The organism is Arthrobacter sp. G.S.26, from assembly GCF_050847375.1.
Lineage (GTDB): Bacteria > Actinomycetota > Actinomycetes > Actinomycetales > Micrococcaceae > Arthrobacter.
Genome location: NZ_CP193753.1, coordinates 1 through 57671 on the forward strand (window position 1 = coordinate 1; position 57671 = coordinate 57671).

At 61.2% G+C, this 57671-nt stretch carries 47 protein-coding genes and 3 pseudogenes (1 of these 50 running past the window's edge); 34 read left to right on the plus strand and 16 right to left on the minus strand.

The window, feature by feature from the left end:
• Window positions 1-615: 615 nt before the first annotated feature.
• Window positions 616-1557: a ParA family protein gene (locus ACRB8A_RS19180; protein WP_432246150.1), complete on the plus strand. Its 942-nt coding sequence runs from the start codon at window positions 616-618 to the stop codon at window positions 1555-1557.
• 158 nt (window positions 1558-1715) lie between these two features.
• On the plus strand, window positions 1716-2297 hold the full coding sequence (locus tag ACRB8A_RS19185; RefSeq protein WP_432246151.1) for a hypothetical protein: 582 nt from the start codon (window positions 1716-1718) through the stop codon (window positions 2295-2297).
• A gap of 153 nt (window positions 2298-2450) precedes the next feature.
• On the opposite strand, the gene ACRB8A_RS19190 is transcribed toward ACRB8A_RS19185, so the two are convergent.
• The 3 genes from ACRB8A_RS19190 to ACRB8A_RS19200 all read right to left on the minus strand — a co-directional run bounded on the left by ACRB8A_RS19190 (window position 2451) and on the right by ACRB8A_RS19200 (window position 5363).
• Window positions 2451-4292: a MarR family transcriptional regulator gene (locus ACRB8A_RS19190; RefSeq protein ID WP_432246213.1), complete on the minus strand. Its 1842-nt coding sequence runs from the start codon at window positions 4290-4292 to the stop codon at window positions 2451-2453.
• Between the two features lie 201 nt (window positions 4293-4493).
• Window positions 4494-4730 (minus strand): hypothetical protein, encoded by a 237-nt coding sequence (locus tag ACRB8A_RS19195; protein ID WP_432246152.1) that lies wholly within the window; start codon window positions 4728-4730, stop codon window positions 4494-4496.
• A 276-nt stretch (window positions 4731-5006) separates the two neighbouring features.
• The gene (locus ACRB8A_RS19200) at window positions 5007-5363 is read right to left on the minus strand and encodes an ArsR/SmtB family transcription factor (protein ID WP_432246153.1); all 357 of its coding nucleotides are present in this window, start codon (window positions 5361-5363) and stop codon (window positions 5007-5009) included.
• Between the two features lie 271 nt (window positions 5364-5634).
• Between ACRB8A_RS19200 and ACRB8A_RS19205 the strand changes: the two genes are divergently transcribed.
• The 16 genes and pseudogenes from ACRB8A_RS19205 (at window position 5635) to ACRB8A_RS19280 (ending at window position 21306) form a co-directional block, all read left to right on the plus strand.
• Window positions 5635-6039 carry a hypothetical protein gene (locus ACRB8A_RS19205; protein ID WP_432246154.1) on the plus strand — a complete coding sequence of 135 codons (405 nt, stop codon included), beginning with the start codon at window positions 5635-5637 and terminating at the stop codon, window positions 6037-6039.
• The gene (locus ACRB8A_RS19210; protein WP_432246155.1) at window positions 6039-7166 is read left to right on the plus strand and encodes a M23 family metallopeptidase; all 1128 of its coding nucleotides are present in this window, start codon (window positions 6039-6041) and stop codon (window positions 7164-7166) included. Before ACRB8A_RS19205 ends, ACRB8A_RS19210 begins: the two co-directional genes overlap by 1 nt.
• Window positions 7166-7702 (plus strand): hypothetical protein, encoded by a 537-nt coding sequence (locus tag ACRB8A_RS19215; RefSeq protein ID WP_432246156.1) that lies wholly within the window; start codon window positions 7166-7168, stop codon window positions 7700-7702. Before ACRB8A_RS19210 ends, ACRB8A_RS19215 begins: the two co-directional genes overlap by 1 nt.
• Before the next feature lie 172 nt (window positions 7703-7874).
• Complete coding sequence (locus ACRB8A_RS19220) at window positions 7875-9071, plus strand: MinD/ParA family ATP-binding protein (protein WP_432246157.1); 1197 nt, start codon at window positions 7875-7877, stop codon at window positions 9069-9071.
• Between the two features lie 10 nt (window positions 9072-9081).
• Window positions 9082-9417 carry a hypothetical protein gene (locus tag ACRB8A_RS19225; RefSeq protein ID WP_432246158.1) on the plus strand — a complete coding sequence of 112 codons (336 nt, stop codon included), beginning with the start codon at window positions 9082-9084 and terminating at the stop codon, window positions 9415-9417.
• A gap of 60 nt (window positions 9418-9477) precedes the next feature.
• Window positions 9478-10269 carry a hypothetical protein gene (locus tag ACRB8A_RS19230; RefSeq protein ID WP_432246159.1) on the plus strand — a complete coding sequence of 264 codons (792 nt, stop codon included), beginning with the start codon at window positions 9478-9480 and terminating at the stop codon, window positions 10267-10269.
• 13 nt (window positions 10270-10282) lie between these two features.
• Complete coding sequence (locus ACRB8A_RS19235) at window positions 10283-12190, plus strand: hypothetical protein (RefSeq protein WP_432246160.1); 1908 nt, start codon at window positions 10283-10285, stop codon at window positions 12188-12190.
• A gap of 46 nt (window positions 12191-12236) precedes the next feature.
• Window positions 12237-13802 (plus strand): hypothetical protein, encoded by a 1566-nt coding sequence (locus ACRB8A_RS19240; RefSeq protein WP_432246161.1) that lies wholly within the window; start codon window positions 12237-12239, stop codon window positions 13800-13802.
• Entirely contained in the window at window positions 13799-15400 is a 1602-nt protein-coding gene (locus tag ACRB8A_RS19245; protein ID WP_432246162.1) for an ATP/GTP-binding protein, read from the plus strand. Before ACRB8A_RS19240 ends, ACRB8A_RS19245 begins: the two co-directional genes overlap by 4 nt.
• Window positions 15397-17100 carry a type IV secretory system conjugative DNA transfer family protein gene (locus ACRB8A_RS19250; RefSeq protein ID WP_432246163.1) on the plus strand — a complete coding sequence of 568 codons (1704 nt, stop codon included), beginning with the start codon at window positions 15397-15399 and terminating at the stop codon, window positions 17098-17100. Before ACRB8A_RS19245 ends, ACRB8A_RS19250 begins: the two co-directional genes overlap by 4 nt.
• Window positions 17097-17654 carry a DUF4913 domain-containing protein gene (locus ACRB8A_RS19255; RefSeq protein WP_432246164.1) on the plus strand — a complete coding sequence of 186 codons (558 nt, stop codon included), beginning with the start codon at window positions 17097-17099 and terminating at the stop codon, window positions 17652-17654. The genes ACRB8A_RS19250 and ACRB8A_RS19255 overlap by 4 nt, the downstream gene beginning before the upstream one ends.
• Before the next feature lie 53 nt (window positions 17655-17707).
• Window positions 17708-18772: pseudogene (locus tag ACRB8A_RS19260) on the plus strand (mannitol dehydrogenase family protein); the annotation flags it as partial.
• A 58-nt stretch (window positions 18773-18830) separates the two neighbouring features.
• The gene (gene manD, locus ACRB8A_RS19265; RefSeq protein ID WP_432246165.1) at window positions 18831-20060 is read left to right on the plus strand and encodes a D-mannonate dehydratase ManD; all 1230 of its coding nucleotides are present in this window, start codon (window positions 18831-18833) and stop codon (window positions 20058-20060) included.
• A complete protein-coding gene (locus tag ACRB8A_RS19270; RefSeq protein ID WP_432246166.1) occupies window positions 20057-20785 on the plus strand; it encodes a gluconokinase in 729 nt (242 codons plus the stop codon). Before manD ends, ACRB8A_RS19270 begins: the two co-directional genes overlap by 4 nt.
• Before the next feature lie 126 nt (window positions 20786-20911).
• Window positions 20912-20989 (plus strand): hypothetical protein, encoded by a 78-nt coding sequence (locus tag ACRB8A_RS19275; RefSeq protein WP_432246214.1) that lies wholly within the window; start codon window positions 20912-20914, stop codon window positions 20987-20989.
• Window positions 20990-21033: 44 nt separating this feature from the next.
• Complete coding sequence (locus ACRB8A_RS19280; RefSeq protein ID WP_432246167.1) at window positions 21034-21306, plus strand: hypothetical protein; 273 nt, start codon at window positions 21034-21036, stop codon at window positions 21304-21306.
• A gap of 700 nt (window positions 21307-22006) precedes the next feature.
• On the opposite strand, the gene ACRB8A_RS19285 is transcribed toward ACRB8A_RS19280, so the two are convergent.
• The 3 genes from ACRB8A_RS19285 to ACRB8A_RS19295 all read right to left on the minus strand — a co-directional run bounded on the left by ACRB8A_RS19285 (window position 22007) and on the right by ACRB8A_RS19295 (window position 26518).
• Entirely contained in the window at window positions 22007-23260 is a 1254-nt protein-coding gene (locus tag ACRB8A_RS19285) for an SGNH/GDSL hydrolase family protein (RefSeq protein WP_432246168.1), read from the minus strand.
• A 60-nt stretch (window positions 23261-23320) separates the two neighbouring features.
• Window positions 23321-23578 (minus strand): hypothetical protein, encoded by a 258-nt coding sequence (locus ACRB8A_RS19290; protein ID WP_432246169.1) that lies wholly within the window; start codon window positions 23576-23578, stop codon window positions 23321-23323.
• A gap of 492 nt (window positions 23579-24070) precedes the next feature.
• Window positions 24071-26518, minus strand: a complete 2448-nt coding sequence (locus tag ACRB8A_RS19295) for a beta-glucosidase (RefSeq protein WP_432246170.1) — start codon at window positions 26516-26518, stop codon at window positions 24071-24073.
• A gap of 159 nt (window positions 26519-26677) precedes the next feature.
• Between ACRB8A_RS19295 and ACRB8A_RS19300 the strand changes: the two genes are divergently transcribed.
• The 5 genes from ACRB8A_RS19300 to ACRB8A_RS19320 are packed head-to-tail and all read left to right on the plus strand — an operon-like array spanning window position 26678 to window position 35207.
• A complete protein-coding gene (locus ACRB8A_RS19300; protein ID WP_432246215.1) occupies window positions 26678-27913 on the plus strand; it encodes a glycoside hydrolase family 1 protein in 1236 nt (411 codons plus the stop codon).
• A complete protein-coding gene (locus tag ACRB8A_RS19305; RefSeq protein ID WP_432246171.1) occupies window positions 27910-28947 on the plus strand; it encodes a Gfo/Idh/MocA family protein in 1038 nt (345 codons plus the stop codon). Before ACRB8A_RS19300 ends, ACRB8A_RS19305 begins: the two co-directional genes overlap by 4 nt.
• Window positions 28944-31988 carry a glycoside hydrolase family 2 TIM barrel-domain containing protein gene (locus ACRB8A_RS19310; protein WP_432246172.1) on the plus strand — a complete coding sequence of 1015 codons (3045 nt, stop codon included), beginning with the start codon at window positions 28944-28946 and terminating at the stop codon, window positions 31986-31988. Before ACRB8A_RS19305 ends, ACRB8A_RS19310 begins: the two co-directional genes overlap by 4 nt.
• A gap of 24 nt (window positions 31989-32012) precedes the next feature.
• A complete protein-coding gene (gene uidA, locus ACRB8A_RS19315) occupies window positions 32013-33806 on the plus strand; it encodes a beta-glucuronidase (protein ID WP_432246173.1) in 1794 nt (597 codons plus the stop codon).
• Window positions 33807-33836: 30 nt separating this feature from the next.
• A complete protein-coding gene (locus ACRB8A_RS19320) occupies window positions 33837-35207 on the plus strand; it encodes an MFS transporter (RefSeq protein ID WP_432246174.1) in 1371 nt (456 codons plus the stop codon).
• 32 nt (window positions 35208-35239) lie between these two features.
• Here ACRB8A_RS19320 and ACRB8A_RS19325 read toward each other — a convergent pair whose 3' ends face one another.
• Together ACRB8A_RS19325 and ACRB8A_RS19330 are read right to left on the minus strand one after the other, a co-directional pair.
• The gene (locus ACRB8A_RS19325) at window positions 35240-36280 is read right to left on the minus strand and encodes a LacI family DNA-binding transcriptional regulator (protein WP_432246175.1); all 1041 of its coding nucleotides are present in this window, start codon (window positions 36278-36280) and stop codon (window positions 35240-35242) included.
• Window positions 36277-36507 carry a hypothetical protein gene (locus ACRB8A_RS19330; RefSeq protein ID WP_432246176.1) on the minus strand — a complete coding sequence of 77 codons (231 nt, stop codon included), beginning with the start codon at window positions 36505-36507 and terminating at the stop codon, window positions 36277-36279. The genes ACRB8A_RS19325 and ACRB8A_RS19330 overlap by 4 nt, the downstream gene beginning before the upstream one ends.
• A gap of 185 nt (window positions 36508-36692) precedes the next feature.
• Between ACRB8A_RS19330 and ACRB8A_RS19335 the strand changes: the two genes are divergently transcribed.
• Window positions 36693-37319 carry a TetR/AcrR family transcriptional regulator gene (locus ACRB8A_RS19335; protein WP_432246177.1) on the plus strand — a complete coding sequence of 209 codons (627 nt, stop codon included), beginning with the start codon at window positions 36693-36695 and terminating at the stop codon, window positions 37317-37319.
• A gap of 39 nt (window positions 37320-37358) precedes the next feature.
• Here ACRB8A_RS19335 and ACRB8A_RS19340 read toward each other — a convergent pair whose 3' ends face one another.
• From ACRB8A_RS19340 to ACRB8A_RS19365, 6 genes are all read right to left on the minus strand, one after another.
• Window positions 37359-38225 (minus strand): ATP-binding cassette domain-containing protein, encoded by an 867-nt coding sequence (locus ACRB8A_RS19340; protein WP_432246178.1) that lies wholly within the window; start codon window positions 38223-38225, stop codon window positions 37359-37361.
• Between the two features lie 3 nt (window positions 38226-38228).
• Complete coding sequence (locus tag ACRB8A_RS19345) at window positions 38229-40007, minus strand: dipeptide/oligopeptide/nickel ABC transporter permease/ATP-binding protein (RefSeq protein WP_432246179.1); 1779 nt, start codon at window positions 40005-40007, stop codon at window positions 38229-38231.
• Window positions 40004-40945, minus strand: coding sequence for an ABC transporter permease (locus tag ACRB8A_RS19350; RefSeq protein WP_432246180.1), 942 nt, complete (start codon window positions 40943-40945; stop codon window positions 40004-40006). Before ACRB8A_RS19350 ends, ACRB8A_RS19345 begins: the two co-directional genes overlap by 4 nt.
• Before the next feature lie 68 nt (window positions 40946-41013).
• Window positions 41014-42573 (minus strand): ABC transporter substrate-binding protein, encoded by a 1560-nt coding sequence (locus tag ACRB8A_RS19355; protein ID WP_432246181.1) that lies wholly within the window; start codon window positions 42571-42573, stop codon window positions 41014-41016.
• Between the two features lie 590 nt (window positions 42574-43163).
• Complete coding sequence (locus tag ACRB8A_RS19360) at window positions 43164-44072, minus strand: alpha/beta hydrolase (RefSeq protein ID WP_432246216.1); 909 nt, start codon at window positions 44070-44072, stop codon at window positions 43164-43166.
• A gap of 894 nt (window positions 44073-44966) precedes the next feature.
• Window positions 44967-45959: a LacI family DNA-binding transcriptional regulator gene (locus ACRB8A_RS19365; protein ID WP_432246182.1), complete on the minus strand. Its 993-nt coding sequence runs from the start codon at window positions 45957-45959 to the stop codon at window positions 44967-44969.
• A 121-nt stretch (window positions 45960-46080) separates the two neighbouring features.
• Here ACRB8A_RS19365 and ACRB8A_RS19370 point away from each other — a divergent pair, with 121 nt between their 5' ends.
• The 5 genes from ACRB8A_RS19370 (at window position 46081) to ACRB8A_RS19390 (ending at window position 52563) form a co-directional block, all read left to right on the plus strand.
• On the plus strand, window positions 46081-47454 hold the full coding sequence (locus ACRB8A_RS19370) for an MFS transporter (RefSeq protein ID WP_432246183.1): 1374 nt from the start codon (window positions 46081-46083) through the stop codon (window positions 47452-47454).
• A gap of 58 nt (window positions 47455-47512) precedes the next feature.
• The gene (locus ACRB8A_RS19375; RefSeq protein ID WP_432246184.1) at window positions 47513-48415 is read left to right on the plus strand and encodes an alpha/beta hydrolase fold domain-containing protein; all 903 of its coding nucleotides are present in this window, start codon (window positions 47513-47515) and stop codon (window positions 48413-48415) included.
• 95 nt (window positions 48416-48510) lie between these two features.
• The gene (locus ACRB8A_RS19380; protein WP_432246185.1) at window positions 48511-50979 is read left to right on the plus strand and encodes a glycoside hydrolase family 2 TIM barrel-domain containing protein; all 2469 of its coding nucleotides are present in this window, start codon (window positions 48511-48513) and stop codon (window positions 50977-50979) included.
• The gene (locus ACRB8A_RS19385; protein WP_432246186.1) at window positions 50976-51653 is read left to right on the plus strand and encodes a GDSL-type esterase/lipase family protein; all 678 of its coding nucleotides are present in this window, start codon (window positions 50976-50978) and stop codon (window positions 51651-51653) included. The genes ACRB8A_RS19380 and ACRB8A_RS19385 overlap by 4 nt, the downstream gene beginning before the upstream one ends.
• A gap of 70 nt (window positions 51654-51723) precedes the next feature.
• Window positions 51724-52563, plus strand: coding sequence for an SDR family oxidoreductase (locus ACRB8A_RS19390; protein ID WP_432246187.1), 840 nt, complete (start codon window positions 51724-51726; stop codon window positions 52561-52563).
• Between the two features lie 203 nt (window positions 52564-52766).
• Here the strand turns inward: ACRB8A_RS19390 and ACRB8A_RS19395 are convergent, their stop codons facing one another.
• Complete coding sequence (locus ACRB8A_RS19395) at window positions 52767-53003, minus strand: hypothetical protein (RefSeq protein ID WP_432246188.1); 237 nt, start codon at window positions 53001-53003, stop codon at window positions 52767-52769.
• A gap of 514 nt (window positions 53004-53517) precedes the next feature.
• Here ACRB8A_RS19395 and ACRB8A_RS19400 point away from each other — a divergent pair.
• The 5 genes and pseudogenes from ACRB8A_RS19400 to ACRB8A_RS19420 form a co-directional block, all read left to right on the plus strand.
• Window positions 53518-54120, plus strand: a pseudogene (locus tag ACRB8A_RS19400) (ATP/GTP-binding protein); the annotation flags it as partial.
• Window positions 54117-55883: pseudogene (locus tag ACRB8A_RS19405) on the plus strand (type IV secretory system conjugative DNA transfer family protein). The pseudogenes ACRB8A_RS19400 and ACRB8A_RS19405, both read left to right, overlap by 4 nt.
• Before the next feature lie 148 nt (window positions 55884-56031).
• Window positions 56032-56547 carry a DUF4913 domain-containing protein gene (locus tag ACRB8A_RS19410; protein ID WP_432246217.1) on the plus strand — a complete coding sequence of 172 codons (516 nt, stop codon included), beginning with the start codon at window positions 56032-56034 and terminating at the stop codon, window positions 56545-56547.
• Window positions 56548-57060: a GNAT family N-acetyltransferase gene (locus ACRB8A_RS19415; RefSeq protein WP_432246189.1), complete on the plus strand. Its 513-nt coding sequence runs from the start codon at window positions 56548-56550 to the stop codon at window positions 57058-57060.
• Between the two features lie 21 nt (window positions 57061-57081).
• The gene (locus ACRB8A_RS19420) at window positions 57082-57369 is read left to right on the plus strand and encodes a hypothetical protein (RefSeq protein WP_432246190.1); all 288 of its coding nucleotides are present in this window, start codon (window positions 57082-57084) and stop codon (window positions 57367-57369) included.
• A gap of 166 nt (window positions 57370-57535) precedes the next feature.
• Here ACRB8A_RS19420 and ACRB8A_RS19425 read toward each other — a convergent pair whose 3' ends face one another.
• Window positions 57536-57671: the 3' end of a beta-galactosidase gene (locus ACRB8A_RS19425; protein WP_432246191.1), read on the minus strand. It continues 1901 nt past the right edge of the window; only the last 136 of its 2037 coding nucleotides appear in the window; the start codon falls outside the window, past its right edge; the stop codon is at window positions 57536-57538.

Here is a 57671-nt window from a genome sequence, read left to right on the forward strand (position 1 = left end):
AAACCGCGAGACCAGCTTGGAGCTACGGTGGATCGAACCGGCTTGAGCAAAGCGCCGATTACCGCGCTTCGGGCCAGCGGGGGGGTAATTGCGGATGGATACTGCTTCGGACCCAGTAGTCTGGGCGCAAAAATTTTGCCACAATTGTTCATGCCATAAACCATGCCATAAGCTAAATTGGAAGCTCTGCATGCAACCACTCGCAAAGTCATGCCTCTAGTTAAACGGCACAACTACTGGAGGAACTCGTTTGCCCTCAGGTATGATCAGCAACCTAATAAAACACTTGCTAACACACAGAATAACTGCTAATGAAGCTCACGAAGCGACATACTTAGCGCTAAGCACGTGAGCACGTTTGGTACCAAACCAAAACTCACACTTCTCTGCAGCTAGAAACACAAACAAAGTGACTCATTTGGCACTTCACTTGAGAAACCATGAGTAGACACGCAGGAAGCAGTACCTGGAATCCAAGTGGGAGCACCATTATTAGCAAAGTATGATGCTGTGTGACCCATCGGACGCGTGTCACTACCCGCATAAACGCCGGATTCCACATAACGTTGAGCGCAGGACAACAATCCAGACGACAACTAGGAGAATCTCCGGCCGATGGCACGATCACTGCAGACCCCCGTGAACCCGAGATCTCAAGCAACGCGCGCCATTGACCGTGTCATCGCCCTCGCAAATGGCAAAGGTGGAGTTGGTAAAACAACCACCGCCGCCAACGTCGGCGGGTATGTGGCACTGGCTGGCTCTCGCGTGCTGCTGATCGACCTTGACCCGCAAGGCGATCTGGCCCGCGACCTTGGATATGAGCGGCAAACGGGACGAGAGTTCTTCCAGGCTCTCATCGCAGGCACGAAGCCGTTAATCCTTCGCGATGTTCGGGAGAACCTCGACGTCATCCCTGGGGGTCAAGACCTCGAAGACATCCAGGGCCTCATGGTTTCCCGTTCAAGCCGGTCCGACGCAGGTGACTTCGGTGACATGCTTTACGCCGTCTTGGCGCCGCTGGCAGATGACTACGACTTGATTCTTATCGATACCCCACCGGGGGAGCGGGTCCTTGTCGAAGGCGCCTTCGCAATTTCCAGTGCCGTCGTGATTCCTACTCGCTCCGACGATGCGAGCATCGACGGGGTCGAACGTATCGCACGCCGGTTTATGGCTGTACGTGACCGGAACCCATCACTTCAGTTGGCCGGCGTCGTCCTGTTCGGCGTTGGACCGCGGTCTCTACGCTTAGAACGAAGTGTCCGGGACACCTTAGAAGAGATGCTTGGTACTGTTGCCCCGGTCTTTGAAACTCGGATCAGAAATCTTGAGAGCGCAAGCGCCGACGCCCGCCGGAAGGGCCTGCTCTTCCACGAACTTGAAGGTGCCGTTACCGACGCTCAAAAGAACCGCCTAAAGGCGCTCCGTGCAGGGGAGAAACCAACGGACGGCTTCTTCTCGCGGAATGCCGGGGGATTGGCCGAGGAATACGAGCAACTGACAGGCGAGATCCTCGCCCGACTGAACGAAATCGAAAGCGGGAACCAGGCATGAGCGGCAGGCAAAGCCTCGCCGGGGCGTTCGCACCTGTAACAACTACTAGGGGTGCAGCGCTGCAAGGTTTGTTGGCGCCAAAGCGGGGGAGGGGCACCCCTGAATCGGGACCAAAACCGCGAGAGTCCACGGAGGAACAGGGCCAAGGACTTATCCAAGTGCCGCCAGCAGCAGCAGGCGAGCCCGCTGACACGAAACTACCTGCCGAAGGTTCACTGACGGACAATCCACCCAACCAGGAGAAAAACCCTACGGAAACGCCCCCTGACCTGGCAGGACGGCAGAAGCAACCCAAAAGTGCGTCGGCCAGGCCCTCGAAGGACACTGCTGGGCAACAACCTGGTTCAAAGAAGGCCACTAACTCGTCCAAAACCTCCGAAATGGTTTCGGGAGCACTGCGCAACGTCGGGGTGTACTTAGCTCCGGAGCTTTTGGCTCAAGTAAAGGACGCCGTCTACCAGGAGCGGATCACCTATGCGGACCTGCTGATTGATGCCTTCGAAGCGGTTGACGACAAACAGATCGCCAGGGAGTTCAAAACCGAGACCAGAGTGACCAGATCCGGCATGCCCCGCCGAGCCCCGCGGAAGCGTGGAGAAGCCGGCATTCAAATCCAACTCCGGCTCGACGGACTGCAGGTGGCCTGGCTCGATGAGAAGGTCACCGAATTCGACGCACCGTCACGCAGCGCTTTGGTCTCTACCGTGTTCAAGCTGTATATCCAGACCCCGACAAACTGATGTTGTTGAATTTTCCAACCTAGGTGTCTACCGAGTAACACCGCGGTAATTATGGCGTGAACTATGGCAGGGCTTATGGCACGGAATCGAAACGGTGCAAATACGTAGGCTGCAGCCCAAACGAAGCTTACAGCTAGCAAGCCGGAGCCTACCTCATCCGGTTCTACCGAAGGCCAGGTCGGGCAATGACCAGTCGTCAGGCGGCCCTTCAAACAATTCCCAAGGGTAATCATCGTCGGGGGACAGGAGCTCGGCGACGGTGCTAACGTTCTTGGCCAACCACTCACGCCAAATGATTCGGTCGGTTCGGTACCGCTGAACCTGCGCTGCCACGGCTTCCAATATTCCAAGCCTCTCAGCGAGGTGTTGGAGGGAGGTAGCCGCCACAACTGACCACACCCGGCCCGCGTTGCGGCTGATCAAATTCCAGGCGGCTAGGATCTCGAGAGCTTCGTGGACGGCAGAGCGGGAAAGCCTGGTGGCGCTGACGATTTCGGTGGTGGACAGCCCGGGGGAGTGCTCCAGTGACTCGTAAACGAATGCCGCGGGCAGACCCAGTTCCCGGAAAACAGGCCGGAGGGCGTGGACCTTCCCCTTCTGCCAGGAGGCGTCCTCAGCCGCAGCCTTAACCTCCTCGGAGACGGTAAGCATGTACAGGTCACCCTTCGTTCCGCGGGCTTCCTCAACCAAGGTGACCAGGGGATCCTTTTCGGCACGAAGTTCTCGCAAGTGAAGGCCGACGGTAGTGTGATCGAGACCGGTGGCCACGGCGATGGACCGGACCCCAAATTCAACGAAGCGCGATGCTGTCATGTGGGCTGCTTCTCCCAGTGCCCGCAGCACCATCCTTCTAGCCATCCCTGTCCTGGATTGCTGGTAGTTCACCTCCCTGATCCTCAGAGCACTGCGCCAGGTCCGGATGAACCGATGCTCCGCATCGGGATTTGAAATCGAAGCTGAATTCTTTAGCCCTACCGCCTGTGTAATTGGCTGGCTTGTGGGGGATCTACGGACATGGTCTTTCCCGTCTGCTTTGACCGGTTTTTTACTGAGGTAAGTGAGGGCGTTCATCCAGTCCCGGCGCAGGGCCGGGAGCCGGTGCCGGGCTGCGTACCGGGCGTAGAAGGAGGCCAGCCCGGGCCAGATTCCCTGCAACATCCGACGTTCCACATCGACCAGCTCGAGGCCGGCCGCTGCGGCGCCAACGAGGACCGCCTGACGTGCATCGGAGTCCGTGGCGTAGCGGTTCGTGTCGTACAGCCCGGTTTGGGCAAGGACTTGCATGGTCCGGGACATGCGGCCAGCAGGCTGCTCCGGGACGGGCGCCTCGGAGGTGGCGGGAGAGAAGGTTCCTTGCAGACGGAGGGCCCGGACTGCTTTTATCTCGGCGGCCAGGTCGTTGGTCATTGCAGTCCAGACCGTTGCGCTGTTGGGACGGCGGACGATGTCGTAGGCCATTGACAGGCTCATCGCCAGCTCCTGGTACCCGCCACGCTTATGCGGCGAGCCGGGGGTTCGCATGCAACCGTGAAGTAGGTTCTGGTGCGGGGTCTTGTCCAGAGTCCGGTACCGGGTGCCCAGCGCCTCGACAAGATCACGCGCTGCAGAGAAGGTGACCCGCTGCGCCAGCGGCACGTAGACGTGGCGGCCGCCGTTGGGGGAGTAGTCCTCGATCCAGCGGGCACCCACCGAGCGCAACCAGGTCTGAACGGCCCGGACGTCGGCCTGGACCCAGTCTTGGCCGCCTACGGAAGAGTCGAAGTCAAGGAAAATCGCGGCGCACGTGCCATCTTTACCAAAGATGCGGACCGCAGCGGGAACAGAAGGAAGAGCCTCGGTGAGGTTTCGCTCATGCTTCTGCGGATACGACTTGCCAGCGTCCTTGGAAAGGCGCACTCGAGGTTGGCCGGCCAACAGCGGTGCTAAAGCTGCCCATATGTTAGATGCCGCGTCTCTTTGGTTTGACACGCCTCTAACTGGGCATGCTGGATGCACGGAGATGTGCTGATGTACGATGTGAGTAATCCTTTCGGGGATTGAGGTACGAAAAAGGGCCGATCCTGCCAGATCGGTTTTATAGCAAGACAAGGGATGGCCTTCTCAGGCTGTCCGCGACTTACAATCTGATCCGCCGGCAAGCAATCCAGAGGGTAAGTCTCAAGCTTCGAAGGCCCGCCTAGTGCGGGCCTTCTTTTGTTATGAGGCGATGCGGATGGGCAGCTCCTGCTGGTAGTCGTCCTTATCGAGGGCGGCGAGATCTTCCTTCAGTTGTGGCTCGACAACGGACAGGAGGTACTCCGTTACGGTTAAACCCTTATGGGCTGCCACTTTGGCGATACCGTCAGCGGTGGGTTCGGGTGAGCGAAAACCAATGAACTTACGCAGGCCTTTGCTGGGGCGCCCGCCGCCTCGATTAACTGCTACTGCCGTCATTTGCTGTGTCCTTTGATTTTGTAGCCGCCTGAACGGCTACAGCTTCATCGTTGTACTGCCTGCCACCAAGACCACTTGTATGTTCCCTGCGACTGCTCTCTGAAACTATCACCGGCTAACAGCGCTCCCGAGGATTTGTTTTCAGAAAACGGGAGCGTGTCGCCTTTGTGACCTGCTGCTTTGGCCGCTGGGGTGACCAACATCGACAGGGTATCGCTTAGAAAACGTCGGCTACCGTAGCCGCAGTGCCGAGCCATGGTTAAGGGTTTAGCTTAACTAGGCACTCGGATTCGCTGGCCCTGGGTCCTGAATGTTCAGCGCCTTGCCCAAGGCCTGATAGTGTTTCGCAATCTCCTGGGGGACGACTGAGTACTTGACTCGTTTTCCAGTGCGATCTTCGACCGGCACATCGAACGCCGGGTCGGCAACCACCACGCCGTCACTTGTCAGTTGATACAAGTGGGCCTTCGCGGTTGGTCGGCCTAAACCTGTGCCCTCAGCCACTTCTGCAGACGTTGCCGGCCCAGCCTGGGCCAGGAAGCCCAATATGGCAATCTTCGCGTGGTTCCCGCCAAACACGTCAATAGCCTTTTCCAAGGCGGCGGGCGCATTCGGGCGGACGTAACGGGGCATGAGGTCCATCATGCCGTAGTCGTTCTAAAGTGATCATAATTAGAGCTTAGCGCATAGTTAAACTATGCGCTAAGCTCTAGTTATGAACTTATTCCACTTGAGTTGCCGAGTGGCTTCCATCACTAACTGCGGATGTGACAAGCACATTTGGCTCGAAGTGTGAAAGATGGCGGATTGGTTCTAGGCGAGAACGAACTGGCAGTAAAAGGTTTTTTGATCATGTCTGGGGGAGGACAGGATGACGGTTTTGCCGTTTGGAACAGTGTGGCCGATGCATCAGCGGGGGCTGCAGGAACGTGCGGCTGCGAAGATCGCCGTGTTTCGGAACTGGGTGTCCGGGCTTGAGCTGGATCCCGCACAACAGGTGGTCCTTACGGAGCTGCTGGGCATGATGCCGGCCTCTGAGTTCGTGGCGGGCCGTGCAGCGTGCGTGACGGAGGCTGAAGAGCTCGGCCGCCGCACAGGGCTGGGAGAGTCCGTGGGCACTGTCCTGGAAGATCTGGAAACGGCCGGGTTGCTGAACAGTCACCTGGCCACCAAGGTTTCTGATGATCAACGGTCCGGAGTGGTGCTGCGTGTCCGACGCCCGGATGTGGTGTTGACAGTTGAGGCTGCCGGTCCGTTGTGGATGAAGGATTCCTGGCTGCGAACCAACGGGATCAGGCGGATCTACTAATGGGTGTCGCTGCTGCTGGGGCAGCAACAGCCGTTGCAGGGAAAGCCTTCCGGAAGGTCGTCGTCCCTGTAGCCGCCACTATCGTCCTTGCCCTGGGTTTCGTCGTTGTCGTCCTCGATGACGGCGGAACACCCGCGCAGGCAGCGTCTGCCTGCGTAGCTCCCGGGACCTCAGCGGTGTCCGCAACCTCCCCGCTCCCGGGCAGTACGGTGGCCGGGTTCGATGGTGAGCAGATGAAGAACGCAGCCGCGATCATGAAGGCTGCGGCTGATTTGAAGCTCCCGGTGGCGGCTCAGCTGATCGGTGTGCAGGCGGCCATTGGTGAGTCCACGCTGCGGGTCATCGAGTTCGGTGACGGCGCGGGCCCTGATTCCCGCGGACTGTTCCAGCAGCGGGCGAACGGGTCCTGGGGTTCCTATGAGGACCGCATGGACCCCCACACCAGCGCGACGAACTTCTTCAAGGCCATGCAACAGGTTGAGGGCTGGGAGAGGCTGGAGCCGACCATTGCGATCCACCGGACGCAGCGGAACGCGGACCCGAACCACTACACCCGGTTCCGGGAACAGGCCACCCATATCGTCAAGGCCTTTGGCGGGGAAGCCGCAGCGGCGGTGGACCCGTCCGGGGTGTGCCCGGCCGACGGGAACCAGGTTGTCGGGGACATTGCCGGCAAATGGGTCAAGCCCCTGCCCGGTGCTGTGATGACCAGCGGCTACGGCACGCGCCCGGCCCCGCCCGGCACGGCCGGGGGAGTGCTGGCCAACTTTCACTACGGCATCGACTTCTCCACCCCGGGCCAGGCCGGGACAATCCTGGCGATCACTGATCTGAAGATCGTGAAGATCCGCAACCTCGAAGGCCAGTTCGGAACCGGCGTGACCGGCCAGAGTCTGGACGGGAAGCTGACCATCGGCATGTACCACATGGAGGCCGGGTCCTTGAAGGTCAAGGAAGGCGACACCGTGGCCGCCGGGACCCCGCTGGGGACCGAAGGAGCCACGGGCAATGTCTCGGGCCGGCACACGCACATGGAGTTCTACGCCGGGGCCCTGCCGAACCCGATGATCCCGATCAACGCCACTATCGACCCCACACAGATCCTCCAAGAGAAAGGCATCCTGTGATGCGCCGAACCGCCCTCGCCCCGGCCCTGTTCGCGGCGGCAACCCTGCTGACGGCCTGCGCCTGGACCCCCACCGCGGACAGCACACCCACCACGGCGGCCGCGCGCGCGCCGACCATCACGGCCGATGCTGACGGGCACTCAGCCGGTGACGGCCACGACCACGACGAGGCCACGGAGCACTATCACGGCCCTAACGTCACCTGGGATGCCAACGCGGAAGCGAGAGTCAAAGACACAGCAGCGAAGGCCATGGTCTTGTTCGGCCGGCCCGCTGTGGAGGAAAAAACCTGGTTCAAGGACCTCGAACCGATGCTCGCGGCCGAGTACAAGGAAAATGCCCGTTACATCGACCCTGCCCGTGTCCCGTTCTCCACCGTCACGGACGGTCCCGCGATCAGCCGGGAAGCACAGAACCCCATGACGGTCACCGCGGCCTTTGATACCAATGCCGGGCCCTGGACGATGATGCTCCACCGGACCGGGCAGGACGATCCCTGGCTAGTGACCTCAATCAGCCCGGTGAGCGCCCCGTGAGCACGCCCGCAGCGGACGAGTGCGGAACAGCACCTTTGTTCACCGATCCACTTACCGGACCGGAACGGACCAGCCCCCAGAGCCCAGCCACAGGCAGTGTCCCGGTGCTGTTCCAGGAACCGTCACCGCAGGTTTCCAGAAGTCAGAATCCCGCAACCGAAAGGAAGACCCGATGAGTACCAACTGGTCAGGCGCCGAGCGGAAGTCACGCGCCCCCATCAGCCTGCTCGATCCCGAAACAGTGGCAGAAACCACCACCACTGCACCGGCCCATGAAACTACACCCCAAGCCCCTGCCGATGCTCCTGAAGCGGCACCGGCTAAGGAACCGGCAACGGAAGTGGCACCGACCCCGTTGGTCAGTGGCCGGCGCAGCGCCTCGGTGCTGCAAAAGGACAACATGAACGATGAACTGCCGCCGGCCACCGGATGGCAGGCGTTCCTGCGGGCAGTGACCTTTGGTCTGATCAAGCCCAAGGTCGGCGCGGCCGAACTGGCACGCCGCACGGACCTCTCCGCGATCCAGCGGGTCTACTCCCGGCCCATGCGCATCATGGTCGCCCAGCCCCTGGGCGGGGTCGGTAAGACCATGTGCAGCGTCGGGATCGGCTCAACCTTCGGGATCCACTCCGGCCAGCACGCCATCGTGTGGGACAACAACGAAATGATGGGCACCCTCGGGGTAAGGACCAACGCGAACGGCTCCACCCGCACCGTGTGGGACCTGCTGAACGTGTTGGAAAAGTTCGAAACCATCGAAGCCCGCAAAGGCGACTTTTCCTACTACACCCGCCATCAGGGCAAGAACCAGTTCTCCGTCCTGGCCTCGGACGAGGACCCGGACCGGATGAAATCCATCGGCGCGGATGAGTTCAACCGCATCCACACCGTCGTCAGCCGCTTCTACGACACCATCGTCCTGGACACCGGGAACAACACCCGCTCCGAGAACTGGCTGGCCTCCATCGACGTCACGGACCAGCTCGTGATCCCAGTCCGGCTCCAGCGCAACGCCGTCGTCTCAGCCCTGCGGATGATCGAACAGCTCGAATCCATGACCGAACGCACCGGGAATCAGCGCTACAAAGACCTGGTGGATAACGCCGTCGTCATCATCACCCAGGGCGGCGGGGCGAAAGTCTCAGCCGCCGATCAGGCCGACCTCCGCGCGCAACTCGAATCAACGGTGCGGACCATCATCGATATCTCTTACGACGCAGCACTGGATAACGGCTCAATCATCGACTGGCAGCTCGTGGGCGATCCGGCCCGCCGCGCGTTCGAACGCGTGACCGCCGAAATCGCCGCAGGCCTTCTCGAGGTGGATAACCGTACCACCCACGCACCCAACCACTTCACCAACCGATAGGAACCCCATCATGTTCACGAACACCCTCACCAACCTCTCCATCTCCGCAGCCGCAGAGAACCCCCTGGACGGGGTAACACCCAACATCAACGTCTTCGGCGTCCAGTTCCAAGGCGCGATCCAGCTGATCCTCGGCGGCCTCTGGGCCCTGGTCCTGATCCTGGTCACCGCCGCGTTCCTTATGAACCTGGGCAAATGGGGCATCGCCCGCCAGCGCGGCCACTCCGACGACATTGCAGACGGCGCAGACGGGGCAAAGCGCAGCGGCATCGCCTTCGCCGCCGTCGCCGGGGCCAGCGTCATCATCGGCGGCATCCTCGCCCTGACAGCGGCAGCAGGAGCCTAGCCACTTGGTGGCAGACATCATCGCCGGCGGCTTTCTCCCACTGAAGAACGGAACCAGACCATGAGCACAAAATGGAAAGCACTGATCGCGATCGTCGCTGTGGCGGTCATCGTGGCAGTAGCCATTGTCCTGATCAATCGCCCCACGGAACAGGTTGCACAGCCTGAACCCACCGCGGACTCGGGGATGGTCGCTGGCAAGCTCGGATTTCCCGTTTCCAAAATCAGCATCGGGGAAGGCGGAACCAAAACCGCAGCCGACGGCAAAACACCCATTGGCTACAACGGCACCTGCGACTCTGCGGTGCAAGCAGCTGCAAACTACACGCCGCTGCTGGTGGATGTGAATCTCGAAACGTGGGAGACCCAGAAAGCCACCATCAATTCTCTGGCCGTCCCTGGCCCGTGGCTGGAATCAGTTCTTCTCCCGTTCAGTGTCATCGCCGATTCCAAAACACAAGGTACTGCGCTAAAGACTTTTGACGGTGGATGGATGGAGCAGTCCGACGTCAAGGCCGGCGGTCTGTACCGGACGGTGTCATGCGAAGCGAAAAAGACAGCCGTCGTTCAGGTTTTCTTTGGAGCGCTAGGGGTAAGCGACTCCCAGCCTCAGGGGTATTTCGGCACTCGAACGATGGAGCTGACGTGGAAGGGCGATTGGAAAATATCGAACGCCGTGACGGGTATCAATGACGCGGACCTGGTATCCCGCTTGAAGGACAAAGGACCCACTGGAGGTTTAGGAGTGCCTCCTACGGGCAAGATCCCGCCTCTCGATGAGCAGATTGTGGCCAGGTACTTCAAGGACCTGACCAAGGAGGGATGGGTCGAGTATGCGAACGCTACGCGCTAGCACCCGCCTCCGGTTGATTGCCGCAGCACTAGCCATATTTGTCGGCTTTGGCGTTGTTACCGCTGGGCCTGCCCAGGCGGCGGATGAAGCCAGTGCCTCTGAGAAGTTGAATGCGGATCAGCTGAAACGTCTTGCAGGACTGCCGGCCGATCAGCGCGATGGCATTCGGGACCGCTTGAACCAGGAAATGGCTAAGAGTGTCTGCCAACCGAGTGTTTTCACTGGCAGCATGGTCGGGCAGGATTGCGAGGGCATGTCCACTCGGGCTTTCAACAGCTTCCTCACTACGCCGGAACAATCCCTTGATTACAAGCCGGAAGTCAGCAAGAGCCAGTTTTGTACTGCCTTGGCAAATGAAGGGGCTCGCCCGGTCACAACGGGACTTTGCGTCGCTGAGGCTGCGTGGTCGAAGTTTTCCCCGATAGCCGGAGCTGTTCTGCGTGCGGCTGTGTCTACGCAGCCTGGTGGGCAGTTTGTGTTGGGTGCGGTGGATACGGTGGCGTTTATCGCCAATGCCAAGGACGGGTTTGAGAAGTTTGCGAACTCGACCAAGGAGGCCGGTGTGACGGCCACGAACGAGGTTCTGGTGAACCTGTTGAAGGTCTCGGAGTTTGTAGTCGATGACGGTTTCCGGACTACTTGGGCTGTTTTTTCCGGTGTCGGGATCATTTTGCTGACGTTCATGTTCTTCAAGCTCTTCCGGGACTATTCGGACGAGAAGATTGATCCGGCCGCCATGCGTGAGTCCGTTATCTGGTACGCGCCACTGGCGATTCTCCTGGCGTTGTTCGGCCCTTTCCTGGGCTACGTGGGTAATAACGCGCTGATCGGTCTTACAGAGTCGATCAGCCCGTGGACAGCGAACCAGATCGGGGACTTCGCCACCAGCATTTCCCGGTTCGCCTCCTATGAGTCCAACGGGGTTTTCGGACCGCTGGCAGCTGTGCTGCTGTTCGGCCTGCTGTTTGTCGGGGCCTGGGCGCTGCTGGGGCTGTTCGCTCTCCAGCCGGTCGCCCTGTACCTCCTCGGCGTGGGGATGGCATTGATGGTCGGCTTCATGATTCACCCGGAGCACCGCGGCCGGGTCGGCAAGGTCGGATCGCTGTGGCTTGGTATTGCACTGTCCAAGCCGCTGCTCCTGTTGATGATGGGTGCGTTGTTCAGCTTCATTTCGTCCCGCCCCGCATTCCAGGGCGAGGGAACCAGCGATGCGCTGGTGAACGCTTCCTCGGTGTTCATCGCGGCCGCCGCGATGGTGGTCCTGGCGTTCTCACCGGCACTGTTGTTCAAGTTCGTCCCGATCCTTCCCTCCTCCGCTACCGGGCTGGGCGCCAATCGGCCCTCGATAGCCGGTGCGGCAATGGTCGCCGGGGCAGGAGCCGGCGTTAGCGCGATGATCCGTCAGCGCCGCACCATGCAGACACAATCCGGTTCAGCCGTCCCGGCAGGTACTGGACGTTCCGGCGTTGCCACTACGGGCGCAACGGTTGGTGGGTCAGGTCAGGGGCAGGGCGGGCCCGGTTTCTCTGCTGGTCCTGATGGTGGCCTGACGGGTTCCCCGGCTGGCGCGGGGGCTGGTGGTGGGCGGCGTAGTGCCGTCCGCACCGATGCCGGGGAATCAGGGGCAGGAGGGGCTGGCCCGGATGCTGCATCGGCTCCTGATACCCGCACGATTGCCCAGGCGCAGCGCGATGACCGGGCCGGGACTCCGGCCGGGAAGACAGCTGCTGCGGTCCGCAACGGTGCTGCCGCTGTAGGCAAGGGCACGGCCGCAGCTACCCGGGGATCGGCCAAGATCGCCGCGGGCGGGGCGACGGCGTTCCTGCTGGCGGGGCGTGAAGCATCACGGCAGGCCGCGATGCGCGGCCGTCAGGGCGTGAACTCGATGGCCCCGGATACCGATCACATCAGCGGCCGGTAATGAGGCAGCTGGTAACGGGCAGTACGAAGGCAGGGGAGTAGGTCTGATGGGACGCATGGTTGTTGTCGGTGGTGAAGTTTCCCGCCGTGGTTTGTGGGGCGGGAACCGTACCGGCCCTGAATGGATCGGGCTCAGCGCCGCCCTGGGGCTGGGGCTGCTGGCGGTCATTTCCTTCAAGGACGTGATTGTGCTGGGCCTGATCCTGGGTGCCGGGATTGTAGGGCTCGGGGTGGTGCTGACTACCCCGAGCAAAATCACCGGGTACCGGTCCCTCGGTGCCCTGATTGTCGAACGGCAGCACCAGCGTTCCCGCCGAAAGAAGAAAACCGCGACGTTCGTTCCCGTGAAGTTCCGGGATCAGACCCGGATGGTCAAGGCCACCAAAGCTGATCGTGCCCGGGCCGATGCGAAGGGCATGATCGAGGTTCCGGTGAAACACCGGAACAATGCCCCGCTGATGGTCGGGACGGTCCGTCCGTTCACCGTCTCAACCCCTACCGGGCCGATGACGGTGTTCCGGCACGGCGGCCAGATCAAAACCCCGTACTACACGGTCACGGTGGAAGTAATGGGTTCTTCCTCCGGGATCCGGGAGGAAAACCGGGAAGACTCCGCCTATGTGGCTCGCGGGCAGTTCCTGGCCCGCATGGCCCGCCGTCAGTCCCTCATCTCCCACGTCCAGACGCTCTCCCGCGCCGTTCCCATGGATTCGACCGATCATCTGCTGTGGATCAAGGACAAGCAGGCCCAGGGCGTGAACCGGCTTCTCGTGACCTCCTATGGGGATCTGGTCCAAACCCTGCAGTCCCGTTCCGAACAGCACCGCACTTACGAGACGTTCCGCATTCCCCGCTCCTCTGCGTTGTCGCTGAAGGCCTCCAAACTCGGCGGCGGCGACACCGGCCTGGGGCTGGCGATCCATCAGGAAATCCGGACCACCCTGGCCCAAGCCCAAATGATGGGCGGCATCCAGGATTACCGCACCCTCGGACCTGAACAGATGGCAGCTCTCCTGCGCCACCTGCAGGATCCGGACTTCGACATTGACGATGACGATAACGCGGACCTTGCCGATTGCTGGCAGCACCTGGACGGGGACACCTCGGACACCTCAGTGGTGATCAACGGCCACTGGCACACCCGCACCGGGTACGTGCCAGCCTCAGCGTTCAGCCCCGAAGCGATCCCCGTTTCCGCCCTGCAATCCCTGGTCTCCGGGATCCAGCCAGCAGTGGTCCACACCGTCTCAATTGTCATGGAACTTGCCGATGCCCGCACCGCCCGGGGCAAGGCCCGCACGGACGCAGCCATGGACCGGGCCAAAGGCAAGGAAGTCGCCAAGTCCGGCGTCGTCACCGACGGTTCCGAAGAAGTCCTCATGGGCGCCTCCACCCAGCGGCTCCTGGACCTCAAACCCGGCTCCGGTCACCACGGGGCCTCCTACGCGCTCTACATCTCCTACTCCGTTGAATCAGAGGACGAGCTGCTGGCCACCGCTGACCTGATCGAAGCCGCGGCCGCGGACGCCGGGATCGAATTCATTGACTGGATGGATCACCGCAACGACCTGGCCCTGATCACCACCATGCCGTTCACGAGAGGAATCCGATGAACACCCCCAAACTCGTCAAAGGCTTCTCGATGCCCTGGGCACTGACCACAAAATCCCGCCGCACCAAGCGCACCGGCGCCCGGGAACAGCGACTCGCGTCCGAGAACAGCGCCGCAGCGGCGACCGGTGATGCCCTGGCAGCGGCGCGGTGGGAAGGAAAGAACAAGCGCGCCCGCGACGCGAACACTACAGCCGCCGGCACCGCAGCAAGCGTGCAGTGGCATTGTGAGCGGAAGAGCCAGCGGGCCGCCCGTCTGGGGTTTTACGATCCTGCCGCACCCGGTGTGTTGTCCTCGACCCGGCAGATGGAATTTTCGCACATGGCCATCGCCTCACCTCCGACCTCGCACCGAGGCCTGGCGTTCGGGATCGATGCCGGTTCCGGATGGATGGTCGTCCATGACCCGTTCACGTCCTACGGCAACGAACTCGAATCCCCGAACGTCTGCTTCATTGGCGATCTTGGCCAGGGTAAGTCCTCCGGGATCAAGACCTGGGCGGTGCTGCGGCAGCTGCTCCTGGGCCGCCGGGTCGTGGTGATCGATAAGAAGTACCAGCTGGACCAGAACGGCGGGGAATACACCTCCCTCGCCCAGCGCCTGGGGATCACGCCGGTGAAATTCATGGTCGGCGGCGGTGGGGCGAAGATCAACATCCTGGATCCCCGTATCGCGGCACGCTTGAACGAAGACAGCCACGACGACACCGCCCTGTCCACCCCGGCCGGTCAGTCCATGCTGGTCCGTGCCGTGGTGGAAGAGGCCCTTGGCCGGCCGCTGCTGCCCAAGGAAGGCAAAGCGGTCCGCATGGCCCACAAGCAGGCTCTCCGCACCGCGGCCGCGAACAACGAAACCGCCCATATCCGCCACGTCCTCTCAGCGCTCTACGCACCCGACAAGGACGCCGCGGCGGCCTCGAACCTCTCCGTGGAGGAAATCCGGCAGTGGGGCCAGGATCCCGCGTTTGAACTAGAACGCATGATCGAAGATGACCTCGCCGGCCTGATCGACGGAGAAACCAGCACCGAAATTTCCCTCAACGCGGGCCTGACCGTCTTTGACGTTTCCCTGCTCCCGGAGGACGGGCCGGCGCTGGCTATTGTCATGACGATCATCAACACCTGGTTGGCGAACACGCTCTACCGGCAGGACGTTCCCGTCCCCACCGTCCTGGTCATCGAGGAAGCCTGGCACACCGTCCAGGGCTCGGTTGCGAAGGTCACCCGCCGCAACACCAAGCTCTCCCGGGCCCTCTCGCTCTCGTGCATGTTCGCCTTCCACCACATCTCCGACATTCCCGAGGACTCACCGGCCATCGCCATGCTCAAGGAATGCGGAACGGTCCTGCTCTACAAGCAGCAAAAATCCGATGACGCCTGGGCGTGCGAGAAGATGTTCAACCTCCCGTCCGGGTCCGCGGCCGATATCGCGTCCCTGACCAAAGGCACCTGCATGATGCGGATCGGCGGCAAGGACCCGTTCATTGCCATCCACGTCCGCAGCGCCCTGGAAATCGAGCTCACCGATACCGATAAGGCCATGAAGTCCACGGCCACCATCAACCAGCACGAAACCAAAACGCAGGAGGAAGCAGCATGAGCGCCGCCAAACCCATGTCCACGGATTCAGTGATGAAGATCGGCCTGGCCGTCATCGTGATCGGCCTGGTCGTTCTCGGCTGGGTCGCCGCGTTCCTGGGCGAGCTGATCACCCCCACCGGCATGCCCTGGACTGACTTCACCGCCCTGTGGGCGAAGATCAAGGCCGGCGAATTCGATTGGCCCGGTGCGGCCACGTGGATCCTGATCGTCCTTGCCGTCCTGGCCCTCGTCGGGACGGGGATGCTCATGGCCCTCTTTGGCGGAAACAAGCACCGCGCCGACGGTCTGCCCCGCTACAGGGACCTGGAAAAAAGGATGGGCAAAAAAGCTGCCCTGACCAAAGCCAAGCAGTCCCTGGAACTCCCGGCAGAGGCGACCGAAGAGGAAATGATCGTCGCGCTGTGCAAGCTCGACGGGCAGACCCTCTACGTCCAGCACGAAGACTCCATGTGGGTGTTCGCCCCGCAACGCTCCGGCAAAACCCTGTTCCTGGCCGTAGGCATCACCCTCGATGCACCAGGTGCCGTGATCGCCACCTCCACCAAGAATGACCTGCTCATGCTCACAGCCATCGCCCGCGAACGGCGCGGGGATGTGTCCGTGTTCGACCTTCAGGACATTTCCGGGTGGTCCAACAAAGTCAGGTGGAACGTCGTTGACGGCTGCGAAGATCCCGACGAAGCGCTGGCCCGCGGTAAGGCCTGGGCCGCCGCGCAGCCCATGGGAGATGTGAAGAACGGGGACTTCTTCAACTCCAAAGCCGCCGCGATCCTGGGCAGGTTCCTCCACGCGGCCGCGCTGGGAGATAAGAGCATTGATGATGTCGTGAAGTGGGCCAACGACTTCACCGACTCCGAACCCCTGGAAATCCTCACCCAGCACAAGGCGCCCGCAGCGTTCACAGCCCGCCTGCGAACACTCACCACCTCCCGTGCCGGGGAAACAGTGGACTCCATCCAAGAAACCCTCGCAGGGCTCCTGGAACCCCTGACGTCCCCCAAAGCCCTCGACACCCTGACCCCGCCCAAAGGAGAGGGGTTCGACATGGAGAAGTTCCTGGAAAAGCCGAACACGATCTACCTGCTCACGGACGGGGAACGTTCTCCGGTCGCCCCGCTTGTGGCAATGTTCGCTGACTTCATGTTCCGCAAAGCCCAACGCATTTCCCAGTCCATGCCCGGGGGCCGGCTCTGGCCGGTACTGACGATGGTCCTGGACGAAGCTCCCAACGTCGCGGCCATCCCGGATATGGCCGGCGCCCTCTCTGATTCCGGCGGCCGCGGGATCCGCATCATCGGGTTCAGCCAGTCCTTTGCCCAGAACCGGCAGCGCTGGGGAGCCGAAGCAGCGACGGCGATCCGTGGAACGTCATCGATCAGGCTGTTCCTGCCCGGCCTGGAAGAACTCGATGAACTCGACAAGATCGCCCGTGCCGCGGGCACTACCCGGAAGGAACGCGTCGCCACGTCCCAGGGCCGCGGAGGATCGTCCCGGACCATCAGCGAGGAAGAACGCCCCGTGATCCGAGGCAACGAGATTCAGCAGCTCCCGGTGGGAGAAGCGTTCATGCACTACAGCAACGTCGCCCCGGCCAGAGTCAAACTCATGCCCTGGTGGGAACGTTCCGACTCGGCCCAGATCAAGGACGATAAAGCCGCCGCGCAGCAACGCCGTAACAGACGGGAGGTAACCAGATGAGCGAAGACACCGACGCCTCCGTGCCGGCGCCGGAGGGCATTGAAGAGATTTTGGTCGAACACGAGGAACGGCTTACCGTCCTGCAGGCATCTGTTGAAGCGATGAGCGAGGCGGTAGCAGACCTCCTCGCATCACCGCCGAAAAAAACACCAGCTCCCTGGAACTGGAAAGAACTCAACGGCGAGAAATCCGCAACCCTGATAGAAGCACTGCGCGAGTGGGTGGATTGGATCAACGGCCGGTACGGCGTATCCGACAGCTCCCGCATCTACGGCTGTTGGTACCGGCACGCCCCGGTCGTGGAAGAACTCACCGCAACCTGGCTTAGCTGGCGGGCAGCGAACTACGGCCACAAAGACCCCACAAGCGACCCGGCCAACTGGCACAGGGACACCTTCTGGCCCATGCTCGAACGCATCACATCCAAACCCTGGGGACTGAGCAACTGCCATACCGAACACGTAGACCCCCGACCCTCATTCCGGAAATCCACCGACGACAAATTCACAGAATTCCTCGCAGAACTGGGCGCGAAGCAAACTTCCACCGCCTGAAACTACTGGTGCCAAAAGTGAAATGCACGGAACCACCACTGGTTCCGTGCATTTTGTTTACCCTGGTGGAACGCGCAAACGGCGGCGATTCCTTCAACGTGGTGGGGAGCATCGTGGAGGCCTGGGACGGCGCGGACTTGCAGCGGCTCACCGGGCTGGTGGCCGCGCCCGGCACTGCAGTGGTTACCCTCACCATCACGGAGGCGGCTTACGGGCTGGGTGCGGACGGCACGCTGGACATCACCGCGCCCGACGTCGCCACCGACCTTGCGCTGTTGGGTTCCGGTAGCGGGCGTGCGGCCACGCCGCTGGGGCGCCTCGCCCTGGCCCTTGCCGCCCGCAGGGACGCAGGCTCGGGACCGATTGCCGTGGTCTGCTGTGACAACCTGTCCAACAATGGAGCAGTTGCGCGGCAGGCTGTTGCCGGGTTCGCCGGCGCCTGGGATTCCGGACTCGCTGCCTGGATTGATGCCAACGTCAGCTTCGTCAGCACTTCGGTGGACCGCATCACGCCGCGGACCACGGACCAGGACCTTGCTGACGTGAGGGAAGCCTGCGGGTACCGCGACACGTCCCCCGTGGTGGCCGAGCCCTTCTCCAGCTGGGTGCTCAGCGGGGGACTTTCCTGCCGGCCGGTCCCGCTGGGAAGACGCTGGCGCCCTCTTCGTGGACGACATCGAGCCGTACGAAAACCGCAAACTTTGGCTGCTCAACGGCGCACATTCGCTGCTCGCCTACGCCGGGCAGCTACGCGGCCATTCCACCGTGGCCGAGGCCTTGGCGGACGCCGAATGCCTGAAGGCAGTGGAAGCCTTCTGGGATGAAGCTGAAGCAAACCTGCCTGTTGATCTGGAGATCCCTTCCTACCGGGCCGCGCTGCTTGCACGGTTGGGGCAGCCGCCGCACTCATGATCGCCGCGTGGATGGACTACAGCCTGGCCGCAACCTTCCAGGATCCCCTGGGGGAAGAAGTGGCCGCTGCCAACCGGCTCTCCGGCACTGCACGCATCAAGGCCCTGCTGGCCGTCGTCGACCCGCTATTGGCCAGGGACGCGGCCGTAGTTGGCCTTGCGGAAGGCCTCTGCGGCACAGTGGCCGGCAGCTCCGTTTCCCGCTAAGCGTCCCCCCTTCCTCCCAACTCCCCGCCTACAGCCCAGCCCCTGAAAGGACCCAGCTGTGAAAATCATTGCCACCGAAGTCTTCGTGACAAGCCCCTCGCGCAACTTCGTGACACTGCGCATCACCACCAAGGACGGAGTCACTGGCATCGGCGACGCCACCCTCAACGGCCGCGAACTGGCAGTCGCCGCGTACCTCAAGGAGCACGTGGCGCAGCTGCTGATCGGCAAGGACCCGCACCGGATCGAAGACACCTGGCAGTTCCTCTACCGCAGCTCCTACTGGCGCCGTGGCCCGGTGACCATGGCCGCGATCGCCGCCGTGGACATGGCCCTGTGGGACATCAAGGGCAAACTGGCCGGCATGCCCGTGTACCAGCTCCTGGGCGGTGCCTCCCGGAACGGGCTGCGCGCCTACGGCCACGCCTCCGGCGCGGACATCCCCTCGTTGTTCGATTCCGTCCGGGAACACCTGGAACTGGGCTACAAGTCCATCCGCATCCAGACCGCCATCCCCGGCATCAACGCCGTCTACGGCGTGGCAGCCCAGAGCCAGGCCTCCGGCGAACGGTACGACTACGAGCCCGCCGGCCGCGGCGCGTTCCCGCGGGAAGAGGACTGGGACACCCGCGCCTACCTCCGCCACCTGCCCACCGTATTCGAGGCGGTCCGGAACGAATTCGGCCCGGAAATCCCGCTCCTGCATGACGGGCACCACCGCATGACCCCCATCCAGGCCGCCAAACTGGGCAAAGCGCTGGAACCGTATGACCTCTTCTGGCTTGAGGACTGCACACCCGCCGAAAACCAGGAGGCCCTCCGCCTGGTCCGCCAGCACACCACCACGCCGCTGGCCATCGGTGAAATCTTCAACACCGTGTACGACTACCAGCCCATCATCAAGGAACAGCTGATCGACTACGTCCGGGCCGCCTCCACCCACTTCGGCGACATCTCGCCGCTGAAGAAGGTGATGGACTTCGCCGCGCAATACCAGATCAAGTCCGGCTTCCACGGCCCCACCGACATTTCCCCGGTGGGCTTCGCCGCCCAGCTGCATGTGGGCCTTGCCATCCACAACTACGGCATCCAGGAATACATGCAGCACTCGGACAAAACGAACGAGGTGTTCCAGCAGTCCATGACGTTTGTGGACGGTTACCTGCACCCGGGCAACGAGCGAGGCATCGGCGTCGAATTCAACGAGGAAGCCGCCGCGGCGTTCCCATACCAGCAGGCCTACCTGCCCTACAACCGCCTCATCGACGGAACGGTCCACGACTGGTGAACACTCCCGACCCCGATACAACTGTTCCCGCCGCGGGACATCCCAAGCTTCGCATCATTGTGATGGGAGTATCCGGTTGCGGCAAGACCACTATCGGCGACCTCGTGGCTCGTGAACTCGGCGTCCCGTTCCTGGACGGCGATTTCCTCCACCCCCTGGAGAACGTCGCCAAGATGGCCGCCGGCACGCCCCTGACGGACGAGGACCGCTGGCCCTGGCTCGCCACCGTGGGCACCGAGCTGGCCAACGCCGGCGACGGCGGCCTGGTTGTGGCGTGCTCGGCGCTGCGCCGCAGCTACCGCGACGCCATCCGGGCGCAGGCCCCGGACACCATCTTCCTGCACCTGCACGGCAGCAAAGAGGTCCTGCGGGCACGCATCGAAGGGCGTACCGGGCACTTCATGCCGCCCGCCCTCCTCGAGTCCCAACTCGCCACGCTGGAACCGCTCGGCGCCGACGAAGCCAGCCTCGTCGTCAACATTGCCGCCCCCGTGCAGCAGGTAGTGCAGGAGGCACTCGCCGGGATTACCGCCGTCGAGCGTCCTGCTGACGTCGCTGGGGCCAAGGGATACTTCGACGGCATCAGCGAATCCCCCACGGTGTGCGCCACGAAGCACTTCCCCGGGGACGGTATGGACGAGCGCGACCAGCACGTGGTCATTCTTACAACACGTTCGGGTACGAGGAGTGGAATCGCACCTACGGGCACGTGTACCGCGACATGATCGGCCACGGCGTGCAGTCCATCATGATCGGGCGCATCGGCGCTCCGAGCCGCCCGGCACTTCCGGCCCGGCATCGCCGATGCGGACATCCGTCCCGCGACGCTCGCGCCGGAGCTGCGCCAGAACCTGCTCCGCGGCAAACTCGGCTTCAACGGGCTGGTGCTGACCGACGCCTCACAGATGGGGGCCTCACCCAAGCCATGAAGCGCAAGGACCTAGTCCCGGCTACCATCGCGGCGGGTTGTGACATGTTCCTGTTCTTGGGCAACCCCGCCGAGGACTTCGGCTACATGCTGGACGGCTACAAGTCCGGTGTCATCACCGAACAGCGCCTGCACGATGCCCTGCGCAGAATCCTGCGGCTGAAAGCTTCCCTGGGGCTGCACCGCAAGCCCGTCCCTGAGCTCGTGCCGGCGGCTGAGGCCCTTGCCGTGATCGGCACTGATGCGCACCGCGCCATTGCGGCGGAGATCGCTGACAAGACCGTCAGCCTGATCAAGGACACGGCGAACAACCTCTAGCCTGCGGCTGCTGCACCAACCGGAGTATGAGTGCTATTTCTGCTCGTTATCTGCCGTTTTTCGGGCGCCTGAATAGGCCGAGTAATCCGACCGACACTGCCACCTATGTCAAACACCCGGCTGAGATGACTCAGGCGGGGTTTTCTGTGTCCGCTCATCGCGCGTAGTCATTCCTCGTACCTCTGGCGAATGAGCCCAAATGGGACTGCTGGGTGTGTCCGGACAATGTACCGGCCAGGAGCGGTCCTGGTAATCATGATGCCTGTCCTTTGTTGGACGGCTGCAGTCTTGATCGTTGACACTGCATTATCGTGCGCGTGGTTGACCTCAGCTCTATATTCGACGCTGACCTCGACCATCCCCGACGAGGGGTAATAGTGAGTGTTTGTTGCCATAGTTGTCCCTCCGGATGGAAATTTGACCAGCAACTTGGAAAAGTGCGAGGACCGCTGGCTGCGGCGTGTTTCTTGGGGGTTTGCTACTCAATTCGAATGCAAAACCCGTCGGTCAGATCTGAAACATTCCGCTTAGGGGCCATGGGTCGCCGTCTCTACAATGGGCGCCGTATTCATGCAGTAAACGAACAGTTGGGTCATGGCGGTGATGGCTGAGTCTGCAGGATCCGAGCTGGCTTTCTGCCAAGATCTTTGTCCCCGCATGCTTATAACTAGACCTGCTTCGTTCTCAGTAGTGATCTTGGTTATCGAAGAACACCCTTCTCACCAAAGGCGACGGGGTACATCCGTTTGGCGATCCGCGCGTACCCGTTGGTGTTGGGATGCAGGTCATCGGGAAGGTCACCAGAATCGTCGGCGCCGAATAGGTCGAGCCCGTTGAGCAGGTGCAGGTTCTTGTCGCCGTCCTCGCGGCGGATGGCTACGTGTTGAGTGAGGAGTTCGCGTACCCGGGTCAGCGATAGCGTGCCTGGTAGAAGGGACTCTGGGCGTTCGGTCGCGTGCATTGCGCCTTCGGCGTCCCAATAAACCGGTCCCGGGTTGTCCTCGAGTGCTCGGCAGTAGATCGGACTGATGATCAGGATGGGAGCGTCATGTGCGCCTTCGCGGACCGTATCCAGAAATCCGTGAAACGCGGACGTAAAAGTGCGCTCACGCATAGTGTCGCCGCCGGCGATATTGATGCCGATCTCAAGGCTGATGGCATCGGCGTTCAGGTCCCGGATGGTGCGTGCCATTCCCTGGTCGAGGTGACATTGCCCGCCCAGTCCGAGGTTGATCAGCGAATGCCCAGACCGGCGTGCGACGATCGCGGGCCATGTCTGAGTAGGACGCTCCACCTCCGAGCAGTGGCTGATCGAACTACCGTAATGTGCCCACACCCGATCTGTTTGCTCTGTGCGTCGCAGAGTCGCACCTTCGGGAAGGCGGGCATCCACGAGCACCGCTGCTGCTGCGTGCGGGAGCCAGATCTCCACGCGACGATCGACGCCCGAGCGCCCTAGGTCGAAGCGGAGCGTTTGAGGCACCGCCCGTTCAACAGTCATGCCCCTGCCTGCCCGGTCCGCGCTGATCACGGTCGTGGACGTGATTGGCAATGACGGGCGCAGTTCGCCGTCGACGATAAGATCCACGCTAGTGGCGTGGAGGCTCTCGCCGAGCATTCTGAAACGCGTCAAGGCGAGATCCACCTCGATCCACTCGGCAGTGGTGATGGCGTCGATGCGGACACCGGACGGCGTCGCGCTGGGGAAGTCGAACGCCGGGTCGGCCAGCTGCGCTCGGGTGCGAGGGGAGCTGCGGTGAATGGAGATCCCCGCGGGCGTGTTCTCCATACTGATCGCCCCGATAATGCAAGCGGCGATTTTGTCGCGGACTGCCATCTCGGCGCCCGGCGGCGTCTCGGCCATATGAACCTCAAGTTTTCTCATGTAAAGCTGGCGCAACGCCAGCATCTCGGATTGTTGCGCAAGGGTGAGGACGGTCGTTCCGGCTTTCATTTGGGGCCGGCCGCAGGCGGGGCACAGGGTGCGTTCCAGCTCGAATCCACGGGCGTCAGCTCATTCCTGGCGGTTGGACAGCCACTCGGTGGCGCGTACTTCGGCTGCCTGAGCACTCTTTATGCTCGTACAGTAGTTGTCGAGCGCATGAGGAGCGCCGGCAACATGATCCGCATCGCCCGTCTGGCGGCGCACCCCTTGGGGCCCGTCGCTGAGGACGACCGAGGGGATGCCGGCGTCGTCAAGGCTCTTGGTGGACCAGAACTCGGCCCCGGATAGCATCGACGCTTTCTGCTCGCGGGTGAGGTCAGGAACCAATCGCAGTTCCTTTTAAGGCGCTCGTGAACTTCGTTGCGAGATCGTCGGCCTGCTGTTCGAGGTGCCGGTTGTGTACTGGAGTAGCGCATCGAGAGGTGCCGCCGGGTCCTGTTGCCGAGGGGCCGTGCGGGACGCCCGTAAAGGCGACGGCAGGTGTCAGCGGGTTTGGTGCGATCCGCCGGACTTGTGTCTACGCAGTTCCCACGGCCTTCGAGCCAAATCGGATTTTTCGCCATGTCACGCTTGCCGCCGACCCGAGCGCGTCGGTGAGGTGGAGATTTAGCAGTTTCTCGGCGGAACAAGGCGTGCGCAATTGGACCCAATGCCCTCAGACGAGGAACACTACGGTCGCCCCGAAGAGGAAACCAGGGGTCGTGCCACGGGCCCAGCCCCAGTCCGCACCCTTCGAGACGCCGAGGAGCATGCAGAGCAGGCCGATGCCACGTTCGACTACTCGGCGGAATCGACCTTACCTCGCGCTGCCGCAAGGATTCAGTCATGACCGGCAGGCTTCATCTGCTGAATCCGGACCTCCGGCAGGTAGCTCCGAGCGGTTGCGACATCCAGCGGTTGACCTAGCACGGTAAAGGTCCCGTGTGCCCGGAGGCTGTCGGAGGCTGAGCCTATCCAAACTGAGACCTCGCCCGGCTCTACGACGAATCGTCCGTCCCTTCCTGTGTGCCCCAATTGGGAGGCCTGCACGGTGAAGCTGACTTCTGCTGTTTCTCCCTCGTCGAGTTCCACCCGGGAGAAACCGGCCAATTGCTGTGCGGGCCGGGTGATGCCTATGCCTGGAAGGCCAACGTAGAGTTGGGCGATTTCTGTGCTCGAGATTTCCCCTGCATTGCGAAGAGGAATCGTTATGGTGACTTCTTCGTTTGCAGTAATCGTCGCGGGTTCTATGCGGAGTTCGCCGTATTCAAAGCTTGAGTAGCTCAACCCGTGCCCGAAGGCATACTGAGGTGTACTTGGCATGTCCGCGTAGGCCTTGGCCATGTCGATGCTCTCGCGCCGATATCCGCTGCCCCTTTTCTGCGCCTGGTACACGGGTACTTGGCCTGAGTGCCGGGGGATGGAGAAGGGAAGTTTGCCGGAAGGGGCCGAATGCCCAAAGAGTACGTTGGCCAGTGCGGGTGCGCCTTCGGGCCCGGGGTAGTAGGCGGTGACCAGGGCCGGGAGGACGTCGTCCACACCGGAGAGCCCGTACGGGCGGCCCATGTAGAGGACGGCGGCTGTTGGTTTCCCTAATGCGCTGACTGCTTGGACGAGCTGAACCTGACGGGAGGGCAGGTCGATGTTGGCAGAGTCGGTTCCTTCGCCTTCCGTCGTAGTTCCCGAAAAGGCTCCGGCCCTGCCACCGATGGCCAGGATGACGATGTCGGCTGACGTCGCGGCAGCGACGGCTGCCTCAATATCGTGGGGGTCCGTGTCGAGTAGACCTGTGCCAGGAACCGACACGACGTCGGCATCAGGCATGAGCTGACGTATTGCCTCGGCCAGGCTTTGGCACCCATACTGTTCACGGACAGCTTGCTCAAGGTCGAGGTTCTCCAGCGCGCTAATGCGCTCCGCGGCGGCTTCTTTCATGTCCTCCGGCATACCATCCATGGCGTTTTCCATTCCCACCATCCGCGATCGGCCACTCATCATCCCTTTGATCATTTCCAAGGTGGTGGGGTAGGTGTAGTTGGCGAAATTGACCATGGCAGAATCCGAGTGCGGTCCTATGACCGCGATACGGCGGACGTCCCGGCGGAAGGGCAACACGCCACCCTCATTTTTGAGCAGGGTCACGGATTGAACGGCCAACTCCTTGGAGAGCTCCTTTCCCTCCTGCGCCAGATCCCCGAGCCGGGCTGGATCCTCTTCGACAAAAGGCTGCTCGAATAGACCGAGTTCGAATTTGTGGGTCAGGACCCGGAGGACGGCCCGGTCGACCACGGCTTCGTCGACTATGCCGTTGCTGACGGCGTCGGCAAGTGCCGGCCCGAATCCATAGGCGCTGGGCAGTTCGACGTCGAGCCCGGCCGAAACAGCCATGGCTCCCGCTTCCTGGGCGGTAGCGGCCACGCGCTGACGCTCGACGAGGTATTGGATCGTCCGGTAGTCGGACACTACTGTCCCTTCAAAACCCATTTTGTCCCTCAAGAGGTCAGAAAGGACTGCTGAGGACGTCGCCACCGGTTCACCGTCGATTTCTGAATAGCTGTTCATGACGCTGCGGAGCCCGGCAAGACGAATCGCGGCCTCAAAGGGCGTTGCATAGACGTCATAAAGCTCACGGTTTCCGAGCTGGGTAGCGGCAAGGTTCTGACCAGCCTCGGTCATCGAGTAACCGAGGAAGTGCTTCGCCGTGGCCAACACGCCTTCGCGCAGGTCATCTCCCTGTAGGCCCTGCACGAAAGCCACACCCATGGCCGAGACGAGAAGGACTTCCTCCCCGTACGTCTCATGCACACGGCCCCAGCGGGCGTCGCGTGCCACGTCGAGCACCGGCGCCAGCCCTTGACGGATACCGATCGAGAGCATCTGCCGCCTTGTCAGGTCGGCCATCTCGCGTATTCCGGCTGGGTTCCATGTTGCCGCCAGACCGATCGCCGTAGGGAACGAGGTGTACCCCTGGGCCAAAAGTCCGTTCAGGGCTTCGTTGTGGAGAATGGCTGGAATTCCCAGCCGGGTTGATTCACGGAGATATTTCTGGATGTCGTTGTTGAGCCGTGCCAGGCCCACCGGATCATTGACGGCGATCCCGACGCCGGCGATATGCCCGATCCCCTGCGCCAGGTGCCGGTCTAGCTGGGGCTTGGTCACGCCGTCGGCTCCCAGAAGAGGCTGCGGAAGAATTCCGACAAGCTGGCTGGTCTTTTCCGCCAGAGTCATGCGCGCGAGCAAATCCAGCGCTCGCTCTGCGAGGGGTAGCGAGGGGTTGCGGTAGAGCATCGGTCACCTTCCGTTTGCGCCCGGTCGTCCCCGGCACGGTCGTCTTTGACAGCAACTATTGACGCGAAAATAGTTCTGCGTTTCGAAATTGCATGTTAGCATCCTTTGATGGCAATCGGTTTCCGTTGGGACCGAAATATTGAGAGATCGGCGCGTACGATGACGAACCTTCCGAAAGGCTTCCTCTGGGGAGCATCAACAGCCCCTCATCAGATCGAGGGGAATAATGTCAACAGTGACTTCTGGGCCCGCGAGCAGGACAGGGCGGGGATGGAACGCAGCGGCGACGCCATCGACAGCTATCACCGCTACGCGGAGGATATGCAACTGCTTGCTGACGCGGGCCTGAATGCTTACCGGTTCGGCATTGAATGGGCGCGTATCGAGCCCTCCCCGGGCTATATTTCGAAGGCCGAACTGGCGCACTACCGCCGCATGATCGATACTGCGCTCGGCCTGGGATTGAAGCCGGTCATCACGCTCCACCACTTCACCAGTCCGCGCTGGTTTGCCGAAGAAGGTGGCTGGATGGGCGACCGCGCTGTCGAGCGTTTCGCCGCCTACGTCGAGGCCGTGATCGGCATCCTGGACGGCGTCGAGTGGATCTGCACCATGAATGAGCCGAACATGCTTGCACTCATGACCACCATGGGTCGGATGGCTGAACAGCGGAAAGACAAAAAGTGGCTGAGTCCGACTGTTGAGGGCGCAGCACGGCCTGTCTTGCCTAACCCCGATATCGACATCAGCCGGCGTTTGGTGGAGGCGCATCACGCTGTTCGCGGTTTTTTGCGGGAGCGGACGGGGGCAGCTGTTGGTTGGACGGTAGCGAACCAGTCGCTCGTGGCCTTGCCGGGCGGGGAAGAAAAGCTTCGCGAGCTGCAGTACGTCAGGGAGAACATCTTCCTGGAAGCGGCACGCGGGGACGACTTCATCGGTGTTCAGTCGTACTCAAGCCAGAACGTAACCGCTGAGGGAATCGTGCCTCACCCCGTTCACCCCGATAACACCATCGTCGGCAATGCCTACCGCCCCGACGCCATCGGCATCGCCGTTCGCCACACCTGGAATGTCACCGAGGGCGTACCGGTGCTGATCACGGAAAACGGCATCGCCACCGCAGATGACGATCGGCGGATCGCTTACACAACCAGCGCCCTGCAGCACCTCTTTGAGGCCATGGACGAAGACATCGATGTCCGCGGCTACCTGCACTGGAGTGCTCTGGATAACTATGAGTGGGGCCACTGGGAACCGACCTTCGGACTGATAGCAGTAGACAGGGAAACCTTCGAGCGGCACCCCAAACCGAGCCTTGCCTGGCTGGGAAACGTCGCCAGGGCCGGCTCGGTGTCCCTGGCCGAGGAAGCCACTGCAGGTCTTACGGTTTCATGACAGCCCTTCAGGAGACCGAACCGCGCCAGGCCACTCTCCAGTGGGGGATTGTCGGGACAGGACCCATCTCGGACAGTGTTGTGGCTGACCTTTCCACTTGTGGCGGCGCGGTCATCCGGGGCGTGCACAGCAGGGACGCAGGAAAGGCCTCCGCTTTCGCGGAAAAAAACGGAGGAGCCTTCTCCACGGACAACTATGAGGAGTTGCTGGCGGACGGCGGAATTGACGTCGTGTACATCGCGACGCCCTTCGCCTCGCATTATCCGCTGGTCCGTCAGGCCCTTCTCGCCGACAAACACGTCCTCGTTGAGAAGCCAATGGCCATGACGGCCGCTGAAGTCGCCGAGCTGTTCCAGCTGGCGGGTCAACGGAACCTCTTCCTGATGGAGGGCATGTGGATGAAGTTCAATCCTGCGTTTGTCCGGTTGAAAGAGGAGATCGCTGCCGGCCGGATCGGTGAGCCCCGGAGCGTGCGGGCAATGTTCGGGATGCCGTTTCCGCAGGACGGCGGCAGCCGGTGGGATGTGAAACGCAGCGGAAGCACCCTGCTGGACCAGGGCATCTACCCGGTCACGTTGGCGCATTCCATCTTCGGCGAACCGGAATCAATTTACGCGGCAGGTACCTTGCGCAGCGACGGCTTGGATCTGGCAGAGCACTTCATTCTCGAGTACAGTGACGGCCGCTTCGCCCACGGCGCCGCCTCCACTCAGGAGTTCGCCGATATCTCGGGCTCGGTCAGCGGAACGAAAGGGTGGATGGTACTTCCGGGCCCCTTCTGGTCCACCACAAACCTACGGATTCATGCCGGGTCATGGCAAAACATTATTCACAACCCTGAGCCTGTGGACCTGGTGCGTGAGGGCAACGGATACGTGCCAATGCTTCGCGCCGTCAGCGAAGCCATCACGGCAGGACTAACAGAGCACCCTTTACATAACGCCGCCGACACACTCGCCGTCTTCCGCACACTGGACAAGATCCGCTCCGCGGTCGAAACCGGCGAAGTCATTCGAGGGAAGGACAACAAATGACAGGAGCCGGCTTTACCTTTACACCCGCCGACGTCACCGGCCTCCACCCTGTCGGCCGCTTGCCCATGACCTCTCTGCGCCGCCCAGCCGACGTTGATCTGAACGGTGTCTGGGACTTCCAGTTGCTGGAGCGGCCCGACGCGCCGGGCAGCGATGACTGGGGGGCGACGACGGTGCCGGGCCTGTGGACGATGTCGGATCCTACAGATCCACCGCACTACACCAACGTACCGATGCCCTTCGATGAGATTCCGCCGGCGCTTCCCAGGCGCAATCCCACGGGGGTGTACAGGCGTGTAGTCGATCTTTCACCGGCGCCGGGCCACCGGACGATCCTGCACGTTGGCGCAGCGGAATCACTGTTGCGAGTGATGGTGAACGGCGTGCCGGTGGGGCTCAGCAACGACTCCCACCTCGCCGCCGAATTCGACCTCACCGATGTCGTTACTCAGGGCCGTAATGAGCTCGTTCTGGTCGTCACTAAATTCTCGGCCGAAAGTTATCTTGAGGACCAGGATCAGTGGTGGCACGGCGGCATCACCCGGCCGGTTTTTATCTATACCGTGCCTGAGGTTCATATTGAGGACGTGGTGGTCCTTGCCGACTACGACGCCCGCGACGGCAAAGGATCCTTAACCGTCGAGGTGGTCACTGCTGGCCTCGCCCACCTCACAACGGTCGACTGTCATGCCGAAGTGATCGCTCTTGGAACGGCGGAAACGCAGCCCATCGGTCCACGGCGGGCAGCGCAGACGCTTCCCAAGCCCTCCGATGAACGCGGCAACAAGCCGGCCGCCCATCTTCCTGCCGATTTCATGGACCTGCTGAGCATCAGGGCCGCGGGAGCAGCGGTACCTGAGCGCTTTGCGGCCATTGCCGGAGCCTTTGCCCAGACGGTCACCCATGAAACGTCTGCCGGAAGGGCCAGGTTTGAGCGGGCCGGGCTGGACGTTGCTCCCTGGACGGCCGAAACCCCGCATCTGGAAGAACTGACGGTCAGGCTCCGCGGCGCCGACGGAAAAATCCTCGATGAGGTGATCGTGCGCATAGGATTCCGCAGAGTTGAAATCCGGGGGAGGGACCTGCTGGTGAACGGCCGGCGCATCCTCGTCCAAGGCGTCAACCGGCACGACTTCGATCCCCGTACCGGACGGATAATGACCAGGGAATCTTTACTGGAAGAGCTTTCCCTGATGAAACGCAACAACATCAATGCAGTGCGCACATCGCACTACCCCAACGATCCCGTCTTCCTGGACCTCTGCGACGAAATCGGCCTCTACGTCGTTGACGAGGCCGACATCGAGGGACACGCGTTCGCAGGGATACTCGCAGACGATCCCTTGTATCTGCCAAGCTTCATGCGCAGGCTCTCGCGGATGGTGCTCAGGGACAGGAATCATCCCAGCATCATCATGTGGTCGCTTGGGAACGAAACCGGCTACGGAGCAGCCCATGACGCCTTAGCGGCGTGGACCCGCAACGTCGACCCATCCAGACCAGTGCATTACGAGGGGGCCATATCGAACGACTGGCACGGCGGTCACGCTGCTACCGATATTGTCTGCCCCATGTACGCCTCCTTTGCCTCGCTCGAGGCCTACGCTCATGATGAACGTGCCGACCGGCCATTGATCCTGTGTGAGTACGCCTATTCCCAAGGGAACTCCACAGGGGGCCTTTCCGAGTACTGGCGCCTCTTCGAGTCCCTTCCCGGGCTCCAGGGCGGTTTCATCTGGGAATGGCGCGATCACGCGCTGGACCCCGAAGGGGACGGACACTACAGGTATGGCGGCGACTTCGGCGATGAACCCAACAGCGGGGCGACTCTTAACAACGGAATTGTCTTCCCGGACCTCAGCCCGAAACCGTCCCTGTTCGAGGCGCGGGGCATCTTCGCCCCGGTCCGGATCATCTCGGACGCGGCCAAGGCCCTTGAAGGGCAAATCGAAATCCGTAACCGCCAGTCCTTCGCGGACCTCAGCGACCTGAGGGCGTTGATCCAGGTCGAAACTGCCGGCGGCGCAGTCGGCGCAACCGAGGTCGCCCTGCCGGCCCTGGGTCCGGGCGCCACTGGTTCGCTGGAACTTCCAGAACAAATAAAGGCCGCCACGAGGGAACCGGATGCGCTGGCCGTAACACTGACCTTGCACACCCGTCAGGAAGCGCTCTGGGCCCCGGCAGACACCGAAATCGCGGCACTCCAAGTCATCCTTGACGTCACCCCGGAGCAACTGCCAGCAGGTTCGGGCGATGTCCCCGCTCTGGTCCTTGGCACGGACGGCTCCCTCGTCCACCCGCTGCTGCGGCGCGCCCCCGAGCTGTCACTGTGGCGGGCGCTCACTGAAAACGACGCCTGCTTCGCACTGGACAGCCGGTTCGTTAGGACAGGTTTTTTTCAGCTCGAACTGGTCAGTTCCGACATTGAGCACTCAGGAAACACTGCCGTGGTCACGCGCACCTACACTACGGCGTTCGGGGATGACGAGGTACTACACCGCCGGAGAATCACCTCCGTTGGATTCGACGATTGGGTCATCGAAGAGCACGTCGTACTGCCCGCCGCTACGCACGATGGATTGCGGGTCGGTATCGAGTTCGAACTGATTGACGGCTTTGAAGATGCTCGTTGGGTGGGGCTGGGCCCGTGGGAGAACTACCCAGACCGCCGGCAGGCGGCCCTTCTGGGCACGTGGGAAACCAAAATCGGATCCCTCGCCGTTCCCTACACTGTCCCGCAAACCAACGGCACCCGCGGCGGCGTAACGAAAATGCGGCTGGCAGGTTCCGCCGGCACCGTGACCACCGAGCACGGCAGCCCTCTGCACATGACTGTCTCCCGATACTCAACGCACGAGCTGGAATCGGCCACACACTGGTGGCAACTGCCGGAATCCTCGAAAACCATCGTCAACCTCGACATTGCCCACCGAGGTGTCGGGACCGTCGTGCTAGGACCCGATACCTTGCCACAACACCGGCTCGACGCCCAGGACTACTCCTGGCAGTGGCGTCTCACACTCGGCAGCCGGCCCCTCTAATCACCAATACCAAAGGACTCAGACATGCTCAAACCTAAGATGACTCCCACCCGCGAGCTCGTCTCCCTGAACGGCCTCTGGGCGTTCGACATCGACCGCGGATCACCAATCAAAGCCTGGACCAGCACTCTGGATAGCGGGCTCGAGGCAGCCGTCCCGGCCAGTTACAACGACCTCTTTGTGGATTCCTGCATCCGCGACCATGTCGGGTGGGCCTGGTACCAACGTCAGGTTCGCGTGCCCCGCAGCTGGCAAACCGACAGTGTGTACCTTCGCGTGGACGCCGCAACCCATGAAGGACGCGTCTACGTCAATGACACCCTCGTAGGCCAACACATCGGGGGATACACACCCTTCGAACTGGACATTACGGACCTGGTCGTACCGGGAGAGGAGTTCCGCCTCACCATCGGCGTGAACAACGAGCTCACGAGTGTCACCATCCCGCCAGGTTCCATCACTGTGGCCCAGGATGGGCGCCGGCAGCAGAAGTACCTGCACGACTTCTACAACTACGCCGGCCTGTCCCGTTCCGTCTGGCTCTACACCTCCCCGAAGCTTCGGATCGAAGACATCAAGGTCGTCACCGACGTCGAGGGAACAACCGGCCTTGTGACCTACGACATCGAAACCACGCAACCCGCCACCGTACGGGTCCGCGCGCTGGATGCTGCGGGCATCGAAGTAGCGGCAGCCCAAGGAGCAGCCGGTACCCTCCGGCTGGATGCGGTACATCTGTGGAATCCCGGCGCCGCGTACCTTTACACCCTGGTTGCAGAAATTGTGGACGAAGACGATGTGATCGACAGTTACACCCAGCCCTTTGGCGTCCGGACTGTTTTGGTCAGCGGCACGGAGTTCCTCATTAACGGCAAGCCTTTCTACTTCACCGGTTTCGGCAAACATGAAGACTCACCGGTGCGCGGCAAGGGACACGACGACGCCTATCTCGTGCACGATTTCCAACTGCTGGAGTGGGTCGGGGCGAACTCGTTCCGCACTTCCCATTACCCCTATGCCGAGGAAGTCATGGACTTCGCTGACCGGCACGGCATCGTGGTGATCGACGAAACAGCTGCCGTCGGGCTCAACCTCGCGGTCGAGGGCGGACTCACCGGGGCAGCCACAAGGCCCACCTTCTCACCTGAAACGTTCAATGATGAGACGCAAGCCGCCCATGCCCAGGCAATCCGGGAGCTGATCGCCCGTGATAAGAACCATCCCAGCGTCGTGATGTGGTGCATTGCCAACGAACCGTCGTCGAACGAGGATGGTGCCCGGGAGTACTTTGAGCCGCTTGTGGAGCTGACTCGGAGCCTGGACCCGACCCGACCCGTTACCTATGCGGCAGTCATGTTTGCCACGTTTAAGAATGACAAGATTGCCGACCTGTTCGACGTCATGTGCCTCAACCGTTACTACGGCTGGTATGTTGCCACCGGCGACTTGAAAACGGCTGAAACATACCTCCAGGCCGAGCTGCAGGGCTGGGTCGAGAAATTCGGTAAACCGATCATGATGGCCGAATACGGCGCAGACACCCTGCCCGGCCTCCATTCGGTATGGGATATGCCGTGGTCGGAGGAGTATCAGGCAGCCTACCTGGACATGAACCACCGTGTATTCGACAGCATTCCATCCTTCGTCGGAGAACAGGTCTGGAATTTTGCTGATTTCCAGACCTCGAACGGCATCCACCGTGTGGACGGCAACAGGAAGGGCGTCTTCACCCGTGACCGGAAACCTAAGGCAGCAGCCCATGGCCTCCGGAAACGTTGGCGGGGACTAGAAAACCGGAAGCCCGGAACCGGCATCTGAGCCGACCACGTCAGGAACCAGAGGTCTTCCATGGTTATTAATGACATCCCGGGCCATCCGAAGGACCCTGCTGGCGGGGCAACCCGCGTCCCGAACGTGAACGTTGCCTTGCCGTCACCGCCCGAGGCCGCGACGCGCTCCACCAATCAAGCCAGCAGACCTCAACAGCCCTTGACCCGGACAACCGTCTGGCTGCTGGTGGCGGGAACCTTCGGTGGCGGGATGGCGTTGATCGTGCCGATGGCCTTTACCCTGGCACTCAAACTGAACCAGCTTGCCCCCGGCCGGGAAGAAACCCTGGGCTACATCCTCGGGGCAGGGTCGCTGTGCTCCCTGCTGGCAGCGCCAGTGACGGGGATCTTGAGTGACAGGACACGATCCCGGTGGGGCAGGCGACGTCCATATACGGTCATTGGTGCAGCTGTCGGACTGGCGGCCGTCCCACTTATGGCCTTCGCCCCTAATATCCTCGTCCTCGGCCTGGGCTGGATGCTCTCCAGCGTGGGATGGGGAACTGCAGTCGGTTCCATCGGGAACTTTCAGGCGGATAACCTGGCGGAAGCCCAGCGCGGCAAAGTTTCCGGCCTGACCGGCCTGACGATGCAAGTGGCGCCCGTCATCGGCATCATGCTGGCCGGCACCGTGACTGCGAACGCTTTGTGGGTCTTCATGCTCCCGGCTGCTGTCGGAACTACACTGGTTGCTGCCTTCGTTATCTTTGCCCCGGAAAGGGACTCCCGAGGGCGGGGGTTGTCCACTCCGCTTTCGGTCGGAAGAGTATTGAGGAGTTTCGGCTTCAATCCGCGCAAGCACCCGGCCTTCGCCTGGGTCTGGGCGGGACGGTTCCTGTTCTTTCTCGGGTTGTCGTTGACGACCAGCTATGCAACATTCTTCTACGCGCAACGCCTTCAGATCGGTGTCGCCGATATAACCACAGCTATTGCTGTCATCTCCGGCGCCAGCATCGTCAGCGCGACTGTCGGCGCTGTTGGTGGCGGCTGGCTCTCCGACCGTGCGGCCCACCGCTGGCCTTTCATCATGCTTGGGACGGTCTTGTACGCGTCCGGCGCCGTAGTGTCCGCCTTCTCCTACGACTTAACCTTGCTCCTCGTAGGCTCCTTCATTTCCTCGACAGGCATCGCGCTCTTTTCTTCTGTCGGACAGGCCCTCATCCTCGATGTACTCCCACATCGTGAAACGCAGGCGGGCAGGTTCATGGCGATCACGAGCTTCTCGCAGAAGATCCCTAGCGCGTTGGCCCCTCTCCTCGCCCCGGTCCTGCTTTCCATCTCTGCAGCCGGAACCGAGAAGAACTACTCAGCGCTTTTCCTGGCGGCCGGGGCACTTGCCGTTTCCGGCGGTTTGCTCACTTTGCTCTACGTCCGTGCGGAAATCCGCTGATCTTCGAGCTGTCCGGTATTCTGCCGAAGTATTCATTTTTGGGAAATGCGTCCGGTTGATCCGCGGGAGATCAGTTGCGTTGCCAGTTCGACCGGCGCCGGCTCATCGTGGCCCCGGATGGACTCTATGATGCGCCGGATGGCATCTTCTCCGGCAAGGTCAACCGGAGTGCGGATGGTTGTCAGCGGGGGAGAGGTGAAGGCCGAGCCGAAGATGTCGTCAAAGCCGACAATGTTCAGCTCACCGGGTACGGAAAGGTTCGCTTCCTGGCATGCCGTGAGCAGCCCGATAGCCATGAGGTCGTTATAGGCAACGACTGCCGTCACGCCTGCAGCGCGTACGCGGTGCAGGCCCGAGTGGCCGCCCTCAACGGTGGGCAGGAGTCCCGGGCCGATTTCGACGACCGACATGCCGCGCTTCAACGCTTCTGCAAAAATGATGTTACAACGGAGGGTGTTCATCCACGAGTTGCTGGGGCCTGACAGGTACGCCATGGAACGGTGACCAAGGTCCATCAGCTGATCCAGGGCATGCCGGATTCCGGGGACAACATCGGGGACAACGCTGGGGACCCCGGAGATGTTTCTATTGACTACCAGAACTGGCTTAATTTCGGCGAAGGCGCGTATGTCGCCCTCTGCCAGCCGGGTTCCTACCAGGACGAGGCCGTCCACTGAGGCCAGAAGCCGTTGCGCCGTCTGTGCTTCCAGTTCCGGCGACTCCTGCGATTCAGCCAGAACCAGGGTGTAGCCTTCGGCCGCAGTCGCCCGCCCCGCCCCCCTTATGAGGTCGAAATATACCGGGTTGGTAATGTCCGAGAGCACTAGACCGACGGTGTTTGTGAGGCCCGTTGGCAGTGCCCTGGCCATCGGATTCGTTCTGAAATTCAGGGCTGCTGCAGCCTCCCGGATACGTTGCTCTGTCTTGGCATTCACCCGCCCTGGCTTGTTGAGAGCTCTGGAGACAGTGGAGGCATTGACGCCTGTCTGCCGGGCGATATCGTAAATTGTCGCGGCAGCCCTACGCGCCGCCGCCTGGGTGGGTTGGCCGTCCTCTGTGATGGGTTGGGTCAACGTGATATCTCCGCCCCGTCAAGGACGCGGATGTCGGACTGCTTTTCGATCAAGCGCCGGTTGGCTGCGCCATCCATTGCCAGCCAGAGAATCGAGCCGTCCTCAGCAACGCAGTCAACCCAGCCCATGTCACGGATTTTGCCCTTGACGTGAATTTCCACGTACGTGCCTTTGAGCTGGTTCCAATCGCCGATGACCGGCGATGCAGCACCCTGTTGGGGCTCCATGCGTTCATTCTCTGGTTGCATGGTTTCCTTATCTGAGGTTGGGGAAAGTGGGTGGATCTGCCCGGTGCCGCCGGTCAGCATCTCAATTTCGAATTGCTTTTCTAGTTTACTGGGTGAGGGCTGCTGAAGTTATTATCACGGTGCTAATTTGGTCTGTAGATGCACGTCAACGTTAGGATTCTGCAATGCCCCCCGTCGTGACCAAGCAGCGCGGACCTTACGCCAAGACGGCGGCCCTTCGGTTGAAGATTTTGGAAACGTGCCTCGATATGTTCGGGGAAACGGGATTCCATAACATGACGATGAAAGACGTGGCCCAGCGCGTGGGCATCAGCAACACGGGGCTCCTTCATCACTTTGCCAGCAAAGACGAGCTGCTTTTCGGTGTGCTGGGTTTGGTGGACGAGCGAAGGAAGCGGTTTTTCCTGAGCCGCGGTTTGGGAGTCCTGATGGTTCCCGAGGATATCGGTGAGATCAAATCGCTGCTGCAGACGCTCGTGACAAGCGAACTTGACCCGGGTTTAATCGAGTTGCACAGCACGCTGGCCGCCGAGGCGACGTCCCCTGACCACCCTGCCCATGAAAGCTATCGGGGCCGATACAAGAACCTGGTCACGTTCTTCACAGAGGCTTTCAGCGCACTGGCACGAGATGGGGAACTGAAAACCGACATGGAGCCAGAGGCGCTGGCAGCGATGTTCGTCGCGTTGAAAGATGGCCTCCAAATTCAATGGCTGTACGAGAGGGATACAGCGCGTCTCGAGAGGCACATAAACCTGTTTCTCCGCTCCTTCGTCAATAGGATTAACTGAGCGGCCGGCCACCCGGAGGAGGTGGCCGGCCGATCAGTCCTAAGCGCGTACAGCCCCCGCCTGCAGATCCTGCTCACGGTGCCGTTCCCGCAGCCGGTGCCGTTCTGCGCGCCGTTTTTCCTGTTCCAGCGGATCCGCAACCGGCGCGGCCAGCAGGAGCCGCTGAGTATAGGGGTGCTCCGGCTCTGAGGTCACCTGCTCAGCTGATCCTGTCTCTACGATGTCACCCTTGTATACGACACTCACCCGGTGGCTGACGTGCCGGACCACGGCGAGGTCATGGGACACGAAAAGGTATGCCACTCCTGTTTGCCGCTGAATATCTACCAACAGGTCGAGCACGCGTGCCTGTGTGGAAAGGTCAAGGGCAGACACCGGTTCGTCGCACACGATCAGTTTCGGTTTTGGTGCCAGAGCGCGGGCGATCGCCACACGTTGGCGCTGACCGCCACTGAACTCCCGGGGAAGCCGCTCGATGGCGTCGGCCGGGAGTCCGACCTCGTCCAGGAGCATTCCGACCCGGGCGCGGGCCTCCTTATCGGACTGTCCCTGCACGACGAGCGGCTCACTGAGGATGTCCCCAATGGTCATGGAAGGGTTAAGGGAGGTGTAGGGGTCCTGAAAAACCACCTGGATATCCTTGGCCAGCTCCCGTCGCTGCTTCGGGCTGACATGAGTGATGTCCTTATCCCGGAATGAGACCCTTCCACCGCTGGGTTTAACCAAGCCGAGGACCGCCCGGCCAATTGTCGTCTTACCCGAGCCGGACTCGCCGACCACGCCCAGAGTTTCTCCCTCGGCGATGGTCAGGGACACTCCGTGCAGGACCTCGTGCGGCTTGGCGCGGAAACCGCGCCCCGGGTAGCTGACCCGCAGTCCGTCTATGTTGAGCAGGGTGCTCATCATCAACTACTTTCGTACCGTGTCGCGGGCGGCCATGGGGGCGTCCGTACGCACGGTGGTCTCGTCAAGGATTGAGTTCAACAACATCGCGGTGTACGGGTGTTGGGGGTTCCTAAAAATGTCCAGAGTCTGTCCCGTTTCCACGATCTTTCCGTTCTGCATGACGGCGATGCGGTCGCAGATATCCGCGACGACGCCGAAATTGTGCGTCACGAGTAGCACAGCCATGTTCAGTTCGGCCTGCAGGTCACGCAGCAGGTCGAGGATTTCCGCCTGAACGGTGACGTCGAGGGCTGTGGTGGGTTCGTCGGCGATCAGCAGCTTGGGCCGGCTTGCAACCGCGCCAGCGATCAGGACCCGCTGAGCCATGCCTCCAGAAATTTGGTGCGGATAGGAATTGTAGGTCCTCTGCGGATCCTGAATTCCGACACGTTTCAGTAGGGCCAGCACCCGTTCTTTCGCCTCTTTGGCTGTCATGTTGGCAGAAGCCCGAATTCCTTCCACCAGCTGGTCCCCGACAGAGAAGGAGGGGTCGAGGTTGGACATGGGTTCCTGCGGAATATAAGCGATGGAGCGCCCGCGGATGGCCCGAAGCTCCCTCTCGCTGAGTCCCAACAGTTCCTTGCCATCCAGGGTGATGGAGCCGCGGGTGATGACTGCTTCGGGGGGCAGGACGCCGAGGATTGCAAATGCTGTTTGCGTCTTACCCGATCCGGACTCACCGACCAGGCCAAGGGTCTGGCCGCCGCCGAGGCTCAGGTTTACTCCACTGACAACCTCCTTCAGCTCCCCCGACGGGGTACGGTATGCGATGGCAAGGTTCTCGATCCTGAGCAGCGAATCTGGGCCGGCGGATTTTCGTGCGCCGGCTTGGGCCGCCTGCTTTTGGACGATTGAGCGTTTCACCGGTTTTGGCCTTACGCCTTCGAAGGCGTCCCGGAGTGCGTTCCCAAACAGGACCAACGACGCGGTGATCAGGCCGAGGAGCATACTTGGCCAGAGAAACTGTCCTGGTGCTGTGTAGAGATTGAGGAATCCGTCTCCGATCATCGACCCGAAGCTGGGAATGGTGTTGGATCCAACGCCCAGGAATGCCAATCCTGATTGGATACCGATCGCTGAACCGAAGAGAAAAGCGGCCGCGATGATGATGGGTCCACGGACTACGAAGAGGACGTGACGGGCCAGAATCCGCAGATCAGGGAGCCCTGAAACCTTCGCTGCATCCACGAACAGTTCGTTCTTGACCCCAAGAACCTGGTTCCTGACAATGCGGTAGATCTGAGGAGAGAGCATGACTCCGAAGATGAGCATGGTGAAGCGATAGTCGCCCTTGGTCACTGGCATGAGGAGGATCAGCATGAGAATGCCGGGAAAGGTCATGATGAGGCTGAAAAGCCACTCAGTGACTCCTTGGACTTTTCTTCCGCAGTATCCACCGATGAGGCCGAATGGAACGCCTATAACCAAGGCGACGCTGGTGCCGATCAACCCGGAAACCATGCTGGTGTTGATGGAGTGGAGCAGGCGGGTGAAAATGTCCTGCCCGTTCTGGTCACCGCCAAGAGGATATCCCGCCGTCCCCGCTGGGGCGTTGATGGCGTCCAGTGATACCTCGTTGGGTCCAAGCTGGGTCAAAAGAGGGGTCAATATCCCGAGCAGGGCAATGACCAGCAACAATGATGCAGTGACAACTGCCTGGGGATCCTTCAACAGCTTCCGCCACGCCGACTTTCGAGGCGCTGCCTTCTGGGCCGGGGCGACGATGAGTTCTTCCACGCTCATGAAATTCTCGCTTTCGGGTTGAGCCAGCCGTTAACGAGGTCGACTACGAGGTTGATGCAGACCACAAGCAGGACGCCGAACACCGTGAGACCCATGATGACCGTGATATCGCCTTCCAAAGCGGAATTGAAGGCGAAGGTGCCATACCCGGGGAGTGCAAAGACCTTTTCAATGATGAGGGCTCCACCGAGCATGGTGATGAATTCGAAGGAAAGCACGGTAAGTGCCGGCCCGGCAGCATTCCGCAGCGCGTGTTTCAGCACAATGGAGCGTGTCGAAATGCCGCGGGTGCGCAGTGTGCGGACGTAGTCCTTGCGCAGTTCGTCAATCATGGTGCCGCGGACTTGGGCAGTGATGTTAGCCGCCCCTCCGATGACCAGGACAATGACGGGAATGGTGATGCTTGCCGCCCACCGTGAGGGGTTCACGTTGAACGGGGTATAGCCAGTCGCTGGTAGAAGGTGAAGATTGATGGCGAAAACCACAACCAGGACTATCGCGATCAACAAGCCAGGAAACACATAGCCGAAAAGCGACGCTGCCTGCGCCAGCCGATCCGCCACGCCTCCACGAGCCGCAGAGAGAACGCCCAAAGCAACACTGATGACGACCGTGATGGCCAAAGCGACGAGGACCACTGACAGTGTGACCGCCAGTCGTGACGCCACTGCTGGGCCTACCGGTTCGCTCGTGAACACCGAAGTGCCGAAGTCGCCCCGGAAGACGCCACCGAGCCAGTCCAGGTACTGGACCAGGAGCGGACGATCGAAGCCCATAGCCGCCGTCATCGTCGTGACGGACTCAGGCGTCGCGGCGCTGCCAAGCCGCGAGCGGACGACGGCTTCGAAGGAAAAGCTAAGAAGCCAGAAATTAATCAGCGTCACCAGTAACGTGAGCACAATGCCTGCGCCTAGCCGCCGCAGAATATAGAGAATCATTCATGTCCTTAAAGGAGTGTGTCTCGGACGTGGGTCCCCGGGCAGGCACGCCCGGGGACCCACCTTTTTCACTTCGTGGTGGTGAATGCCCGGACGTGGGTCTTACCATTACCGAGGTACTCGATGCCGCTTTTCGTAGCCCAGGTTGACCCGATGTAGAAGAGGGGCGCGTCCAAAGCGTGTTCGACGGCAAAGGCATTGATCTTCTTGTAAAGCTCTGCGGCCTTGGCTTCGTCAGTCTCAGCGCGCACTTCTGTAATGAGGTCAGTCAGTTCGGGGTACTTCGAACCGAAGGGGTTAAGGAACCCGTTTGCCGAGAAGTTGTTGTCCAGTTCCCGATGGGTCAGCCCTGCAATTCCATCCATGAAGAAAAACATTGGAAACTTCTTAGAGGACACCGCTGCCGCAGCGTTCTGAGGCGGAACTGGTTCCCAGTTCACCCTGATGCCGATGTCGCCTAACGCCTGGGTGATCAGGGGCTCGAAGGACTTGGAAAGTACTGTCGCCGGCATGGTCACGTCAAAACCGTTGGCATATCCTGCGTCTGCCAGAAGTTTCTTGGCCCCGGCCGGATCAAACTTGTACGATGCTTCCAAAGCCGCGTCATAGGCTGGGCCCCTCGGGCCGAAAACCTGCACGGTTGCCTTGCCGGAGCCACGCATTGCCAGCTGAACCAGCTTCTCACGGTCAAAAGCCATGTTGATCGCTTTGCGGACACGTTCGTCGGCAAGTGGTTTCAAGAGCGTGCCGTCCCGGTCAGCCAGCACCAGATTCGCCAGCGCTTGGGCTTCGACCTTATTCATCTTGAACCCGGCGGCTTCCATCTGCTGAACCTGGGTAGCGTCCACGGTACCCGCGTCCACTTCACCCGCTTGCAGAGCATTGAAAATCGCTGTGCGGTCCTGAATGACGCGAACAGTCACTTTCTTGAAGGGGTAGGCTTTCGCGTTCCAGTAATCATCCCTGCGGTTGAGGACGTATGTTGTTCCTGCGACCGTTGCTGCCTTGTCCAGCGTGTAAGGGCCTGACGTTTTTGGGTCCAAGGCAGTCGTTTTGTCATTAAGGGTAGCCGGGTCGCCGATGACTCCAGCAGCCAGGGCCAGGTTCGTGAGCAGCGCAGGTTCAGACTGCTTCAGCTTGAGAACGACCGTCCTGTCGTCGGGGGCTTCGATCGAGGCCACAACCGCCAGCTTGCCCTGCTGTTGGCCCGGGGTAGTCCTGGTCCGTTCCAGGGTACCGGCAACGTCCTTGGCCGTAACTGCATCACCGTTGCTAAAGGTCATGCCCTCGCGCAGAGTAAGGGACAAGGTGAGGCCGTCATCCGAGAACTTCCAGCTCTCCGCAGCGTTGGGCTGCAGCTTTGCGTCATTGTCGAAATAAAGAAGAGTGTCGAAAACGGATCCCCAGACGTAGGTCTGCTCGCCCTCCTGGAGCTGGGCGGGATCGAGTGACGCCGGCGCTGCGGTCATGGCCAAAGCGAGCGTGGCGTTGGAGGAGGCGCCGCTAGGGGCAGTCCCCGCTCCTTCCTGCTCTGTGCCACCGCACGCGGTCGATGTGAAAAGAACGGCCGCGGTAAGCGCAGTTGCGATTCCGGAGCGGAATCGTGATCGGGTCATACGGGTGTCCATAAGAACTCCTTTGGTCCAGGATGAGTCGTATTCGAGCTATGGGCGGCCAGATCGGCACGCTCAAAATAGTGATGCACGTCTAATTTCATGCTGAATCCAGTGAACCATCGTTGAACTCACCTGACAACCGATTGCCCACAAATTTTCCGGAACTCATCGCCCTTGCCTTCGCGGAGGGGCAGAAGACCTGATGGAAGCGGAACTCCCGGCTCAAGGCGTCCTTGGAACGCAGGCAGGGAAACATCGCTGCAAGGGGCAGAGAAGCCCCCCCCCCCCCCCCCCGCCGGAATTCGTTTAGTCCGGAGATCAAACCGTGCCAGCGCGCAGATCCGGACATACCGATTAGTTGACCAACACGACGGAAGCCAAGCCTCAGAGTGTCAGGTTGAGTCCGATGGTCAACCGAGGCGTATGGTCAAGAGTCCCAACGAAATAGCACCTCATCGAACGGCCGCTTCGAAAGAGCCACTCAATAATGAAAACCGGCAGGGCGCCCACACCGTTTCTCGGCCATTCCTAACTGCCTAGTGATCCATTAATGGCGTAAAAAAGTGGCGGGGAGCGGCTGCGGGTTATAGACGTTACTGCGGCTATTTGTCTTTGGAGGATGCCAAGTTTCCCGGATCGTCACTCCATGAGTGGGCGAGCCAGGCATGGATGCGTCTGATGCCTTCTGCGAACGTTGGCGTTTCTTGTTTGCCGAGGAATCCGTGACGCGAGTCTGCGACGACGTGGTAATCGAGTACTGTGCCGGCATTTTTTAGCTCATCACGCAATGTTTGTCCAGATGCCCTGAGTGTGTCGTGGTCGGCATCCAGCATAAGGGTCGGGGGAAATCCCCAGAGGTCGGCTCCTCCCGGAAAGGCATGGAAGTCGGACATGGCTGCAGGGGATCCGGCGTAATTCCGGTTCATTCGTTCCACTGTTGCTGGGTCAAACTGGGGGGCATGGCGCCCCCCAACCCGGGATTGAACTTCCGGTGGTAGTGCTGGCAGGGCGGCGTGGAAGGTGCCGTAGGCCAGGATCAGCCGGTCCGGCCCTTCCTTTTTCTCGTCCCGTAAGCGAAGGGTCGCAGCGGCAGCAAGGCAGGCGCCAGCGCTTGCCCCTCCGAGAAGGAGACGACGGTTCGGCGTCTCCTTGCGTATAGCGTTGGTGACGTCGATGATGTCGTCCAGCGGCACTGGAAACCTAATTCCGGGCAGTATTCCCGGTGTTGGCTCCTCTGCCCAGCTAAAAGGAGGGGCAAGCCGGTAGTCAACGGCGACTACAGACAAGCCTTCGTTCGCCAGCGTACATGCCACGGCATGGGACTCTACTTCGTCCAGTCCTCCCGAGCTAAACCCGCCACCATGCAACCAGATTAGGAGATCCTTGTCCTGGCTGAGCGCCGCGCCCGCCACATACCTACGAACCGGAATGGGACCGTGCCTGCCCTCGATCAGGTCGTTCGAAATCGTCAGGCCTTTTGAGCAGAAGTTAGGATCAGAATTTCTATGCACGGTTTCTTTCCTCAAAATCAGAGCGCGAAAGGGTATAAAAGCGGGTGAGTCGCGTGGCAGTCCGCTAGCACATACGAGAAAACGCTGAATCTACAGGCGCGGGGCTGGTTCACGTCAACCTGCACGCCCAGGATTACATACGGACGGGACGATTTAAACTACCCAGAACCAGGTGAGGCTCGGTGATCAAGATGCTTGGCAGCATCAGTGCGCCGCCGTCCAGTTGTGACTTCGAGATCATCGCAATCAAGGTGCTGCTGGCTCCGGAAGCCAGTGCATGAGCACCCGTACGCCGACGAATCCAGACCGCTGGCAGCAAACGCCCAAGTGGCCTCCCCTGTCCAACCGTGACAGGACCAGATCGCACTCTTGCGCCTCCCCGGGTTAGGGAACACCTGAGCCTAACCGGGGGAAGTAATCCTCCACTCCAACATGAGGACGTCGCTGGCGCCGCCCACAGCCGGGGACAACTCTCATAAGTTATTTACTGCTACTGCTGCTGGGGAGCTACCCAGCGGCACCTACTTCAAACCTTGGATAACCTAGAGCTATCCTAGGTTTGAAGGGATCAGAGTTCCGGCAACGTGGTTAGCGAGCATGGGTTTTGCCCGCTAAAGCACGTCAACACAGGTTTGCGATCGTCTCTCGAACAACAAGAGTAGACATAGATGAAATAACCCATCCTTGCCCCTTAGGGCGTCTTGCTATTCGCATGATACAGATCGGAAAGGTTTTCTGTGATGGTTCTGGCCCAGGGAAGTCCGGGGGGAGGATAGTCGGCGAGCGGGCGTGGCGTCACTGGACCACTTGAACAGCGCCTCAACTGCGCTCCGCGATTCCTATGGAGCGGCCCTCGCGGCCTAGGACCGACTGCAGTGCTGAATTTCTTTCAATTCAGGCTGACTCTCGTTCAACGATTTCCACGCGCGGGGGCTCTTGCGGTCGGGTGCGCGGCGGTGACGGGAGTTGGAGGGAGTCGAGGAGTAAGTCAGCAAATGCAGCCGCGGTTTCGACGGGATCCCACGCAACACTCGTAAGCGGCGGTGCCGACCAGGCTGACAAGGGGATGGCGTCGTATCCGATTACGGCAAGGTCATCGGGGCAACGGAGTCCGGCCTGCCGCATGGCGTGAATCATCATAAAAGCGATCCGATCGTTGTAGCAACACAGCGCTGTCACTCCCTCAGTGCGAAGTCTCTGTAGAGCTGACGCAGCCGCGGCGCCCTCCGCATCGATGCGGACACCAACGGGGGCGGCCATGCCAAGGTCGGCACTCGCCACGACGACCGTATCGTGTCGGTGCAGGTCTGAAACCGTCATCACGGGCTCGCTTACTCCTACGTAGCCAACGCGCTGATGTCCTCTCTCGTACAGGTAGCCGACCTGTGCATAGGTCCCGGCGTCCAGGTGATTCGGTGGCAGGTGGAGAGACTCCAGGCTTGGACTGTCGTAGAGGTACCGCCCATCGACCCAAGCGGGCAATGATCCGTACAGTGGGAAGACCCCAGCTGGGCGGAGATCACGCACGAGAGTTCCTAGGGCGTCGTGGTCGTCGGACTCGAACCACACGACCAGGGAGAACCCGCGCTGGCCGAGCTCGGTGGTCAAGGCGCCGAGCAGCATCAATGCGCCCTCGCCCAGTTGTGACGTCGGGATCACAGCAATGACGGTGTTGCTGGTTCCGGAAACCAGTGCACGAGCGGCGCGGTTGGGGCGGTATCCAAGATCCCTTACGGCCTTAAGAACAGCTTCGCGTGTGGCATCCGAGATCTTCTGATCGGTGACCCCGTTGAGCACGAAGCTCACCGTCGTCCGCGACACGTTCGCACGACGCGCTACGTCCCCGCTGGTCGTACGGCGGGATTCGGTCGATTTGGACTTGCTCATTATGTCATCGTAGGCGCACGCGACTCATGTCGTTCAACCTTGACAGCAGGCAGTCTCGGGCATAGTTTTGGTGCACTAACACGAGTTAGTGAGGAGACGACGAAGTCTGGAGCACTGCACATTGGATGATTCACTTCGCGCCGCATCGGCGAACGACATCATTGAACCACTCACGAGCGTTGTCACTCCCACATCGTCTCCGGCATCGGCGGGGGCCACCGGCGTAGCCGTTCCTGAATTTATGGACAGCGCACCGATGAAAGGAATGGGTCGGGGAGGCATCGCGCTCCTCGTCCTTGCATTCGCTGGCGTGTATACGGCGTTCGTGACCCCCCAGGCCTTCTCATTAGCGGTCCGCGTTTCACAGCTCGATCCCACGGGCCAGAACGCGGCCCTTGCAATTGCCATCGGTGTTCCATCGGTTTTCAGCTTGCTCACTAGCCCGATCGCGAACGTTCTCAGCGACCGCACTCGATCTCGTTTCGGTCGACGCCGGCCATGGCTCGCTTTGGGTGCGGTACTCGCCCTTGTCGGCTCAGCCGCAGCGGCCTTCGCGCCAACCGTGCCAATCCTCATTGCCGTTTGGACAATTGGTTTCGTTGGCTACGCGCTTTGTGCGGGCATGATTCTCGCTCACATGGGTGATCGACTGGCACCCGGACAACGCGGGCGGGTCTCGGGTATTACAGGCGCCGTGACGCAGGTCGCGCCGATCATCGGAATTACGCTTGCGGGAACCTTCAGCGCCTCTCCAATTGCAATGTTCCTCGTTCCCGCGACCATCGCGTTCGCGGCTACAGGGATCTTCGTCTTGGTGATGCGTGACGATATGCTGCAAGTGAAACCAGACCGTCTAGATCTCCGGACCTTCGCGCGGGGCTTCTACTTCGACCCTCGTCAACTTCCAGACCTCGGATGGGTCGTCACTAGCCGGGCCCTGCTGTTTACCGCCGTTGGGTTCCTCAGCGTCTACACCGTGTACTTCCTCATCGCGCGGTTCGGATTGGACGCGGCTGGCAGTGCCGCGCTGATCAGTCTCAGCGGCCTCATCGGGGTGGGAGCAGCGATCTTCGGTGCGCTTGTTTGTGGTTGGGCCTCGGACAAGCTGAAAGTCCGTAAGCCATTCCTTGTCGGGACCGCCCTCGTCCTCGCCGGCAGCCTCTTCCTGACCGCGTCAGCGACGTCAACGACGATGTTCATCGTTTCGGGAGTCCTGACGACGTTTGCAGTTGGCGCGTATGGCGCGGTCGATCAGGCCACGGCACTCGATGTGATCCCCCACGCCGAAGGCCAGAACGCGCGCTACCTAGGCCTTGTCGGGTTGAGTAATGGGATTCCGCAGGCGCTTGCGCCATTTGCGGCCGGCGCGGTCGTCGCGATGGCGGTCGGCGACTACGCCTCGGTGTACATAGTCGGTGGCATTGCCGCGGTGCTCGGTGCCGTTGCAATTCTGCCACTGAATCTCAAGCGGGCCGCCGCAATGAACGGCCGCTAGAGGACACCTGGAGTAGGAATTGGACATAAACCGCGTCGCCCCATGCTTTCGGGCGGGCTTGGCCGCCCAGCCCATCGCTGATTTGACCGACCCCGCGATTGTCGAGATGGTGTCGGCGATGTCGAACGATGCAACGTTCGGTCCATCCTGGATAGAGGACGACACGCCGGCGGTGTCCGTTCGGCAGGAACGACTCGACACCGCGACGGTGACGATATACACACCACGCGAGCGTACGCAGGGAGCCCTGCTCTGGTTGCACGGCGGCGGATTGTTTGGTGGCGCCCCGAAATGGGACGCTCCGCGCTGCCATCGGATAGCGACGGCTACCGGAGCCGTCGTGGTGTCAGTGGGTTACCGTCTGGCGCCACAGAACCCCTTTCCCGCAGCTCTCGACGATGCCCGTTGCGTGTGGACCTGGATGCTCTCACACGCGGTGGACCTGGGGATCTCCGAGCAGGCCATCGCTGTGGGCGGACAGAGCGCCGGCGGCGGTCTCGCGGCCGCATTAGTGCAACGTCTCGTCGACGAAGGAGAGTCGGTGGCAGCGCAATGGTTGTGGGTACCGATGCTCGATGACCGCACCGCAGAGAATACCGAACTCGATGACATCGACCATTTCGTTTGGAACAACCGATTCAATCGAATGGCATGGTCGAGCTATTTGGGAACCGGCGGGAGCATTACATCGATCACTGACTACGCGGTACCAGCGCGTAGGACCGATCTTTCAGGCCTACCGCCGGCCTTCATCATGACTACCGACATCGACCTGTTTTCGGCAGAGGATATGGATTATGCGCGTCGCCTTGAGGCCGCCGGAGTCGAGGTCACCCTGGACATCATCTCGGGGGCCCCGCATGGCTTTGACGACTTCGCCTCGAACGCTGAACCCGTGCGTGCGCTCGAAGCGCGTGCGGCCATCTGGCTGATCGATCGATTGTCGTCGTCGTCGTCGTAGAACCCTACCCATAGATGTCGTGCCGCTCAACGGCATGCGTTATGTCCATTAGCCGGGCGAGTGCGATTCGCCTCGGCAGCATAGAAGGAACGAAAATGACAGTGAGCTTATTCAACCGCGAGTGGCGAGTACGACCCAAGGTAAGCCCGTTCGCGCAGTTGAGACCAGATGGACAACAGGAGACGCCTGTCACCCTGCCGCATGACGTCGTGATCGGGCTTGAGCGGTCAGCGGATAAAGCAGATGGGCGCACGGGGTACTTCCCCGGTGGCGCATTCGAGTACCTCAAGACCTTTGATGCGCCGTCAGCGTGGCGGGACAAGCGGGTCACGATTGAGTTCGAAGGTGTCTATCGAGACGCGATGGTGTTCGTCAATGGCACTTTCGCAGCTCAGCAGCCGAACGGATACACGACGTTTCACGTGCCGTTGGATGCCTACTTGAACTACGGCGGATCTAACACCATCCGAGTCGATGTTCGGGCGCATGATGATTCCCGCTGGTACACGGGCGCCGGCATCCACCGTAATGTCAACCTCATCGTAAGCGAACTGGTGCACGTCGACCATGCCGGCCCGCGAATCAGCACACCAGACATCGACGAGGAACGTGCAGTCGTCGCTGTCGTCACACCTGTCATCAATGAGAGCACCCTGACCGAGACAGTACGCGTGCTGACCGAACTGATCGACGCGCGGGGCGACATCGTGGCCCTCGATTCGGCCCCCCTGACACTAAGGGCGGGATCAGCCGGCGTCGTGCGCCAACGTCTCTACGTGACAGAGCCCGCTCTCTGGGGCGTTGACCACCCCGAGCTCTATACCGCCCGAACGACCCTCACCGGTGATACAGGCGAGCTGGGGAGTACTGTCGTCCCAGTCGGAATACGATCGCTGCGGCTTGACCCGACGCACGGACTCAGGATTAACGGTGAGGTGATCAAGCTCCGGGGGGCGTGCATCCACCACGACAACGGCCCACTCGGCGCCGCTGCCATTGACCGTGCCGAGGAGCGTCGGATCCAACTCTTGAAAGAGGCCGGTTTCAACGCCATCCGGAGCGCCCACAACCAGATCAGTCCGGCCTTGCTCCGGGCCTGTGATCGCTTGGGCATGCTCGTCATGGACGAATTCTCGGACGTCTGGACCGACGCCAAGTCCGCCTTCGACTACTCCCTGACCTTCCCGGAGTGGTGGGCCCGCGACATCGCATCGATGATAGCGAAAGACTTCAACCACCCAAGCGTGATTTTCTACTCGATCGGCAACGAGATCTTCGAAACAGGCAACGCGTTGGGCGCGGAGTGGGGACGGACACTCGCTGAACACATTCGCGGTCTTGACGACACCCGCTACGTAACAAACGGCATCAACCCGTTTGTGTCCGTGATCTCAGATGTGATCAGCGCGATGAACTCGCAAAGCAGCTCTCCTAGTGAGGACGGTGGTGTCAACGCCCTGCTGAACGGAGGTGATTTCATGGCGAACATCGCTACCGATCCCGGAGTCACCAAACGGACCGAATCTTCGTTTTCGGTACTCGATGTCGCCGGCCTGAACTATGGTGATGCGCGCTACGAGGGCGATCGCACAGAATTTCCGAACCGTATCATCGTCGGTACCGAGACATTCGCGCCGCGCATCGCGAACAATTGGCGTCTGGTCCTGGACAATGCGCACGTGATCGGTGACTTTACCTGGACCGGCTGGGACTACCTCGGCGAAGTCGGCATCGGTGCCACCCAATACGCGGATACGCCGCGGGAGTTCGAGGCGCCGTACCCCTGGCTCTCGGCACGCAGTGGAGACATCGATATCACAGGCCTACGCCGACCCATCTCCTTTTATAGGGAGACAGTCTTCGGATTGACCTCCGATCCCTACATCGCCGTTCTGCGACCGCAGAATCACGGGCGGGAAATTATTCCAGGGATGTGGGCCTGGAGCGATTCAATATCGAGCTGGAGTTGGGACGTCGCTCATGGGGCCCCCGTTTCTGTTGAGGTCTACAGCGACGGTGACGAAGTCGAATTATCGATCAACGGGCGACCGCTCGGTCGAACCGCTCCCGGAAAGAACCTTCCCTTCGTCGCAGAATTCGAGGCTGTGTACGAGCCGGGTGAATTGCAAGCGATATCCTACCGCGATGGCGTGGAGATAGGGCGTACCTCTCTCATTTCCTCGCACGGCCCGGTGGAGGTCGTGGTGACACCGGACCGAGCCAATCTGCGAGCCGACGATACGGATCTCAGCTTTCTCACAATTGAATTGCGCGACGCAGGCGGCAACCTGGCAAGCGCAACCGATGCCCTCGTGCGTGTCTCGATCGACGGACCAGGCGAATTGCAAGCGCTGGGCAGCGCAAGGCCTGACACGGAAGAGCAATTCATTTCCGGAGAGCACAGTACCTTCGACGGACGAGCTCTTGCTGTTGTTCGGCCCACGGGGTTGGAGGGGCCGATCAAGGTCACAGTGGCTGTCGATGGGTTCTCGGCGGTGACGGTTGAACTTCAGGTAGATAGCGACTCGGCCGTACCGAATCCTGCTGAGGCCGGTACGCGGTGAGCAGCCAGGACCCACTGCGCGGAAACAGTACCGACGGTGGTGGCCGCTCTCGTTTCGCTCTGAAGACCACCAGACTGGTCGCTCCGGTTATGGCGAAGTTCCTTGACAAGCCGCAGCGTCACCGGAGGCTTCAATTCGAGGCGCTCGGCGTGTCACCGCACCGGGTGGTTTTCCTTGGCGACAGCATCAGCGAGTTCGGCCTCTGGGATGAATGGTTTCCGAACGTACCTGTCCTCAACCGGGGTATCGGTGGTGAGACGAGTGCGCAGGTACTCGACAGGATCAGCACAGCTATCCACGAACCTGTTGCAGTCATCCTCCTCATAGGTACGAACGATCTGGCTCTTGGCGTGCCTGAAGCAGACGTACTCAACAACATCCACTTAATCCTCGACGAGATTGAGAAGCGCGCTCCAGCCACGCCGGTCTGGGTGCAGAGTGTCATGCCGCGTACCGAGAAGCTGTTACCCGAACTGCGATCGTTGAACGCGGGAATTCAACGCATCGTCGACGACCTTTCCGACGGGGTCAGATATCTCGATTTGTGGCCAGTGTTAGCGACCGAGAAGGGCACCCTTCCGGAAGAATACTCGCTGGACCATCTTCATTTGAACGGAGCGGGCTACCAAGCCTGGACTTCGTTGCTGAGGGAGTCGATCCCGGTGCTCAGGTAGCAATCGGACCTTGTGAGGTTTCACCGCAGCACTCCAGGCGACTCGACTCGAGTGCTTTGATATACACAAATTGGAGAAAAACGTGGTCAGAACATATGTCGTTACGGGAGCATCGTCCGGGATCGGTCGTGCAACCAAGGAACTGCTCGAAGCTCGCGGCAATCGAGTGATTGGTGTCGACATTGCGGGGAGCGATATCAACATCGACCTCTCCACAGTCGATGGGCGGTCGGACTTGCCCGATCTTGTCGCTTCAGCAAGTGGAGGCCGAATCGACGCTGTGCTCGCCATAGCGGGAGTGTCGGCCGTGAGCTCACTCACCGTGAAAGTCAACTTCTTCGGCGCCCAAGCCACACTGGAGTTGCTGCGGCCGTTGCTCGCAGCGGCTGAGCATCCTCGCGCAGCATTGGTCGCCTCGTTCTCCACATTGCAGGAGGTCGACCCGCAGCTCGTCGCGTCGCTGCGAGCTGGTGACGAGAGCAAGTCGATCGCCCGGGCAGATGAACTCGCGCAGTCGGACGGTGGGCACCTCATCTATGCCTCTACTAAACGGGCGATCGCGGAGTGGATGCGAACGAGCGCCATCTCCGATGAGTGGGCCGGCGCCGGTATCCCCCTCAACGGGGTCGGTCCAGGGGTCATAGTGACGCCGATGACGGCGCCATATCTGGCGACACCTGAGGGCCGCGCGGCGCTCCTCGCAGGGGTTCCGATGCCGCTACACGGTCCGGCGGAGCCGGTCGCCGTCGCGCGTCTCCTCGCTTGGCTGACCGGCGAAGAGAACTCTCACGTAACCGGGCAGCTCATCTTCCTCGACGGAGGGGGCGACGTCGTCGTCCGCGGTGCGGAGGTGTTCGGTGGCGCCACGACCAAACAGATGCAGCTGACGAGCGACGGCGGCCGCAGCTAACAACAAACAACAGCTCGTTGTGCCCTTGGCGTCCAGGGGCACAACGAGCTGTTGTTGCTCCTGGCTTTCGTCTAAGCGGTCGAGACGCGGGAAACGGTGCCCGGCAGTATCTGGGCTTCGCTGAGATATATGCGTCACCCCCGAGGTTCACAACCTCGCCGACGAGGGTGAAAACACCCCGCCCCTCCGTGGCTAATTCAGCGTCAGGCAAAAACGCCAATCTGAAGTATTGCGGAACCTTGGTGGTCGCCTTCCAACTGGGCGTCGTCGGCGAACGCGTCAGGGGCATCCCTCGTATGGAACACAAGCCACGCCCACGCGCAGCCTACAAAAGCGCGCGTAGCGAGGATGCCGTCCAAAATGCTGGGTCCGGCCGCGAGCAGGAGCGGAGTCACGCTGGCCACGAGCGCGGCGACGAAACTTCCAACAGAGATGATCACGCCCTGAGTGAACGTGCGCAGCAGGGTCCGGAAGGACTTTGAGGCCAGACCTTCATGATGCCCTCGAAGGCGAAGGCTGCGCCGATGGCAGTGAACACGATGCTGATAACGTACGTGACCGCGTTCACTCCGAACACTGCCAAGGTCAGCGGCAGAGCACTTGGCAGACGGCGCCGAGGGTGAAGTGCCGGAACCGGACGGGCTTGTCGGCGATTCTCATGAACCACAAGTAGCCGAGCACCGAGAGGGGCAGAACTGGATGACCGATCAAAGCGGCGGTCTCGAGCGGGATGCCACCGAAGTGGACCAGGACGTAACTCCCGTGCTGACCCGTCGTGTTCGCCACCAAGTTGGTGAGGGTGTTGAAGCCGATGAGCGCGGAGAACGGTGCAGCGAACGGTCCACTAAGCAGCTCGCGGAATGCAGTGTGATCAGCACGGACTGTGGGGATCCCTCGGCAGCGCTCCGCCCGCGCCGCCTTCCAAATTCTCCGATTCTGGAATTGTCAACCGACGCGTGCTGGTCCTACGGGTTCGGTACCGTCAACGTTGCCAACGCCCTGGCCGACGCGGGCCTGGAGCCGCGCCGGAACTACTTCGTCGTCCTGGACGAACTTTGGCGGGCGCTGCGGGCCGGTAAAGGCATGGTGGACCGGGTGGACGCCCTGACCCGGCTTAACCGGTCTGTCGGTGTCGGGCAGATCATGATCTCCCACACCATGTCGGACCTGCTCGCCCTTCCGGCAGAGGAGGACCGGATGAAAGCCCGCGGCTTCGTTGAGCGCTCCGGCATGGTCATTTGCGGCGGACTGCCCGCCTCGGAAATGCCGCTGCTGACCTCGGCCATACCGCTCTCCCGGCAGGAACAGCAGAAGCTCATCTCCTGGGAGGACCCGCCCGCGTGGGACTCCCGCGGCGTGGACGTCGAACCCCCGGGCCGGGGAAAGTTCCTCATCAAAGTCGGCGGCCGCCCCGGGATCCCCGTCCAGGTCGGACTGACCACCCTGGAAAAGGGACCGGACGGGGTGAACGACACCGACGGCAAATGGCACGAAAAACCTGAACCTGTTCTCGACCCTCTTCCGCCGGCAGTACCCACCCAAGGAGGCACCTCATGAGCGCACCGAACCGCAAAGGCATGGGTCTCGGGGACGCGATCCTCGTCTGGCTGGCCGTCGGTGCGATCGTCGTGTTCGGCGGCGGCACTTACGCTTCCCTGCACCTGGGGTCCTGGCTGGCCGGTGCGGAGGCGCCGCCGGCGCACCCAGTGGACCTGGTCGCCGGCCTCATCAAAGGAAAAGTGGTCTGGCCCCTCCAGGCCACCATCGTCGCAGCCGTCATGGCCGGGCTGATCCTCGCCCTGGCCGGTGGTGCTGCTGGCCTGGCGGAAAGGCGCGTCCAAGCGCGCCCGTGTCGATAAAGCCGCCCGCTACCTCGGGAAGGGCAAAGCCCTCACCGCGTTCTCGGAAAGGTGCCCAGGCCACCGCTGACCGCCTCGGCGTTACCGGCACACCGGGCATTGTCGTGGGCCGGGTCGTCTCCACCGGGCAGAAATTCATCCAGTCCTGGGAAGACCTGTCCCTGGACATCTGGGGACCCCGGACCGGTAAGTCCACCTCGAGGGTGATGCCGGCGATCCTGGACGCACCAGGTGCGGTGGTCTCGACCTCGAACAAGCGCGACGTCGTGGACGGCATCCGCGGCGTCCGGGAAGTAGTTGCGCCGGTGTGGGTGTTCGATCCGCAGAAGATCGCCCAGGAAGAACCCCACTGGTGGTGGAACCCGCTCTCCTACGTCACCGACGAAGAGAAGGCCTACAAACTCACCCAGCACTTCTCCACCGGATCCCGCGTCCCCGGCTCCAAACCAGATGCGTACTTCGACCCGAAAGCCGAGGACATCCTCTCCTCGTACTTCCTCGCCGCCGCGCTCGGGGAGCTGCCCATCACCCAGGTCTATCTATGGGTGACGGAGCAGGTCAGCCAGGAACCCATCGAAATCCTCCGCGAACACGACTACGAACTCCAGTACAAGGGCCTGGAGTCAACGCTCAAGCTGGCTGATAAGCAGCGGGACGGTATCTTCGGCACGGCCGAGAAAATGATCCAGTGCCTCAAATCCCGGAACACACTCCGCTGGGTCGCCCCCACCGGTGGTGCGATGGTGGCCACCGATACTCGCCGGCAGTTCAACCCGCACGCCTTCGCCGCCTCCCAGGAAACGATCTACATCGTCTCCAAAGAAGGCGCCGGCTCCGCAGCACCACTGACCACCGCCCTGACCGTCGCCATCGCCGAAGCCATGGAGGAACGCGCCGAACGCAACGGCGGCCGCCTCCCCAAACCGGCAGTGTTCGCCCTGGATGAGCTGGCCAACGTCGTCCGCTGGGCCGGATTGCCGGACCAGTTCAGCCACTACGGCTCCAAAGGCCTGATCGTCATGGGCAATCCTGCAGTCCTGGTCCCAGGGCGTCGAACTGTGGGGGGAGGCGAACATGCGGAAAATCTGGTCCGCTGCGAACGTGAAAGTCTACGGCGGCGGCGTCGCCGAAGAAAGCTTCCTCCGCGCCCTCTCAGACCTGGTCGGGGACTACAGCTACACCAACATCTCCATCAGCTCCGGGAAATCAGGTTCCTCCCGCTCCCGTCAGGAAAGCAAGGAACGGATCTTCGACGTCTCCAACCTCGCCGAACTGGACCGCGGCCGCGCCGTCGTCCTCGCCTCCGGCGCCCCCGCCACCCTGGTCCGCACCATGCCCTGGTACACCGGCAACCACAAAGACGCCGTAGAAGCATCCATCAAGAAATACAGCCCCCGCCCCGAAGAACCAGCGGTCGCCGTCCACAGCGAGCCGGCACCCAACCCCTGGGTCTCAAAGTAAGGAAGTGGCCACATGACCAATAACATCGGGCTCTTCAACGAAACCCCCACTGCACCCCCCTGAGCCTCCTGCCCCTGCAGAAAAGCAAGGTGAAGAAAAGCCTCCTGAACTGGTCTAGGGCTCAGCCGAAGAATTTCTCCACGAACAACTGCTCCCCACCTACGTCCGCGACGTCGACGGCCGCGCAGCAAAATGGTGCATCGAATGGTACTTCCACCCCGACGCAGTCTCCCGCGTAGAAGCGCTGTGGCGGGCCTGGGAACACCTCAGACTCGACGGAGCAACAGGAATCAGTGTCTGGTTCAAAGACCACGCAGACCACCACATAACGCCCTCTTCGACCCACGCGGGCCCTTTTACAAATGCGACATGCAAAAACACCGAGACCCCGAACACCTCGAACCCAAAAAAGCCCCACAAGGTTGGTTCCCAGACCAGAGAAACTCGTCCCTCAGAACGTAACCGCCAACCGCTCGGCCCCTCATTAGTCGAAAGTGGCAAGCACACTAGTACGCCTATCCGATCAGTTGTGCGCCGGGAGACGAGGCGGCGGGTGAGGTCCCGCAGTTACCATGATCAAAGGAAAAGTTCCGATCTAATTTGGATTCGCGTTTCTGTTTCGGTTGAGTGGATGGGTTGGGGCTCGGTCTGCGAGGCTAGTTAAGTGCTGACATTCTCCCAAGCATCACCTGATGACGTTCCTGCGATCGTAAAGATGGTCAATCGAGCATATTCACCCGCTCGTGATGCTCCGGGGTGGGCCGGCGAACGATCCTTCCAACCCGGTGACCGGACCAGTACGTCTGAAGTAAGGGAGCTGGTCCTGTCGGCGGAATATGTACTCATCGCCGGTCGAGAAGACGGCCAAATCAAATCTTGTTGCTCGGTCACTTTACGCAGCGATGAGACCGCCTATCTGGGCTTGTTTGCGGTCGAGCCCGACCAGCAAAGTGCCGGAGTCGGTCGACTAACCATGGAATACGCCGAGGCATTTGTCCGGGCTCGTTTTGGGGCATCGCGACTGGAGATTGAGGTAATGGAGCATCATGTTCCGCTGCGGGCGTGGTATATGCGAATCGGTTATCAAGCCACAGGTGTTCGCACGGCGTTTCCTGGCAGCGTGGAACAGAAAGAAGCGTGGCTCATACACATGGCAAAAACTCTCCCGCAAGCCTGACCAGAGCCCGGCAGGAGATTCTTGCTGGTTAACGCCCTGCGGGGCACGGCCGCCGCGGTGAAGGACGTTCCTCGCTATTTCGCCAGTTGCCTGCATCCGCCGGCAGCGGCGGCATCTCCTGGGGCCCGTAGCCGGATTTTCTACGACACCCCCGTGGCGCGCGAAATCGGCGCGGAGTTCATCGATGGTGATTCACTGCACCCAGCGAAAAGTATCTCCAAGATAGCCGCCGGAACACCGCTGACGGACGAGAAACGCTGGCCCTTGCTGGCCGCCCCAGCTCCGAGTTCCAGATACTTCAACTTGTAGTAATCATCGGTGTTATTCGGGCCGGGCAGTCCAACGTCCGACCGCTGGCGAACAAGAGATCCTCCTGTGCGGGCCGGCCTCCCGGTTGACTCGTGGTTCTAATGGATGGGTACTTGACACCAACTGACGTCAGGAATTGTAGCCCGGGAGCGGATCTTGGCTTTGCTCAGCAGCTGTGGAACTCTGCCCTTGAGGTGACGCCGTCATTCGAGTTAGTAGTTATGGCGTTGGAAAATACCTGGTAACCGCCAAGCCGTACGATTTCACTCGGACCGATCTCAACTTCTCGTTCTTCTGCACGG

Coding starts and splice junctions, on each gene's coding strand:
- ACRB8A_RS19335 (WP_432246177.1), top strand. CDS start 36,693: ATGCCCCCCGTCGTGACCAAGCAGCGCGGACCTTACGCCAAGACGGCG.
- ACRB8A_RS19320 (WP_432246174.1), top strand. CDS start 33,837: ATGGTTATTAATGACATCCCGGGCCATCCGAAGGACCCTGCTGGCGGG.
- ACRB8A_RS19250 (WP_432246163.1), top strand. CDS start 15,397: ATGAGCGCCGCCAAACCCATGTCCACGGATTCAGTGATGAAGATCGGC.
- ACRB8A_RS19230 (WP_432246159.1), top strand. CDS start 9,478: ATGAGCACAAAATGGAAAGCACTGATCGCGATCGTCGCTGTGGCGGTC.
- ACRB8A_RS19200 (WP_432246153.1), bottom strand. CDS start 5,363: ATGCCCCGTTACGTCCGCCCGAATGCGCCCGCCGCCTTGGAAAAGGCT.
- ACRB8A_RS19220 (WP_432246157.1), top strand. CDS start 7,875: ATGAGTACCAACTGGTCAGGCGCCGAGCGGAAGTCACGCGCCCCCATC.
- ACRB8A_RS19285 (WP_432246168.1), bottom strand. CDS start 23,260: ATGAAAGCCGGAACGACCGTCCTCACCCTTGCGCAACAATCCGAGATG.
- ACRB8A_RS19245 (WP_432246162.1), top strand. CDS start 13,799: ATGAACACCCCCAAACTCGTCAAAGGCTTCTCGATGCCCTGGGCACTG.
- uidA (WP_432246173.1), top strand. CDS start 32,013: ATGCTCAAACCTAAGATGACTCCCACCCGCGAGCTCGTCTCCCTGAAC.
- ACRB8A_RS19195 (WP_432246152.1), bottom strand. CDS start 4,730: ATGACGGCAGTAGCAGTTAATCGAGGCGGCGGGCGCCCCAGCAAAGGC.
- ACRB8A_RS19280 (WP_432246167.1), top strand. CDS start 21,034: ATGTTCCTGTTCTTGGGCAACCCCGCCGAGGACTTCGGCTACATGCTG.
- ACRB8A_RS19215 (WP_432246156.1), top strand. CDS start 7,166: ATGCGCCGAACCGCCCTCGCCCCGGCCCTGTTCGCGGCGGCAACCCTG.
- ACRB8A_RS19255 (WP_432246164.1), top strand. CDS start 17,097: ATGAGCGAAGACACCGACGCCTCCGTGCCGGCGCCGGAGGGCATTGAA.
- ACRB8A_RS19345 (WP_432246179.1), bottom strand. CDS start 40,007: ATGAGCGTGGAAGAACTCATCGTCGCCCCGGCCCAGAAGGCAGCGCCT.
- ACRB8A_RS19305 (WP_432246171.1), top strand. CDS start 27,910: ATGACAGCCCTTCAGGAGACCGAACCGCGCCAGGCCACTCTCCAGTGG.
- ACRB8A_RS19380 (WP_432246185.1), top strand. CDS start 48,511: ATGACAGTGAGCTTATTCAACCGCGAGTGGCGAGTACGACCCAAGGTA.
- ACRB8A_RS19365 (WP_432246182.1), bottom strand. CDS start 45,959: ATGAGCAAGTCCAAATCGACCGAATCCCGCCGTACGACCAGCGGGGAC.
- ACRB8A_RS19225 (WP_432246158.1), top strand. CDS start 9,082: ATGTTCACGAACACCCTCACCAACCTCTCCATCTCCGCAGCCGCAGAG.
- ACRB8A_RS19180 (WP_432246150.1), top strand. CDS start 616: ATGGCACGATCACTGCAGACCCCCGTGAACCCGAGATCTCAAGCAACG.
- ACRB8A_RS19330 (WP_432246176.1), bottom strand. CDS start 36,507: ATGGAGCCCCAACAGGGTGCTGCATCGCCGGTCATCGGCGATTGGAAC.
- ACRB8A_RS19355 (WP_432246181.1), bottom strand. CDS start 42,573: ATGGACACCCGTATGACCCGATCACGATTCCGCTCCGGAATCGCAACT.
- ACRB8A_RS19300 (WP_432246215.1), top strand. CDS start 26,678: ATGACGAACCTTCCGAAAGGCTTCCTCTGGGGAGCATCAACAGCCCCT.
- ACRB8A_RS19240 (WP_432246161.1), top strand. CDS start 12,237: ATGGGACGCATGGTTGTTGTCGGTGGTGAAGTTTCCCGCCGTGGTTTG.
- ACRB8A_RS19205 (WP_432246154.1), top strand. CDS start 5,635: ATGCATCAGCGGGGGCTGCAGGAACGTGCGGCTGCGAAGATCGCCGTG.
- ACRB8A_RS19295 (WP_432246170.1), bottom strand. CDS start 26,518: ATGCTCTACCGCAACCCCTCGCTACCCCTCGCAGAGCGAGCGCTGGAT.
- ACRB8A_RS19340 (WP_432246178.1), bottom strand. CDS start 38,225: ATGATGAGCACCCTGCTCAACATAGACGGACTGCGGGTCAGCTACCCG.
- ACRB8A_RS19310 (WP_432246172.1), top strand. CDS start 28,944: ATGACAGGAGCCGGCTTTACCTTTACACCCGCCGACGTCACCGGCCTC.
- ACRB8A_RS19350 (WP_432246180.1), bottom strand. CDS start 40,945: ATGATTCTCTATATTCTGCGGCGGCTAGGCGCAGGCATTGTGCTCACG.
- ACRB8A_RS19210 (WP_432246155.1), top strand. CDS start 6,039: ATGGGTGTCGCTGCTGCTGGGGCAGCAACAGCCGTTGCAGGGAAAGCC.